Source organism: Streptosporangium sp. NPDC049046 (assembly GCF_040649155.1).
Lineage (GTDB): Bacteria > Actinomycetota > Actinomycetes > Streptosporangiales > Streptosporangiaceae > Streptosporangium.
Genome location: NZ_JBEZEZ010000031.1, coordinates 56,549 through 98,876 on the forward strand (window position 1 = coordinate 56,549; position 42,328 = coordinate 98,876).

30 protein-coding genes and 1 pseudogene (1 of these 31 only partly in view) are annotated in these 42,328 nt (G+C 70.5%); 10 read left to right on the forward strand and 21 right to left on the reverse strand.

Going from position 1 to position 42,328, the window contains the following annotated elements:
• Positions 1 to 654: the 5' portion of an alpha/beta hydrolase gene (locus tag AB0B96_RS33245; protein WP_362905179.1), read on the reverse strand. It extends 291 nt beyond the left edge of the window; the window shows 654 of its 945 coding nt (coding positions 1–654); it begins with the start codon at positions 652 to 654; the stop codon falls past the left edge of the window.
• A gap of 181 nt (positions 655 to 835) precedes the next feature.
• On the opposite strand from AB0B96_RS33245, the gene AB0B96_RS33250 reads away from it, so the two are divergent.
• Positions 836 to 1,951, forward strand: a complete 1,116-nt coding sequence (locus AB0B96_RS33250; protein ID WP_362905182.1) for a WYL domain-containing protein — start codon at positions 836 to 838, stop codon at positions 1,949 to 1,951.
• A gap of 29 nt (positions 1,952 to 1,980) precedes the next feature.
• On the opposite strand, the gene AB0B96_RS33255 is transcribed toward AB0B96_RS33250, so the two are convergent.
• Genes AB0B96_RS33255 through AB0B96_RS33275 form a run of 5 tightly spaced genes read right to left on the reverse strand, consistent with a single transcriptional unit; the run spans position 1,981 to position 8,216 of the window.
• Positions 1,981 to 3,567 (reverse strand): acyl-CoA synthetase, encoded by a 1,587-nt coding sequence (locus AB0B96_RS33255; protein WP_350946556.1) that lies wholly within the window; start codon positions 3,565 to 3,567, stop codon positions 1,981 to 1,983.
• A 19-nt stretch (positions 3,568 to 3,586) separates the two neighbouring features.
• Entirely contained in the window at positions 3,587 to 4,738 is a 1,152-nt protein-coding gene (locus AB0B96_RS33260; RefSeq protein ID WP_362905184.1) for a thiolase domain-containing protein, read from the reverse strand.
• A 6-nt stretch (positions 4,739 to 4,744) separates the two neighbouring features.
• On the reverse strand, positions 4,745 to 5,764 hold the full coding sequence (locus AB0B96_RS33265) for a thiolase domain-containing protein (RefSeq protein WP_362905186.1): 1,020 nt from the start codon (positions 5,762 to 5,764) through the stop codon (positions 4,745 to 4,747).
• Positions 5,765 to 6,676, reverse strand: coding sequence for an OB-fold domain-containing protein (locus tag AB0B96_RS33270; protein WP_350946553.1), 912 nt, complete (start codon positions 6,674 to 6,676; stop codon positions 5,765 to 5,767).
• Complete coding sequence (locus tag AB0B96_RS33275) at positions 6,666 to 8,216, reverse strand: acyl-CoA synthetase (RefSeq protein WP_362905188.1); 1,551 nt, start codon at positions 8,214 to 8,216, stop codon at positions 6,666 to 6,668. The genes AB0B96_RS33270 and AB0B96_RS33275 overlap by 11 nt, the downstream gene beginning before the upstream one ends.
• A 373-nt stretch (positions 8,217 to 8,589) precedes the next feature.
• Between AB0B96_RS33275 and AB0B96_RS33280 the strand changes: the two genes are divergently transcribed.
• Both AB0B96_RS33280 and AB0B96_RS33285 read left to right on the forward strand, forming a co-directional pair.
• Complete coding sequence (locus AB0B96_RS33280; RefSeq protein WP_362905190.1) at positions 8,590 to 9,405, forward strand: crotonase/enoyl-CoA hydratase family protein; 816 nt, start codon at positions 8,590 to 8,592, stop codon at positions 9,403 to 9,405.
• Between the two features lie 177 nt (positions 9,406 to 9,582).
• Positions 9,583 to 10,809 carry a cysteine desulfurase-like protein gene (locus AB0B96_RS33285; protein ID WP_362905192.1) on the forward strand — a complete coding sequence of 409 codons (1,227 nt, stop codon included), beginning with the start codon at positions 9,583 to 9,585 and terminating at the stop codon, positions 10,807 to 10,809.
• Positions 10,810 to 10,957: 148 nt separating this feature from the next.
• Here AB0B96_RS33285 and AB0B96_RS33290 read toward each other — a convergent pair whose 3' ends face one another.
• The 4 genes from AB0B96_RS33290 to AB0B96_RS33305 all read right to left on the reverse strand — a co-directional run bounded on the left by AB0B96_RS33290 (position 10,958) and on the right by AB0B96_RS33305 (position 18,731).
• Positions 10,958 to 14,299 carry a family 16 glycoside hydrolase gene (locus AB0B96_RS33290; protein ID WP_362905194.1) on the reverse strand — a complete coding sequence of 1,114 codons (3,342 nt, stop codon included), beginning with the start codon at positions 14,297 to 14,299 and terminating at the stop codon, positions 10,958 to 10,960.
• 278 nt (positions 14,300 to 14,577) lie between these two features.
• Positions 14,578 to 16,308, reverse strand: coding sequence for a hypothetical protein (locus AB0B96_RS33295; protein ID WP_362905196.1), 1,731 nt, complete (start codon positions 16,306 to 16,308; stop codon positions 14,578 to 14,580).
• A gap of 150 nt (positions 16,309 to 16,458) precedes the next feature.
• Positions 16,459 to 17,574, reverse strand: a complete 1,116-nt coding sequence (locus tag AB0B96_RS33300; protein WP_362504135.1) for a nitronate monooxygenase family protein — start codon at positions 17,572 to 17,574, stop codon at positions 16,459 to 16,461.
• 242 nt (positions 17,575 to 17,816) lie between these two features.
• The gene (locus AB0B96_RS33305; protein WP_362905198.1) at positions 17,817 to 18,731 is read right to left on the reverse strand and encodes a DUF3068 domain-containing protein; all 915 of its coding nucleotides are present in this window, start codon (positions 18,729 to 18,731) and stop codon (positions 17,817 to 17,819) included.
• Positions 18,732 to 18,933: 202 nt separating this feature from the next.
• On the opposite strand from AB0B96_RS33305, the pseudogene AB0B96_RS33310 reads away from it, so the two are divergent.
• Positions 18,934 to 20,004: pseudogene (locus AB0B96_RS33310) on the forward strand (acyltransferase); the annotation flags it as partial.
• A gap of 13 nt (positions 20,005 to 20,017) precedes the next feature.
• Here AB0B96_RS33310 and AB0B96_RS33315 read toward each other — a convergent pair.
• From AB0B96_RS33315 to AB0B96_RS33350, 8 genes are all read right to left on the reverse strand, one after another.
• Positions 20,018 to 21,001, reverse strand: a complete 984-nt coding sequence (locus tag AB0B96_RS33315; protein WP_362905200.1) for a DUF3068 domain-containing protein — start codon at positions 20,999 to 21,001, stop codon at positions 20,018 to 20,020.
• Complete coding sequence (locus AB0B96_RS33320; protein ID WP_362905202.1) at positions 20,998 to 25,293, reverse strand: alpha-(1->3)-arabinofuranosyltransferase; 4,296 nt, start codon at positions 25,291 to 25,293, stop codon at positions 20,998 to 21,000. The genes AB0B96_RS33315 and AB0B96_RS33320 overlap by 4 nt, the downstream gene beginning before the upstream one ends.
• Entirely contained in the window at positions 25,294 to 26,508 is a 1,215-nt protein-coding gene (locus tag AB0B96_RS33325) for a glycosyltransferase family 4 protein (RefSeq protein WP_362905224.1), read from the reverse strand.
• Between the two features lie 297 nt (positions 26,509 to 26,805).
• A complete protein-coding gene (locus AB0B96_RS33330; protein WP_350946543.1) occupies positions 26,806 to 26,937 on the reverse strand; it encodes a hypothetical protein in 132 nt (43 codons plus the stop codon).
• A gap of 139 nt (positions 26,938 to 27,076) precedes the next feature.
• Positions 27,077 to 28,792, reverse strand: a complete 1,716-nt coding sequence (locus AB0B96_RS33335; protein ID WP_362905204.1) for a hypothetical protein — start codon at positions 28,790 to 28,792, stop codon at positions 27,077 to 27,079.
• Complete coding sequence (locus tag AB0B96_RS33340) at positions 28,792 to 29,562, reverse strand: FkbM family methyltransferase (protein WP_362905206.1); 771 nt, start codon at positions 29,560 to 29,562, stop codon at positions 28,792 to 28,794. The genes AB0B96_RS33335 and AB0B96_RS33340 overlap by 1 nt, the downstream gene beginning before the upstream one ends.
• Positions 29,563 to 29,753: 191 nt before the next feature.
• Positions 29,754 to 31,979 (reverse strand): acyl-CoA dehydrogenase, encoded by a 2,226-nt coding sequence (locus tag AB0B96_RS33345; protein WP_362905208.1) that lies wholly within the window; start codon positions 31,977 to 31,979, stop codon positions 29,754 to 29,756.
• A gap of 224 nt (positions 31,980 to 32,203) precedes the next feature.
• The gene (locus AB0B96_RS33350; RefSeq protein ID WP_362905210.1) at positions 32,204 to 33,253 is read right to left on the reverse strand and encodes a hypothetical protein; all 1,050 of its coding nucleotides are present in this window, start codon (positions 33,251 to 33,253) and stop codon (positions 32,204 to 32,206) included.
• 499 nt (positions 33,254 to 33,752) lie between these two features.
• On the opposite strand from AB0B96_RS33350, the gene AB0B96_RS33355 reads away from it, so the two are divergent.
• The gene (locus AB0B96_RS33355; protein ID WP_362905212.1) at positions 33,753 to 34,865 is read left to right on the forward strand and encodes a trypsin-like peptidase domain-containing protein; all 1,113 of its coding nucleotides are present in this window, start codon (positions 33,753 to 33,755) and stop codon (positions 34,863 to 34,865) included.
• 239 nt (positions 34,866 to 35,104) lie between these two features.
• On the opposite strand, the gene AB0B96_RS33360 is transcribed toward AB0B96_RS33355, so the two are convergent.
• Entirely contained in the window at positions 35,105 to 36,175 is a 1,071-nt protein-coding gene (locus AB0B96_RS33360; RefSeq protein WP_350946537.1) for a polysaccharide deacetylase family protein, read from the reverse strand.
• Positions 36,176 to 36,587: 412 nt separating this feature from the next.
• On the opposite strand from AB0B96_RS33360, the gene AB0B96_RS33365 reads away from it, so the two are divergent.
• The 3 genes from AB0B96_RS33365 to glpK all read left to right on the forward strand — a co-directional run bounded on the left by AB0B96_RS33365 (position 36,588) and on the right by glpK (position 39,023).
• Positions 36,588 to 36,737, forward strand: a complete 150-nt coding sequence (locus AB0B96_RS33365; protein WP_362905214.1) for a hypothetical protein — start codon at positions 36,588 to 36,590, stop codon at positions 36,735 to 36,737.
• Positions 36,738 to 36,746: 9 nt separating this feature from the next.
• Positions 36,747 to 37,418: an MIP family channel protein gene (locus tag AB0B96_RS33370; RefSeq protein ID WP_362905216.1), complete on the forward strand. Its 672-nt coding sequence runs from the start codon at positions 36,747 to 36,749 to the stop codon at positions 37,416 to 37,418.
• Positions 37,419 to 37,505: 87 nt separating this feature from the next.
• Entirely contained in the window at positions 37,506 to 39,023 is a 1,518-nt protein-coding gene (gene glpK, locus AB0B96_RS33375) for a glycerol kinase GlpK (protein WP_362905218.1), read from the forward strand.
• Positions 39,024 to 39,183: 160 nt separating this feature from the next.
• Here glpK and AB0B96_RS33380 read toward each other — a convergent pair whose 3' ends face one another.
• Positions 39,184 to 39,552, reverse strand: coding sequence for a roadblock/LC7 domain-containing protein (locus tag AB0B96_RS33380; protein WP_350946534.1), 369 nt, complete (start codon positions 39,550 to 39,552; stop codon positions 39,184 to 39,186).
• 283 nt (positions 39,553 to 39,835) lie between these two features.
• Entirely contained in the window at positions 39,836 to 40,747 is a 912-nt protein-coding gene (locus AB0B96_RS33385) for a DUF4388 domain-containing protein (protein ID WP_362905220.1), read from the reverse strand.
• Between the two features lie 478 nt (positions 40,748 to 41,225).
• On the opposite strand from AB0B96_RS33385, the gene AB0B96_RS33390 reads away from it, so the two are divergent.
• Together AB0B96_RS33390 and AB0B96_RS33395 are read left to right on the forward strand one after the other, a co-directional pair.
• Positions 41,226 to 41,594 carry a hypothetical protein gene (locus AB0B96_RS33390; protein ID WP_362905226.1) on the forward strand — a complete coding sequence of 123 codons (369 nt, stop codon included), beginning with the start codon at positions 41,226 to 41,228 and terminating at the stop codon, positions 41,592 to 41,594.
• A 90-nt stretch (positions 41,595 to 41,684) separates the two neighbouring features.
• Positions 41,685 to 42,328 (forward strand): IS5 family transposase (locus AB0B96_RS33395; RefSeq protein ID WP_362905222.1); only part of this gene is annotated, 644 nt, incomplete at its 3' end.

Sequence of the window (42,328 nt, forward strand, 5' to 3'; positions counted from 1 at the left end):
CAGTTCGCCGTCGCTCATGATGGGCTCGCCGAGCGGTGTTTCCGCTCTGGCGAGATCGATCAGCGCCATGCCCGGCTGAGGCTCTCTGGGGGGCTCGTTCTTCCGGTAGATGTTGCGGAGGAACTGGAATGTGTTGTCTTCGAACACGGCGTCCGCGACGCCCGGCTGTCGATTGAAGTGGACGAAGTAGAAGTCGCCGCCGAGCATGTCCTCCATGGACTCGATCCAGGGCTTCTCTCCGCGCTCGGGGTAGGGCAGGCTCAGGTTGATCACCTTGTTCACACGGTCGGGGTGCAACAGGGTCAGTCCCCAGACGACGAACGCACCCCAGTCATGGCCGACGAAGACGGCGTCTTCGTATCCATAGTGGTCGAGGAGTGCGACGAGGTCACCCGACAGGTGTTCGATGTCGTAGTCCGTCACTTCGGCCGGGCGGGACGAGTTGCCGTAACCCCGCTGGTTCGGTGCGATGACGTGGTAGCCGGCAGCGGCGAGGACGGGCATCTGGTGCCGCCAGGAGAAGGCGTGCTCCGGCCAGCCGTGGCAGAGCACGATGGGTTTTCCCGCATTTTCTCGGCCCGCCTCGAAGACTTCGAGTTCCACACCGTTGACCGGAACAAGGGTGGGCTTGGGAAAATCGGTTGGATTGGGCATCGCGTTTCCTCTGTCTTTTCGGAGTGATCGGGCGACGAAGGTTCCCGGAGACGACGTCGGCGCACCCCTGACGGGCCGGGGGTGTTCGCCTGTGGTCGACCTCGTCGGTGAGGTGATGTCGCCATCCTGCCAACCGAAACCGGTCACCCCATGACCGGTTTTACGTGAAAGTGTTGTCGGCGTGCGAACCGACCGGCTGGTGGCCATCCTCCTCTTGCTGCAACGGCGCGAGCAGGTGACGGCGGCAGAGGTCGCCCGAGAACTGGAGGTCTCCGAGCGCACCGCCCGCCGCGACCTCGACGCCCTGGCCATGGCCGGGGTGCCGGTGTACTCCATGCAGGGCCGAAGCGGCGGCTGGCGCCTCGTGGGCGGCGCCCGCACCGACCTGTCCGGGTTGACCGCGAGTGAGGCCCGCGCCCTGTTCCTGGTTGCCAGCCCGGTCTCGACTGCGACGCCGGCCGTGAAAGCGGCTCTGCGCAAGCTCGTCCACGCCCTGCCGGAGCCCTTCCGGGTGCAGGCCGAGGCGGCGGCGTCGTCGTTGGTCATGGACCCGCAACGATGGGGGGCGAGCCGGGTCGAGCGCCGGCCACCTCGCTTCCTCGACGAACTCCAGGACGCGGTGATCCGCGGCGTCCAGGTGCGGCTCGGCTACGTCGACCGCGAAGGCACCGAAACCGAGAGAACCGTCCACCCGCTGGGCATCGTCGCCAAAGGGCCGACGTGGTACCTCGTCACCAACACCGACGCCGGTCGGCGGACGTTCCGGATCGATCGCGTGTCATCCGTCGAGCCGACCGACGATCCCGTGCACCGGCCAGAGGGGTTCGACCTTGCCGAGAGCTGGAGGGAGATCGCCGACGCAGTCGACCGAAGGCGAACCCCCCTCGAAATCCAGGCCGTGTGCACTCCCGAAGGGATCGGCAAGCTCCGAATGACGCTCGGGGACCGGCTTGAGGTTGGAGGTTCCACGGTCGACGGCCGCATCGAGGTCGTGATCCGCGGCTACAACGAGTACGCGCTCGCGGGCGAGCTCGCCGGACTGGTCGAATGGCTCGAAGTGACCGGCCCGCCTGGTGTGCGAGACCACCTCACCTTGATCGGCAACGCGCTCGTCGAGCGATACGGCCGAGACAGCCCCAGCGCCCCCCTGCTGAGTCTTTCACCGCAGCCGCGCAGTGATCTTGTGTCCGACCGGTCCACGCCGCGCTTCCGGCAGTACGACAGCCCAGCCCGTCCAGCGGCCCCCGGCGACGAACAGGGCGACGTCCTGACGGCCTCCGGCCAGGAGAGCCGGTGACGTGCGGGAGGGGTGACCCGGTGAAACCGTCAGGAACGGGCGGCCTCGGCGGTCGTCCTGGCCCAGCGGTAGTCGGCCTTGCCCGCCGGGGAGCGGACCATCTCGTCGACGAAGGCGAAGGTCCTGGGCACCTTGTAGCCGGAGATCTTCTCCCGGCAGTGGGCGTCGAGTTCCTCGGCCGTCGGCGCCGTGCCGGGACGCGGCTCGATCACCGCCGCGACGCGGGTGCCCCACCGCTCGTCCGGGATGCCGGTCACGACCGCGTCGAAGACCGCCGGGTGGCCCTTGAGCACCGCCTCGACCTCCTCGGGGAAGACCTTCTCCCCGCCGGTGTTGATGCACGCGGAGCCCCGGCCGAAGACCGCGATGGTGCCGTCCTCCTCGACCTTGGCCATGTCTCCGGTGAGCAGCCAGCGGACCCCGTCCTTGTCCGTCACGAAGGTGCGGGCCGTCTTGGCCTCGTCCTTGTAGTAGCCGGAGGCGATCCGGCCGCTCCTGGCCACGGTGCCCAGCTCGTCAGAGCCCGGCTTGACCGGTTCCAGCGACTCGTTGAGCACGGCGAGGCCGGCGTGCGGGTTCGCCTGGTAGCGCAGCCCGGACTCGGGGGAGGATCCGGGAACCGCCGAGGCGGTGTAGCCGGACTCGGTGGAGCCGAAGCTGTCGATGATCATCTTGCCGGGCAGCAGTTCCTCCAGCCGTTCGCGTACCGAACCGCTGAGGATCGCGCCGGTGGAGCTCAGCGCGAACAGCGAGGACAGGTCGTAGCCTCCGCCGGCGATCTCGTCGGCGAGCGGACGGGCCATCGCGTCCCCGGTGATGTTGAGCGTGAGGACCCTCTCCCGCTCGATCGTCCGCAGCACCTCGGCCGCGTCGAACCTGCGGACGTACGCGATCGTGCCGCCCATGCACCAGGTGATGAAGGTGCCCATCTGGGCGGCGCCGTGCATCAGCGGCGCCGCGGCCATCATGGTCATCTCGCCCGCGGCCGAGGCCGCCTCGATCACCTCGCCGGGGGTGGCGCGCGGCTCGCCGTAGGGGTTGCCGCCGCCGAAGGCGAAGAACAGGTCCTCGGTACGCCACATCACGCCCTTGGGCATGCCGGTCGTGCCGCCGGTGTAGATGATGTAGAGGTCGTCGCCTGAGCGTTCGGGGAATCCGCGCGTCTCCGGCTGCCCGGCGAGCGCCTCCTCGTACGGCACCGCGCCCTCGACCTGGGACGGCCCTCCCACGGCGATCAGGTGTCGCAGGGCGGGGGCGTCGGGGGCCGTCGCCGCCACCCGGGCGTCGAACTCCACGTCGAACAGCAGGGCGACGATGTCGGAGTCCCGGTAGAGATAGAGCAGTTCCGCCTCGACGTAGCGGTAGTTCACGTTGACCGGCACGGCGCGGATCTTGAGGGTGGCGAGCAGTCCGGCCACGTACTCGATGCCGTTGTAGAGGTGTATTCCGACGTGCTGCCCGGCGCGCACTCCCCTGCTCTCCAGGAAGTGGGCGAGCCGGTTGGCGTGCGCGTCCAGCTCGGCGTAGGTCACGCGGCGGTCGCCGCAGACGACGGCCGTGCGGTCCCCGATCGCGTCGGCGAGTCCTTCGAACAGATCCGCGTGGTTGAACTCCATTCGCACCCCTCCTGGGGGATCAGGGTTTGTCGCTGCCGACCATCCACATCGCGAAGAACTGCGCGCCGCCCCCGTAGGCGTGCCCGAGCGCCCGCCGGGCGCCGTCCACCTGGTGCTCCCTCGCCATCCCTCGCACCTGGAGCGCCGCCTCGGCGAACCGGATCAGCCCCGAGGCGCCGATCGGGTTGCTCGACAGCACACCGCCCGAGGCGTTCCACGGGATGTCGCCGTCCAGGGCGGTCGCTCCGGACTCGGTGAGCTTCCAGCCCTCCCCCTCGGCGGCGAAGCCGAGGTTCTCCAGCCACATCGGCTCGTACCAGGAGAAGGGCACGTACACCTCCGCCACGTCGATCTCCCTGCGCGGGTCCGTGATCCCGGCCTGCCGGTAGACGTCGGCCGCGCAGTCCTTGCCGCCCTGCGGGTTCACGGTGTCGCGACCGGCGCGGAAGATCGGCTCGGAGCGGGTCGCCGCGCCGAGCACCCAGGCGGGGGTGCTGTCGGTGAGCTTGTCCTGCGCGGCCAGCACCATCGCGCAGGCGCCGTCGGAGGACGGGCAGGTGTCGAGGTAGCGGATCGGCTCCCAGAGCATCGGGGTCGACTCGACCATCTCGCGGTCGATGCCGGGGATCCTCAGGTGGGCGTACGGGTTCTTCAGCGCGTTGCGCCGGTCCTTGACGGCCACCAGGTGGCCGATGTGCTCGGGGGCGCCGGAGCGACGGATGTACTCGCGGATGTGCGGGGCGAAGTAGCCTCCCGCGCCGACGACGAGCGAGGCGCTGAACGGCAGGTGGGTGGACAGGGCCCAGGTCGCGTTGGACTCCGACTGCTTCTCGAACGCCACCACCAGCACCCGGTCGTGCACGCCGCCCTGGATGAGCGAGGCGCCGACGAGCGCGGTGGACCCGCCGACCGAGCCCGCCGTGTGGACCCGCATCATCGGCTTGCCCGCGGCGCCCAGCGCGTCGGCGAGGTACGCCTCGGGCATCATCACGCCCTCGAACAGGTCGGGGGCCTTGCCGATGACGACCGCGTCGATGTCCTTCCAGGTCAGGCCCGCGTCCTGGAGCGCGCGCAGGGCCGCCTCGCGGACCAGCCCGGCGAGGGAGACGTCGCGTCGCTTGGTCGTGTAGTGGGTCTGGCCGACACCGATGACCGCGCAGGGGTTACCCATGGTCGTTCACGCCTCCATCACGGTGACGAGGTTGTGCTGGAGACAGGGTCCGCTCGTGGCGTGCCCGAGGACGCGGCTCGCGGTGCCGTCCATGACCCGGGCGGCCGCCTCGCCGATCCTGATGAGGCCGGTGGCCATGACCGGGTTCGCGGCGAGGGGGCCGCCGCTCGGGTTGACGCGCGTGCCCTCACCGAGTTCCAGCGCCTCGCGCAGGATGAGCTCCTCGTGGCTGAACTGGACGTGCAGCTCGGCCACGTCGACGTCACCCTTGCCGGCCCCCGCCGCGCGTGCGGCGTCGGCGGCGGAGGCCGACCGGGCGAGGTCCCTCATGCCCAGGTAGTGCGGCTCGATGCGGTGGGCGATCCCCGTTATCCACGCGGGCCGCTCGCACAGCTCCCTGGCCAGCTCTCCGGCCGCCAGCACCACCGCGGCGGCGCCGTCGGTGATCGGGGCGACGTCGTACGGCCGCAGCGGCGCGACCTCCGCGTCCTCGCCCGAGGGGTCCGGCAGGTCGAGGGCGTAGGGGTTCGCCCTCCCGTCGGCCCGGCTGCGCCGCACGATCTCGTCGAGTTCGGCCCGTTTCGCCCCGGTGGCCGACGCCTGCAGCGCGGCGAAGGAGACCTGGTCCAGCCCGAGGGGAGCCAGGTAGTACGGGTCCAGCTGGAGCGTCATGATCTCCCGAAGGTCCCCCTGGGAGGACTTGCCGAAGCCGTAGACCAGGGCCGAGTCGACGTCGCCGTGCTGGAGCCTGACCCACGCCTCGTACAGCGCCCAGGCGGCGTCCATCTCGACGTGGCTCTCCGAGATCGGCGGCCAGGCGCCGAGCGCGTCGAGCGCGGAGACGAACGAGAACGGCGCGCCCGCCAGGTAGTCGCACGACCCCGAGCAGGTGAAGCCGAACCTGCGCAGCCCGGTCGCGGCCCTCACCTCCTCCAGCGGGGGCAGGATGAGTTCGGCCTCGCTCTGTCCCTCGTCGACGGCGCTGTGCCGGGTCTGCGCGAACGCGACGACCGCTATCTCCCGCATCTACAGCTCCACGTCCGGCTCGCCGGTGGGGGCGAACCACTTGATGTTCGACATGGACATCGTCCGCTCCTCCTGCGGCACCCAGACGGCCCGCACCCGCATGCCCTGGCGCACCTCGTGGGCCGCGATCCCGCCGACCAGGGCGATCATCGGGATGTCGGTGCCGTCGAGCTGGATGTACGCCGAGACGAACGGCACCTCGGGGGCCCGTGGGTCGGGCAGGTTGTTGATGGCGAAGGTGGTGATCGTGCCGGTGTCCGGGACGACCACCTCCTCGGTGATCGAGACCCCGCACTCGGGACAGGAGAGCCGGTAGGGCACGTAGACCTTGTGGCAGGTGCCGCACCGGCAGCCGATGAGGACGCCCTCTGCGACCCCCTCCAGGAAGCGGCGCAGCGCGAGCCCCGGCGTGACCGTGTACTCGGCGCGGACCTCGGAGACGATCCTGGTGACCTCGGGGACGAAGCTCTCGATGTCGGTGATGTGGCCGGTGCGCTCGGCCCGCCAGCGGGGGCGCACCCGCAGCCCCGGGCGCATCGCCCTGACATCTCCGGCGTCCACCGCGTGCACCAGCGAGGTGTCGGCGCCGTCCAGCCGGATCAGGGCCCAGGCGAACGGCCGGTCCAGCGGGTGGCCCTTCCTGGGGACGGTCACCCAGGCCCAGCTCTCCACGGTGCCCGCGGGGCCGACCTCGACGAACTCCTCGGTCACCGCGTCGCCGGTCTCGGGGTCGTACTCCAGCGGCGGCACCAGCGTGCGTCCCGCCGCCGTGCGGACCCCGAAGAGCCGCCCGTCGCGCAGTTCGGTGAGGAAGCGCCCGATCACCGGTCCCGTCGTGCGCGTGTATCCGCCGGGGAACTCCAGTACGTGCCGTGCCCGCAGCGGTGCCGGGGGGTCTTCGCTAGATGGCACGTTCGCGTCCCTTCCAGTACGGGTCACGCAGCTTGCGTTTGAGGAGCTTGCCGTTGGGCTCGCGGGGCATCTCCGTGACGAAGTCGACGGATCTCGGCCACTTCATCGTCGACAGGCGGCCCCTCAGCGACTCGACGAGCTCGGCGGCGAGCTCGGGCGAGGGTGCGACGCCGGGCGCGGGCTCGACCACGGCCTTGATCTGCTCGCCCCACTCCTCGTCGGGGATGCCGAACACGGCCACGTCCGCGACCTTGGGGTGGACCATCAGCTCGTTCTCGATCTCGGCGGGGTAGATGTTCGCCCCGCCGGAGATGATCATGTCGGCCTTGCGGTCGCAGAGGAAGAGGAAGCCGTCCTCGTCCAGGTAGCCGATGTCGCCGACGGTGAAGTGGTCGCGCAGCCGGTTGGCCTCGGTCTTCGCCGGGTCGCCCTTGTACTCGAAGCTGAGGCCCCGCATCTTCATGTAGACGGTTCCGGGGGTCCCCGCCGGCACGGGCTCCAGGTTCTCGTCCACGATGAGCAGCTCGCTGATCGGCCAGGCGGTGCCGACGGTGCCGGGACGGCTTCTCCAGTCCTGCGGGGTGGCGATGGTGCCGCCGCCCTCGGTGGCCGCGTAGTACTCGTAGACGCAGTCACCCCACCACTCCAGCATCGCCCACTTGACGGGGACCGGGCACGGGGCCGCGGCGTGGATCATCCACCGCAGGGAGGAGAGGTCGTACTTCGACCTCACGTCGGCGGGGAGGGCGAGCAGGCGCTTGAAGTGGGTGGGGACGAGGTGCGAGTTGGTGACGCGGTACCTCTCGCAGAGCCGGAGCGTCTCCTCGGCGTCCCATTTGTCCATGTAGACGAGCGTGTGCCCCATGTGCAGGGCCGTCCCCCCGAACTGGGTGACGGCGGTGTGGTAGTTCGGCGAGGTGACGAGGTGGACGTTCTCCTTGCCGGGGGTGATGCCGAACAGGGTGAGCAGGAACGTCATCAGCTCGGCGGCGTCGTCCGGGTCCATGCCGCTGAGCGGGCGCCGCACCCCCTTGGGCCTGCCGGTGGTTCCGGAGGTGTAGTGCATGGTGGCGCCCGCCGTACGGTCGGCGGGTGCGGTGTCGGGGCGCCCCTCGGTCAGCTCGGAGACGGGCCGCACGCCCTCCACCCGCCCGAACGCGAAGACCCGCTCGGGGGCGATGCCCGACTCGGCGGCGCCGCGCAGGCCCTCCTCGGCGTACCGCTCGTCGACGAAGAAGGCCCGGGCCTCGCTGTCGGCGACGATGTAGCCGATCTCGGGGCCGGTGAGGTGCCAGTTGATCGGCGTGTAGTACCAGCCGGCCTGCAGGGCGGCGAGATAGAGGACGAGCCCGTCGGAGCCGTTGGGCACGAGGCCGCAGATGCCGTCGCCCGCCTGGAGGCCGAGCTCTCTCAGGCCGTGGACGAGACGGTTGGCACGGGCGAGGAGGTCACCGGCGCGATGTTCCGCGCCGTCCGGGTCGACGGCGGCCACCCAGTCGGGGTCCGCCTGCGCCAGTCTCCAGAAACCGAGCGTACCCATCGGACATCCTTTCGCTGGAAAGGCCCCGGTACACCGAAGTGCATCACGTTCTCTTTATCGCGACAAGCCCTGGCGGAACGGGGTATATAGAACAAGAATCTGTTCTTGTGCGCATGGGCAGACTAACCTCGGGAGGTGCGCCTAGCAAGCGCTTGACCCAGCACAGGCCCCACTCTTTCCGCGTGGGATCGGCCCTCCTCGGAGACGTCCCTCCCGGCGTCGCCGAGACCCCGCTCCCACCCCCCGCACGGGAGCGAACGCCCCCTCACCGCGCGGGAGCGAACGGTCCCCGGGCGGCCACACCGCACGGGAGTCGGCACGCGTCCAGAATTTCCCCCACCAGGCACCTGGTTGAACCAACGGAGGTCGTCCCGTGGAACTCCTGCCGATCAGCACACCGCACTGCCGGATCGAGCGTGACGGTCACGTCGTGGTCGTCACCATGGACCGGCCGGAGGCGAGGAACGCGCTCTCCACCGACATGCTGGTCGGCCTGGCCGACGCCTGGGCGTACGTCTCCGAGGAGCCCGAGGTCCGCGTCGCCGTCCTCACCGGCGCGCACGGGACGTTCTGCGCGGGCGCCGACCTGAAGGCGATGGGCACCCCTTCGCAGGACGCCCGGGTCAGGGAGCGCGCCGCGGCCATCCCCGACTTCCACTGGAAGGGCCTGCTCCGCGACTCCGGCGCGCTGCCGACGAAACCGATCGTCTGCGCGGTCGAGGGATACGCCGTGGCCGGGGGCACCGAACTGCTCGTCGGCACCGACATGAGGGTGGTCGCCGAGTCCGCCACCCTCGGCCTGTTCGAGGCCCGCCGCGCCCTCTTCCCCATGGGCGGCTCCGCGATCCGCCTGCCCCGCCAGATCCCGTACGCCTTCGCGATGGACATCCTGCTCACCGGCCGCGCCGTCACCGCGCGGGAGGCACTGGCCATGGGCCTGGTCAACCGGGTCGTCCCCGACGGGGAGGCACTCACGACCGCCCTGGAGATCGCCGCCCGGATCGCCGAGTGCGGCCCCCTCGCCGTCCAGGCCATCCTCCGCACCTACCGCGAGACCCTGGGCCTGCCCGAGGCCGAGGCACTGAAGGTCTCCGACGCCGTCGGCTGGCCGGTCATCGGCTCGGCGGATGCCAAGGAGGGCTCCCGCGCCTTCCGCGAGAAGCGCCCACCCTCCTACCGGGGCGAATGACCCGGGTGCCGTCCACGCTCCAAGCCCTCGTCCACGCGTGGACCAGCGCGTCCCCTGCCCGCCCCAGCCGGCACACCACCTACCCAAATCAACCTGACGAAGTACTCTGGCCACGTTCCGCTCCAATGGGGACGCCTGACAAGAACACCGATGGCCGGCAGCGGTCCTGGAGGCTTTGTGGCATACGACGTGGCGGCTGTACGGGCGCACTTTCCCGCGTTGGACGAGGGTGCGGCGCACTTCGACGGGCCCGGGGGGTCGCAGGTGCCCGAGCCGGTCGCGGAGGCCGTGGCCGGTGCGCTGCGGGCCGCCGTCTCCAACCGGGGGGCCGAGACCGCCGCCGAGCGGCGCGCCGACGGGATCGTGGCCGAGGCGCGCCAGGCGATGGCCGACCTGCTCGGTGCCACCCCGGGCGGCGTCGTGTTCGGCCGGAGCATGACCCAGCTCACCTACGACATGGCCCGCGCGCTCGCCAAGGAGTGGGGACCCGGTGACGAGGTCGTGGTCACCACCCTGGACCACGACGCGAACATCCGGCCCTGGGTGCATGCCGCCGAGGCGCGCGGGGTCACGGTACGCCGGGCCGACTTCGACCCGGAAAGCGGCGAGCTGAGCGTCGACACGATCGCCCACCTGCTCGGCGGGCGCACCCGGCTGGTGGCCGTCACGGCCGCGTCGAACCTGCTGGGCAGCCGTCCGGACATTTCGGCGATCGCCGAACGGGTGCACGCGGCCGGGGCGCTGCTCTACGTCGACGGCGTGCACCTGACGCCGCACAGCCTGGTCGACGTCGGACGGCTGGGCGCCGACTTCTACGCCTGCTCGCCGTACAAGTTTCTCGGCCCGCACCTGGGCGTGCTCGCCGCCGACCCCGGCCTGCTGGAGAGCGTCCACCCCGACAAGCTGCTCCCCGCCACCGACGCGGTGCCCGAACGCTTCGAGCTGGGCACGCTGCCCTACGAGCTGCTCGCCGGCACGACGGCGGCGGTCGACTTCCTCGCCGGGCTCGTACCGGGTGAGGGGACCAGGCGCGAACGCCTGGAAGGCTCGATGGCCGCGCTGGAGGAGCACGAGAGGATCCTGCTCGAACGGCTCGACGCAGGGCTGGCCGAGATCGCCGGAGTGACCTTCTACGGCGCGGCGTCGCGCGCCCGCACCCCCACGACCCTGTTCTCCGTCGACCACGTCAGGTCCGCCGACGCCTACCGCTTCCTGGCCGAACGCGGCGTCAACGCCCCCGCGGGCAGCTTCTACGCGCTGGAGTGCTCCCGCCGCCTGGGCCTCGGCGACACCGGCGCCATCCGGGCCGGAATCGCGCCGTACACCGACGAGTCCGACGTGGACAGGCTCCTCAAGGGTGTCCAGGAGCTGGCCGGGGAGGCGGTACGGCCCGAACCGGCGTGAACGGCACCGCCACGGGCGGAGCCCGGTTCCCGGACGAACGGCGGGAAGGACGAGGGCGTCGCGGTGCGCTCACGGCCCGGCGGGTGGCCCCATGCACAGGGCAGGCCGCCCCGCGCGGAGAGCGGGACGGCCTGCTGAGCGGATGAGGTCAGGAGACGGGTTCGATCCATATGTTGCGGAAGCGGGGGTTCTCGCCGGCGTCGCCGTGGTCCTGAAGGCGGATCCCGCCCGAGGCCACGCTCTCCGGGATGTGGTCGCCCGTGCCGCCGTCGACGGCCACGTCGTCGTGCACCACCACGCCGTTCCAGACGACCGTGACCCGCGCGTTGTCGGTCTTCACTCCCGCGCTGGTATACCGGGCCGCGCGGAAGGTGATGTCGTAGGTCTGCCACGTTCCCGAGGCGGTGGCCATGTTGCGGTCGGGCGCGCGCTTGTTGTAGATCGCGCCCGCCTCGTTGGCGGCCGGCGTGGTGTCACCGTACGACTCCAGGACCTGGATCTCGTAGCGTTCCTGGAGGAAGATGCCGCTGTTGCCCCGCTGCTGGCCGGTCACGTCCGGCGGGTAGTCCGGCTCGTACCACTCGGCGTGGAGCTTGAAGTCGCCGAACGTCCGCCGGGTGCGGATGTCGCCGCCGTAGGACTCCACGGAGCCGTTCGCGATCGGCCAGGTCGCCGTCCCGCCGGCCCGTTTCTCCCACGCCGCCAGACTGGACCCGTCGAACAGCGTGATCCGCTCCGCCTTCGACACGGTGATGTGGTCGAGGTTGACGTTGCCCGTGTCGCCGGAGTCGTACCTGTAGGCGATCGTGTTCGTGCCCCGGTTCAGGTTGAGCGGCTCCGTCTGGACGGCCCAGGCGTCCCAGCCGCCGGTGGCGGCCAGCCGCACCTGCCTGACCTTGGTCCCGTTGACGTACACGCTCAACGACCTGCCGACGTCGGCCGCGTAGCGGAGCCCCACGTTGTGCGTGCCGGTCGTGTCCGACCACACGGAGAACGACGTGCTCGCGCCCTGGTTCCAGTAGCCGTCGACGAAGCCCTTGTAGGTGTAGCCCTGGTGGTTCTGGTTCGCCTTCGCGCCACCGGCCAGCGTGGCGTTCTCCGCCTCGAACACCCGCTGCGCGGCCACGGTGATGGAGTCCAGGTTGACGTGGCCCACGTCACCGCTGTCGAACCTGTAGGCGATGAGGTTGGCGCCCTCCTTCAACGCGAGCGGTTCGACCCGGGTGGCCCACAGGTCCCAGGTCTCCGTGGTGGGCAGCGGCACCTGCCTGACCTTGGTCCCGTTGACGTACACGCTCAGGGACTTGGTGCCGGGCGCGGGGTTCGGGCCGTTGGAGTAGCGCAGGCCGACGTGGTACGTGCCCTCCCTGGCCGCGTGCACGGCGAACTGCGTGGCCGCTCCCACGCTCTGGTAACCGTCGACGAAGCCGCTTCCCGAGTAGCTCAGATGATCGGTGTTCAGCTTCGCGCCGCCGCTGTGCGAGGCGCTCTCCGCCTCGTACACGGTGTCCGTCTCCGGACCGTCGACCATCGAGTTGAGCGTGTACCAGGCCTCGGTGCTCCACAGCGGCTGCCCCGACGCCGAACTGAACGGGCGCGGCGACCGCAGGTGCACCACGCGCCCCGGCTTGAGACCGGCGATCTTCAGCGTGACCTTCTTACCGCTGGGGTTCAGGTCCGCGGAGGTGACGGTCAGCGGCTCCTCGTCCACCTTGGGGCCACCGTAGGTGGAGGCCGCGGCGTACCGCCACTGGGTGGCCTGGTACCTCGCCGCCAGCGACGCGGCGGTCTCGGCCGACAGCGGCTGGGTGTACTGCAGCTCGAAGCCGCCCTCGATCGCGCGCATCTTCAGGATGTCGAAGGTCTTGTCATCGCCGGGGGTCAGCTTCTGCAGTCCGTAGGTGAGTTTGCCCGGCTGGCCCCAGTTTCCGCCGGCGCCGAGACCTCCGGCGTAGACGGCGCCGTCGGGCCCCAGGCTGATCCGGTTGACCCCCGCCTCAAGGCCCTGGGTGAAGCGGAAGACCGCGCCCTGGTACTCGCCGTTGACCTTCTCCAGGTAGCCGCGCTGGATCCCGCCGTAGGTGACGTCGCCGAACAGCATCTGCCCCGCGTACCTGCCCTGCTTCATGAGCAGTGGCGTGCTGGGGGAATTGGCGATCTCGTTGTGCGGCAGCCAGAGCACGGGCGCGCTCACCACGTTGTCGTCGAACCGGCCGTCGGGGTTGGTGTAGTGGTTGAAGAACCGGTCCTTCTTGACGTGCACCAGTTTCGAGGCGGGCAGCCAGCCGCCCTGGTTGTCCATGACGAACAGGTCGTCGTTCGGGCCCCAGCCGAGCCCGTTGGGCGTGCGCAGGCCGCCGGCGACGTACTCGACCTTGCCGGTGGCCTTGTCGACCTTGATGGTCGTGCCCCTGTCCGGCGCCGGTTGCGGGTCGGTGGTGGCACCGCCGTAGTTGATGGCGACGGAGAGGTTGATGTAGAAGTGGCCGTCACGGTAGAGCAGCCCGAACGCGAACTCGTGGAAGTTGCCGCCGAACGGCCAGGTCGCCACGGTCCTGAGGTTGTCGGCGACCTCGTCGCCGTCGGTGTCGTTCAGCTCCACCAGCCGGGACTTCTCCGAGACGTAGAGCTTGCCGTCCACGTACTTGATCCCCATGGGCTCCTGGAGCCCACCGGCGATCTTCTTGGTGGTCACCTGCGCGGGTGAGGTCTTGCCCGTGACGTTGTCGAGCAGGTAGACCTCGCCGAGCTTGGTTTCCGAGCCGCCCCACGTGGCGACCGCCAACCGGCCGTCGGGCAGCCAGTCCATCGCGGTCACCTGCGGCTGGAAACCCTCCGGTCGCAGGTCGGTGAGCGTGAAGTCGGGGTGTACCGACTCCAGCGGCAGCCCGTCGCCCGGAGAGTCGGCGCCGCTCTCGCACTCCTTGCGCCCGGGGGCGGTGACCCGCACCACGTCCGCGTCCGTGCTCAGCACCGAGTTCGGCACGAGGGCGAACCCCGAGGATCCCGGTGGTTTCCACTCCAGCTTGAGCTGCTGGCCGTACAGGTGCTCGAAGTGGTCGACGCGCAACGCGTGGTAACCGGTGGTCAGGGTGATCGTGCCGTCCACGGCGATCGGCCCGTGCCGCCCGTCGTTGGTGATCACGACGGTGTCGTCGATGCGCAGCCGAGAGCCGTCGTCACTGGTGAGCCGGAACTCGTAGGTGCCCGCGGTGGCGATGGAGATGTTGCCGATCGCCTCGGTGACGAACATGTCGGTCAGGCCGAAGTCGGCGTCGGAGCTCCAGTCGATCGTGGGCATCAGCTTGTCCACGTTGGGTGTCTGACCGGGCTTGAGCGTGCAGAGCTTGGACAGTTCGACCTGGACGTCGTAGGTGCGCAGGGTGACGCCCGGCACCTGTGGCGGCACTGCCACGTGTGCTTGAGCGGGTACGGCGAGCCATGAGAGCGCGGTGAGCAGTAAGACGGATAACAGGAGGGATTTCCGCATGACCGTTCCATCTCGGTGAGGAGGCCGCTTTTCGGCGCGGCGTGGGGGGATGCGGCACCGCCGGTGTGACTGATCGGATGGCGGATGCCGGACCTGATTCGCTGTGACGGGGAGGAGTTAATGCCGCTCTGGCCGTAATCTAAAGCAAGATTTTCCACTTGCCCATACGTATATGCCGAAAACCAGCAAAAGTCATACCTATCACGACAAAAGAAGAGGACGTCGCGCTCCGGCGCGACCGCACCACCGATCACCGACCGCGCTTCGGAGCCGCCCCTCTAGCCCGGGACCGGGCCGCCGAAGAGGCCGCCGATGACGCAGACCCGGGTGTCGGCGGACAGGACCTCCATCCGTACCGAGGTGCCGGGGGCGGTGAAGGGGATGTGGATCCTGCCGGTTCCCTGTTCGAGGACGATCTCGACCTCCTGCTCCCCCACCTGCACGTAGGCCGCCGTCCTGGCGGTGGAGCGGTAGTCGAGGCCGAGGACGACCATGCCGCCCTTGTGCGCGAGGGGGATCGAGATCGTGCCGCCCAGCTGGGGGAAGCAGCCGCCGGGAGCGGCGACGTAGGGGCCGGTGAGGCGGACCGGGACGAGGCGGCGCCCGGTGGGGTCGAGCACGAGCGGGGCGACGGCGGGCCGGGGGTTGCGCATGAGGGCAGCGAGTTCGGGCGGGGCGAGCGGGCTGAGGGTGAGGTGGCTGAGCCCTTCGTCCCCGTACCCGAAGCCGAACTGGTCGTAGGGCGTCTGCTGGGGATAGATGTCACTGCCCGGCGGGGCGGAGGCGAGCGTGGCCCGCACCGAGGCGAGGTAGGAGCGGATCTCGGCCCGCCCCGGCTCCGTCCCCATCACGTATCTGTGCGCGGAGTAGACGGAGAAGGCGGCGACCGTCATCGCCAGCAACGCGCAGCCGGTCCCGGCGACGCGGGCCGGGATCCGCCAGCGGTACGGGCGCGCCTCGCCCAGCAGCGGGAGCATCGCCAGCCCCAGACAGAGGGCGATCACCGGGGTCACGTCCGCGAGGTAGCGGGCCTCCTCGCCCAGGGCCCGGTCCAGGGAGCGTCCGGCCAGGATCGGCACCATGAGGAGGGGCGGATAGAGGCAGAGGATCAGCCACGCCTTCCACGCTCCCCGCCTGAGGAGCAGGGTGACGGCGACGACCACCCCGATGAGCGCCCAGGCCGCGCCGACCATCGCCTGCGGCGGCACCGCGTAGAACTTGTACCACCAGGGCCCGGGTCCCCCGGCCGCGAGCACCGGGAGGGTGACGCCCAGCATCCGCGCCATGGCCCGGCCGGCCACCTCGGAGGAGGGCGCCCCGATCTCCTGGCCGTGCAGGCGGTCGAGCTGCAGGAGGAACAGGATCGAGTAGGCACCCGCCATGACCGCGTACGCGCCGAACACCGTCGCCAGGGAACGCAGGCGCTCACGGACGGGGAAGTACAGGACGGTGACCAGGACGAGCAGCAGGGGGATGGCGAAGACGGCCTTGAGGTGGAAGGAGCCGAGCCCGAACAGGAACCACAGCCCGGTCACGACCGCGTCCACGCCGCGCCCGGAGCGCAGGAACGTCACGTGCGAGGCGACCGCCATCGCGATGGCGATCTGCAGCGGCAGGGCCTGGACCGCCGCCGCCCACCAGTAGAAGGCGGGCAGGGCGAGCGGTGTGAACAGGTAGAGGGACAGCGGCACCAGGATCATCCAGCGGGCACCGAACAGCACGCGCAGCATGCGGTACACGGCGAGCGAGGCGGCGAGCTGGAAGAGCAGCAGTGCCGCCGCGGTCACCGTCCAGTCGTACGCGCCGAGCGAGGTGACGACCGTGTTGGCGATCATCCCGACCGGCATCACGTGCGCGGAGTAGACGCCGAAGAGGTAGTCGAGCCCGAAGGGTTCGGCCGCGGCCCTGCCCACCATGTTGAGGTCGTCGCCGAAGAAGCCGCCCCGGTGCAGGATCACGGCCCGCCAGGCGAGCTGGACCACGATGAGGACGAGCGCGGCGCCGAGCACCCGCCGTCCCCCGGGAAAGGACCGCGAAGGTCCTGTCGGGGGATCGGTGACATCGTCAGTGACACCATCGGTGACCTGCGGGGACGCCATCATTCTCCAAACTCATCGGCTCTGATGAGTTCTTAGCCCATTCCTTCGGACATGAGCTACCTACTCACCGGTAATGCGACCCAATCGTTCCATTGCCTCGACGTACTGCTCGATCATGCCGAAGACGACGTCCCTGGTGGACCTGACCTGGTTCATCGCGCCGATGATCTGCCCGGCCGGGAAGGTCGCCAGCTCGGTCGCGTCGGAACGGCCGATCCTGCGGAGCGCGTCGGAGATCAGCATGAACTGCAGCGGCATGGGGAGCGTGCCGGGCGACTCCTGGGACTCCCAGGCGTCGGTCCACTCGTTCCTGAGCAGCCGGGCGGGCTTGCCGGTCCACGACCGCGAGCGCACGGTGTCGCGCGAGGTCGCCCCCAGGATGCGGCGCTTGACCACCTCGGAGGTGTCGGCCTCCTCCACGGCGAGCCAGATCGATCCCGTCCACACGCCCTCGGCGCCGAGCGCGAGCCCGGCCGCCATCTGGCGGCCGTCGCCGATGCCGCCCGCGGCCAGTACGGGGACGTCGACGGCGTCCACGACCTGCGGGATGAGGACCATCGTGGAGATCTCCCCGGTGTGCCCGCCCGCCTCGGTGCCCTGGGCGACGACGATGTCCACCCCGACCTCGACCTGTTTGATCGCGTGCCGCGGGGTGGAGGCGAGCGCGGCGACCTTCACCCCCTTGGCGTGCGCCTGGTCGACCACGTCGGCGGGGGGCGGGCCCAGCGCGTTGGCGAGCAGTGCGATCGGGTGCCGCAGGGCCACCTCGACCTGCGGGCGCGCGGTGGCGTCGGTCCAGCCGAGCAGCACCTTGCCCGCGTCCGCGTCGGCCGAGAGCGGCGGCACGCCGTGGGAGGCGAGCAGGCCGTCGACGAAGTCCCGGTGGCCCTGGGGGATCATCCCCTGGAGCCGTCCCACGAGGTCCTCGGGCGAGTCGACGCCGAGGTCGGAGCCCGCGTACGAGGCGGGCATGACCACGTCGACGCCGTACGGTTTGCCGTCGACGTGGTCGTCGATCCACTTGAGCTCCATCTCGAGCTCCTCGGGGGTGAAGTAGAGGGCGCCGAGCACGCCCATCCCCCCCGCGCGACTGACCTCGGCGACGACGTCACGGCAGTGGCTGAACGCGAAGATCGGAAATTCAATCCCGAGCATGTCGGTAACACGTGTCCGCATGCTGCGACTGTACGACCGCGTCAAACTAACTGCAACGCGTTCTAGTAGAGAACCTTTCTTTCGACCGAAAACCTAAGCTACTCGTGAGTAATGAAGCAGGGAAAACGATGGAACGCGTTCCAGCGGTGCGTCCGGGAACGAGGGTTCACGAGGTTCACGGCGAACGGAAAAGGAGGCCGCGGGCGCGCGCCCGCGGCCTCCCTCCACACCTTCCCCGTCGAGGGCCCGGCGCCCCCGGTCTCTCACATGTCCCTGCGGCGCCTCACGAGCAGGACGCCGGTGACGACCAGGGCGAGGCCGATCACCAGGAGCACCAGCGGGATCATGGTCTTGAGCAGCGTGATGCTGTTCCTGCTGTCGAGCGCGTTCTTGACCAGGTCGTCCACGGTGTTCTGGGTCATCTTCACGTCGGCGGCGAAGGCGAGCGAGCGCTCGACGCCGTCCGAGGTCTTGAGCACGTCGTGGCGCTGCTGTTCCTGCCGCACCGGCGAGCCGGTGGCCGGCTCGATCCAGAAGGTGTTCACGCCGTCGTAGACGCGGTCCGCCTGCACGTCGCCGGGATCGTCCATGCCGAGGATGGAGGCCGGGACGGTGACGGTGTCGATCTTGGTCGGCGGGACGGTCTGCTCGAACCGGTATACCGAGAGCCCTCCGACCTGCTCCTCACCGACGAACTTGGCGTCGAACGCCTTGCCGGTGATCGCGTTGAACACGCTGTACGTCTTCTTCTCGACGTCGAAGGGCCACTTGTAGATCTGCCCCTGGAGTTGCACGGGGGTCTTGTCGACGTTGACGTTGCAGCAGTTCACGCCCTCGCCCGTGTACTTGTTGAACGCGCTGCGACGCTCGCTGAACGAGATGAGGGGGTTCTGGTTGGTGACGTCGTTGACCGCCGTGGCCTCCTCCCAGACGACCCGGTCGCCTTCGGCCGCGGTAACGTCCCCCCTGGTGGTGACGGTAATGTCAAGGTTGCCCTTCACCACCTTCAGGTCCCCGGGGCTGAAGTACTGGGCGTCGACGGCCTCCAGCTTGCTGATGCCGTACTGGTCGGCGGGGGCGGCGATGAGACCGGTCGCCACCTGGAACCGCACGAGCGGTGCCAGAACGATGAGAAACGCCCCGAGTCCGATGAATATCAAACCGATGACGCGACGCATCGCTCCTCCTGGGGCCGCCCGCTACACATATATCCCGCTCACCCTATAACAAGTTCCATTTCGCGATATGTTAGTGCTGGCAAACATCCACAGTCACCAGGGATGCCGAAAAGTGACCGAAACAGGTTCTATGCCGGTTCACCAGGGGTCCACCGGCAGGGACGTGCGGGATCTTCCCGCGGTCGGCGGGCATCTCGACGCGATGGACGGCGTCCGCGCGGTCGCCTCCTTCGGTGTCCTTCTCTACCACGTGGCGAGCACGACGGGCGCCTCCCTCAGGGAGGGCTTCCTGCCCGCCCTGCTCTCCAGGGGCGACATCGGGGTGCCGATCTTCTTCCTGCTGTCGGGCTTCCTCCTCTACCGGCCCTGGGCCGGCGAGGTCGTGCGGGGTGAGGCGCCCCCCGGCGCCGGCGGCTACCTGTGGAAGCGCGCGCTGCGCATCCTGCCCGCGTACTGGCTCGTGGTCGCCGTCGCGCTGCCGCTGTGGTCGTGGCCGCAGGCGGCCGAACCCGTCAACTGGCTGCCCTTCCTGCTGCTGGTGCAGAACTACGTGCCGGAGCCGTGGTGGGCCGGCGCGAGCCCGCCGGGGCTCGGGCAGATGTGGAGCCTCTCGGTCGAGATGACCTTCTATCTCGCCCTCCCGCTCCTCGCCGTCGCGCTGCGCGCCCTCGCGCGGCGCGGCGCGGACCCCGCGGCCAGGGCCAAGCGGCTGCTCGTCGGCATCGGCGCCCTCGCCCTGGTCTCCCCCCTCTGGGCGGTCTTCAGCCACATCCCCGCGCACCGCCCCGAACTCGGGCTCTGGCTCCCCCGGTCGATGCTCTACTTCGCGACGGGCATGGCCCTCGCCGTCGTCTCGTTCTGGGCGCACGCCGAGACCGACCCCGACGCCCCGGTGCGGCGGCTCACCAGGGGGGTGCGCGAGTCGTGGGTGACCTGCTGGATCATCGCCGCTTTCGTCTACGCCGTCGCGGCCAGCCCCATCGCGGGAGGCCGCCTCTTCGAGGTCCAGGACCTGTGGACGGACATCTTCGAGATGACCCTCTACACGGTCTTCGTCCTCGCCCTGCTCTCTCCCGTGGCCCTGCAGACCTCCGAACCCTCGCCGCTGCGCTCGCTGCTCGGCAACCGGGTGATGCGCTATCTCGGCCGCATCTCCTACGGCGTCTTCCTGTGGCAGTTCGTGGTGATCGTGGGCTGGTACGAGCTGACCGGGCAGCAGAGCTTCAGCGGCGATCTGCTCACGACGCTGGTGGTGTGCACCGCGTTCACCGTCCTGCTCGCCGACCTCAGCCATCGGCTGATCGAGGCTCCGGCGCTGCGGCTCCGGCGCCGGGAGCGGGGGCGGGGGCGGCGGAGGCGCGACTCTGCAGGCGCAAACCCGCGAACAGCAGCAGCACGCCGAGCACGGCGCACGACAGCGGGATCACCCGATTGACGAGCATCGCCCAGCGAAGGAACTGCCGCGCCTCCCCCGCGTTCCACCGCTCGTCCCCGGTGCTGGTGCGCATGTCGGCGGCGAGCGCGACCAGCCGTCCCGCGCCGTCGTCGGTGCGCAGGGTCTTGACCAGGTTCTCCCTGATCCCGATCACCATCCCGCTCTCCGGTTCCACCCAGAAGGTACGGGTTCCTTCGAGGTAGGCGTTGACGGGGAACGTCTCCCTGCCGCCCAGCCCGAGGACCGTCCCCGGCAGTTCCATCGCCCGCTGGACGAGCCGCTCGTTGACCAGACGCTGCGCGTAGCGGTTGACCCGGACGCCGTACAGGGTCTCGATCCCCTCGAAGCGGGCGGCCACCGGACGCCGGACGAGCGGGTCGTAGACCTGGTAGGCGACCGGCCCGGCTCCGAAGGGCCAGCGGAACACCAGCCCGCGCGGGGCGGGGTTGCCGTTCTCGTCGACGTAGTTCTCGCAGCAGTTGACCGCCTGCCCCGTACGGCGGTCGAACGCGGCCCGCCGCTCGTGGTAGTCGATGCGCCGCCCGTCGCGGGTGGCGAGGGAGACGAACTCCGTCCACACCGCGACGTCCGGCGTGGACCTGACCGTGTCCCCGTATCTGGCCACGGCCGTCTCCAGCGGGACGCCCCGGTGCGTGCGCAGGGTGGCGGTGTCGAAGTAGGAGCCGGACTCGGTGGTCAGCTTGGTGATCCGGTCCTGCTCCGCGGGCAGTACCAGGCCGCTGGGATAGATGTAGAGGCGCACCAGCGCGGCCAGCGTGATCAGGAAGGCACCGGCGACCAGGACGAGCACACCGCGCGGTCTCCGGCCGATCATCGTCGCTCCACGGGTTGGAGGGGATCGTCCTTCTCCCACGCCCGTAGCCAACGGCGGGGCGACCTCGACACGCGCGCCGCGGCGAACAACAGGCCCACGGCGACCAGGGAGAGATACTGCGCTCCCGCCGCTCCCGCCGCTCCGCCGTAGCCGAGCGCGAGACCGGCCGCGCCGAGCGCCGCCACCACCGGGAACGGCGTGAACAGCACCCGGCCGATCCTGTACAGCCGACCGCCCGCGCTGTGCTCGGCCCCCGCGATGCCTCGCAGCCACAGGGCGAGTGCCGCCACCAGACCGGCCAGGGCGGCACCGGCCCACCCCTCGGCCACCAGGCCCAGCACGAGGGCCGGCGGCCACAGCCAGGCCGCCCGCAGCACCGCGGGCGGCGACGCGGGAAGCTCGCGGAGCGGGCGGCGGGGGCGGACCAGGGCGAGCGCGACGACCAGCGCGACCAGCACCCATCCCACGACCAGCGACATCCGATACAGGCCGTCGGGGGCGTACGTCATCACCACGGTCCCGCTCCCGGGGGGCAGCAGCCACGCCTGCCGCCACCCGTCCAGCCTCGCCGGTTCCAGCACGCGTCCGTCGAACGACGCCTGCCAGCCCTTGTTGAAGTTCTCGCCGAGCGCCAGGTAGGAGGGCTCCGTCGTGGAGACCCTCACCCGGCGCTCCCCCGCCTCCCAGCTCTCCACGGTCGCGGGCCGCAGGATCACCTCCGGCGCCGCGACGTTCCCGGCGCTCCCCGCGTTCCCGGTGCTCTCGGTGCTCCCGGCACCGCTTCTGTTCGGGCTTTTTGGGCTCTTCGGGCTCTCTGCGGCATTCTTGGCGTCGTTCGCGGCACCGTCGCCGCTCCCCTCACCTTCCGCGTCGGCGGCGCGCAGGACCATCGAGTCCACCCGGAAGCCCTGGAGCGCGGCGGCGCGCACCCGCAGCGTGCCGTCCCGCGTCTCCACCGCCTCACAGGCCCGGTAGCCGACCGGACGGCCGTTGAGCAGGTCGCCCAGGGTCCCGCTGTGGATCTCGGTGGGCGTCGCGACCCCGTTCACGGTGAGCGTCGGGCCGAGCCCGCAGGGCATCCTCACCGGCTGCGTGTCCGGGGTGGGCAGCGGCTCGACCCCCGGGATCGCCACCCCGAGCACCTCCATCCGCCAGGAGCCGAGGGCGGCGAAGGTGAGCTTCACCCGGCTCGCCCTCATCGGCGCGAAGTGGATCCACCCGTCCTTCGAGGCCCAGGCGTACCGGACGCCGTCGTCGGTCGTGACGGTGACCCGGACCGGCGGAGCGCCCAGCCTGGTGTCGGGGAAGTCGACGCGCAGCCGGGACAGGTTCACCTCCCTGCCCAGCTCGAAGGAGAGCGAGGGCTCCAGGTCCTTGTCCCCGGCGTACCAGATGGTCCTGCGGTCGTCGTCGAAGGCCGCGTAGGCGCCGGTGGCCGGGATGTCGCTCGCGGTGGAGGAGGCGGTGACGCGGGGGAAGCTCCCCTCCGGCATCAGCACGGTCTCGGCCACCCGCCGGTCGGTGAGCACGGCCCTGCCCTCCAGCGTCTGCCTTCCCTCGGCGACGGGGACCAACCTGTCGAAGGCGTAACCGTCCTCGCCCACGAAGCGCAGCCTGTCCGCGCAGGTCCAGGCGTAGGAGCCGAGCATGCAGCCGGGGGCGGTGTCCGTCCGGCTGGTCACGACCGTCTGCCCGGGCGAAGCGGGGTCGGCCGAGGAGGCGGACGAGGAGACAGGCGGCACCACGAGCGTGCGCTCCGCGCGGACCCCGGGAATGGACAGCTCGGTGATGCCGACCCGGGGGTTGGGGTCACGCAGGACGCCGGTGACCCGGATCCGGATCCGGGACGTCTCGCCCTGCGGAACGTTCAGCCGCTCCCACAGCGAGGTGAGGCCGAGCCGGGTGCGCACCCTGCCGGTGTCGGTCTCGACCATGACCTCGGAGACCGTCACCGTCTCCTCCGAGCGTTCGAAGACCGCCTGGATGAAGGGCACCGAGGTCGGTTTGGCGAGCTGTACCTCCAGCCACTGCTCGGTGGCGGGCTTCCAGCCGGTGGAGCGCCAGCCGGTGCGCAGGTCGAAGTCCACCGCCGCGTACGGCTGCTGCCCGCTGTCGCGGGTTCCCGGGGTCACCCCGAGCCCGGACTGCGAGGAGGAGGCGGTCACCCCCTTGATCCCGATGAAGGCCGCGACGGTGCCGGGATCGGACCAGCCGGGGTCGGTGAGGTCGTAGGCGGGCCCGTACCCCTTGTAGGGCTCGTCCGGCGTCATCGTCTCGCCGTACGGCCTGCGCAGGTCGCTCACCACCAGCTCGCGCCGCCGCATGGTGTCGGTGAGCACCGTGTCGGCGGCGGGGATCGCGTCCGCTCCGGGGTCGTCGCCGAGGATCACCGGCCGGTCGTCTTCGAGGACCCCCTCCTCGGCCATGGTGAGCAGTGCCTCGGGACCGCCGGAGACCCGCAGCGGCCGCTGCGCCGCGACCGTGCCGACGACGGGACGCGCCCCGGTGACCTCGTAGATCTCCAGGGACGCGTACGGCTGGTCGAGCCAGCTCGCGCCGGTCTGGGAGTCCTCGAAGCCGACCGTGGGCCCGAAGCCGCGCACCCGGGTCAGGCCGGGAGAGCGGTCCAGCGCCTCGTGCACCCGGGCGGGCCACGCGTCACCGAAGGCGACCCTGTCGAGGTCGTTTCGGATCAGCAGGTAGCGCACCCCCATCCGGCGCAGCGTCCGGGTGAGCCCTTCCGATCCCTGCCCGTTGGCGAAGCGGTCGTCGATCGCCTTGACGAGCCGGTTGGAGCCGGCCGTGCCCCACGGCACGATCGTGTTGCTCACCCAGCGGGCCTTCCTCAGCAGCGGCTGGAACGGCTCGTCGAGCGGACGCCCCCAGGTGTACTCGCCTCGCCGGGCTCCGGGCAGGACCAGCACGGTGCCCTCCTCGGCCCGGTCGTCCAGCCAGGAGGCCGCCTGCCGCCAGTGCTCGGGGACGTCGGCGAAGGCGCCGCTCGGGGCGATGCCCGCGGTGGCGACGGGGACGAGGGTGAGCCCGACCAGCCCGGCCCCCACCACCACGGCGGGGAGGCGGACGGCGGGCCTGCGCGCTCCCACGTAGGAGACGAACGCGGCGAGTCCGAGCACCAGCGGCAGCCGTACGAGCGCGTTGAACTTGTGCAGGTTGCGGAACGGCGCGAGCGGGCCGTCCAGCAGCGCCCTGAGGGGTTCGGCGAGCGGCCCGGCGTGGCCCGCGACGAGGACGGCGACACCCACGAGCGCGGTCAGGATCAGGAAGGTCCGCTCGGGCGTGCGCGCGAGGGTGAGCCCGGCCAGTCCCAGCCCGGCGACGAGCGCGGTGACCAGCACGAGCCAGGGCACGGTGGCGTGCTCGTAGGCGGCGGGCAGGAAGGGGCGTCCGTCCACCGGCAGGAAGGCGACCCAGCTGTTCATGCCGCGCAGCACGTTGGTGAGCGAGCCCACGACCGTGGTCGTCCACGCGTTCTCGGTGAAGGGCATGAAGGAGAAGACGTAGCGGCCGAGCATCACCAGCGGGACGAGCCACCAGAACGACACGGCGGCGATCGCGGCGAGCCACCAGGCGATGAGCCGCCGCTTGCGCGGGCCGCGCGCCCGGGTGAGCAGGTAGATCATCGGTACCACGAGCACGGCCAGTTCGGCGGCGGCGTTGATGCCGCCCGCGAACAGGAACACGAGCGCCGACAGGCAGGCGGCCCTGCGCGGGCTCGTCTCCCCCTGCGCGCCCCTGACGAGGAAGAGCAGCACCCAGGGCAGGACGGCGCTGGGGGCGAACTCCACGGAGTTGAAGCCCATGAGCGCCTGCGCGTGCGGGGCGAGCGCGTAGGCGAGACCGGCCAGCACCCCGGCGAGCTGCCCGCCGATCCGCAGCGCCCTGGCCAGCTGGGCGACGCCGACGAAGGCGACGCACAGGATCAGCGTCACCCAGAGCCGCTGCACCACCCACGGGGGCATGCCCGCGTTGATCAGCAGGGTGTAGAAGGGACCCATCGGGAAGATGTAGCCGTACGCCTGGTTCTGCAGGTGTCCCAGGTAGTCCTGGTCCCACATGCTCAGCGCCTGGGAGAGGAAGCCGATCGGGTTGATCGGCATGTCCAGCTTCGTCTCGGCGATGAGCATGCCCGGCGCCATGTGGAAGGCGACGGCGGCGAGGAAGAGGCACCCGGCGAGCAGCCTGAGCCTGCGGCGAAGCCCGGTGTCGGAGGCTCCGAACTCGGAGGGAGGTGCGGAAAGGCGGGTGATCCACGCCTCGGGGATCACCGTCACTTATGGCGGGTCGGTCTCACCCGCGGCGAGACAGAGATCGGATACATGAAGGTGGCGGCCGTTTTTAGATAGTTCTGTGGTGATTAGTCCGGTCATCGTAGCGCCCGTTCTCCCCCAGGTGAATTCGGCCGCCCAGAGCCTGCACGCCTGCTGGATCTCCTCGCGCCTGGCCGGGTCCGACAGTTCCCGCAGCGCGCGGTCCACCACGTCGGCGAGCACCTCCCCCTCTCCGACCAGCCAGCCCGTGACACCGTCACGCACCGAGTCGCGCAGTCCCGCGACGTCGTAGGCGACGGTCGGGACGCCGAGCGCGGCGGCCTCGATGACGGTCAGCCCCCAGCCCTCGAACTCCGAGGCGGTGACGTTGACCCGCGCCGCCCCCAGGATCGCGTTCTTGGCGGCCTCGGACAGGAAGCCGTGCAGGTGGACCCGGTCTTCGAGGCCGCGGCGGGCGGCGTGTGCCGTGAGCCGCTCCTGTTCGCAGCCGCGTCCGATGACGTGCACGTGGATGCCCGGCCACGCCCCTTCGAGGTCTCCCGCGAGGTCCACCACCCGTTCGACGCGCTTGTGGCCCACGAGCCTGCCGAGGTAGACCACCGAGGGGTCCCCCGCCACGCCCTCGCCGCTCGCGACCAGGCGCGCCACCGGGCTGCCGTTCGGGATGATCTGGATCGGCGCGAGCCAGCCGAGCCGCTCGCGCAACTCCTTCCTGGAGGACTCGGAGACCGTGACGGTCGCGCGGCGCCGGTAGACCAGCCGGGCCACCGGCCCCTCGATGAAGCAGCCGATACGGGCCAGCCAGCGCGGGAAGAAGGCGTAGAACTGGCGGTCGTGCACGTGGTGCACCAGGGAGATGACGACCGTGCGCCGTCCGGTGACCAGGGGGGCGAAGAAGGGGATGCCGTTCATGCAGTCGATGACGACGTCGAAGCGCCGGCGCCGCAGCAGCATCCAGAGCGGGACCAGCAGATAGACCAGGAACGGGTTGCCCATCCGCCGCAGCGCGATGCCGTCGCGTTCCTCGGCCGAGGACTGCCCCGCCTCCTTGGAGGTGACGAAGGTGACCGACGCCCCCTGCCCCACCAGGTGGCGGCTCACCTGCCAGGCGTACTCCTCGGCGCCCCCCGCCACCGACTGCAGCGGCTCACGGAAGTTCAGGACGGCGACGCGCACCCCGCGCAGCAACGGCCGCTGCCGCGCCGTCGCGGCCACCAGGCCCGCGGGGGACGGGCCCGACGCCCGGCGGGTCGCCCTGGCGCCCTGTCCGGCCACGACCACTCCTATCTCCGAATTCTCCGAGCGCTCCGTGCCCCCGTACGCTCCGCACTCTCCGGACGAGGTGTCACTTTATGGGGTGAATGTCGCTGTCCGGCATGCGAGAACGACGGCACCGAGGGTTTTCGCGCATGCGGCGGCCAGGCCCTGTCTCGTCGACGTGATCCGGAGCGGGTCTCCGCCCCCGAGGGCCGGATGCTCAGGTGAGCGCCAGGACCGATCCGCGGCCTTCGCGCGTCACCTGTTGCCGTAGTTGTAGAGCGGCCTGTTGGGCGGCTCGGGGGTCGGTGCCGCGACGTTCACGACGGCCACCGAGGCTCCGACCGCCAGCACTGCCCCTACCGCCAGAGCGGCAATCACTCGCAACACCCGAGTTCTCCCTCCAACGCGCGGTCGTGCGGTCTGCCTGACAGTAGAACCTGATACAGGTACTCAGCTAGTCAATCGCCGAAAGTGTGTGGAAAATGCTACCAGCTGGTAAATCTCGGTGTATTCGCGTCCCAGAGGATCAGAGGCGGTACAGCACGAGCTCCTGACCAGCGAATATCAGCCGCGCGCCGGGCAGTCTGGAACGAAACAAGTTCTCGCTCGACCTTTGGACCAGCACGTGGCTGATCCCCTCAGCGGCCAGCGGCCCGGTCAGCGGGCCGGACCCCGCGAGGATCGCGCCGACCCTGCGCGCCCTCGGATCCTCGCCCGCGAGGACGAGCGTACGACCGTCTCCCAGCCCGACCGGCAGACCGTCGTTCCAGACGACCTCGCGCCGGAAGGACTTGACGGCGGGGTCGAGCACCACCCGGCCCCCGTTCCAGCCGAACACCCGGTAGGCCCCCCACGGCAGCGTCAGCAGCGCCCCCGGCGCGGGATCCGCGTCCACGACGCTCCGCACCCCGGACCAGTCCGGGTGGTAGTCGACCGCGACCAGCCTGCCGAACGCCCCCAACGCGAAGGTGGGCAGCACCAGCAGGGGCAGCACGAGCATGCCGGGACGGATCACCGGAGACAGGCGCGCGGTCACCGCGGCCAGGCCGACCGCCTGCAGCAAGGCGAAGGGGGCGAGATAGAGCTGCCCGTCGCGGAGCGGCCCGAAGCCGGGCCACAGCCCGACCAGCGCCTCCACCGCCCCCGGCAGGAAGGCCCCGGCACACGCCACCGTCAGCCCCGCCACCGAGGCGACCGTCAGCCCACCCCAGTACGCGGGCCGCCCGCTGTCCCGCCCGCCTCCAGCCGTACCCCGTCCGCTCTTCGCGACCGGCCCGCCCCCGGCCACGTGGCCCGCCGACGGCCACCCCCGCGTGAGGAGGGCGTACCCGGTCACCGCCGCCACGGCCACCGCGAGCCGGACGAGGGCCGACCACCAGGTCTCCTGTCCCGGTACGGCCGCTCCGGAGTTCCACACGCCGCCGAGGGTGAGCAGGCTGCCGAGGGTGCCCAAAGGCCCGTCCGCCCGTGGTGCGAAGGCCCGGACCCCGGCCGGATCGGTGACGGCGGAGCTGCCCAGCGCCGGGACCAGCCACGGCAGGCTCAGCACGGCGACGGCGAGCAGCGCTCGCGGCGCCCGGCGGCCCGCCACCGGCACGACCGACATCGCCGAGACGAGCATCGCCTGGAAACCCCCGATCGCCGCGGGGATCAGCGCGAGGACCGTCCTGCACATCCCCCCTCGGGTGACCGCGCGTACCGCCCACGGCAGGCCCGCGTACCCGAGCAGCAGCGCCCACTGGCCGAGCAGCAACCGCTGGGCGAGGTAGACGTTCCAGGCGTAGAAGACCGCGGCGACCAGCCGGGCGACCCGGCGCTCCCCCGGCACCAGGGCCGCGGCGCCCGTCGCGGCGAGCACGAAGATCCCCAACAGGATCGCCTTCTGCACGATCTGGCCGGGAAGGACCGAGGAGAGCAGGGCCACCACGAGGTCGCTCGGCACGGCACGGGGGAAACCGCCGCTCCGCGCCGGGATCGGCGGGTCGGGCACGAACACCATGTCGTAGCGGAGCACGAAACCGGAGCCGAGCGCGGGCCAGAGCGCGAGCACCCCGAGGGCGAGCCCTACCAGGGCCGGGACCAGGGACGACGCGAAGGCGTGCCCCGCCGCCGGGTGCGGGACGGGGGTGCGGGGGGCGAGCGCGCGGGAGGTGAGGGCTCGGGGGGTGAGCGCGCGGAGGGCGGAGACGCGGGAGGCGATGGCACCGAGGGCGCCGAGGGCGGACACGCGGGGAGCGCGCACTACGAGACGGTGGGACGGAACAGCACCATGTTCACGTACTCACCGCCGGGCCTGACGAGACGGGAGACGAAGCTCCGCTCCACCTCGGCGACCGCCGCCGCCTGGTGGGCGGCCAGGTCGAAGCCGTCCAGCGGAACCCAGGTGCCGCCGGTGAGGACGGAGCCGGTGTAGCCCCACTCCGCGAGCTGGTCGACGACCAGGCCGATGTCCTGGTGTCTGGTCTCCAGCTCGACCAGCAGGACGGGCCGGTCCCGGTGGACGGTCCGCGCGGCGCCGCGCAGCGCGGCGAGTTCGTGACCCTCCACATCGACCTTGATGAAACGGACGTCCTTCAGGTCCAGCTCGTCGATGGTGACGGTCGGGATGTCCACCGGCACCCCCTCCCCCTCGCCGTGGACGAGCGAGGCCGTGGCCTCCGCTCCCCGCCCGCCGCCGGGTATCCACAGCCGCGCCGTGCCCGAGCTGTCCGAGGCACCCGCCGCGATCACCCGGACGTCGGGAAAGGTCCGCCCGAGCATGGCGGCCAGGCGGGGGTTCGCCTCGATCGAGACGACGTCGCAGCCGAGCCGCCGAAGCCTCGCGGTCCACGGCCCGTACCAGACGCCCACGTCGACGGCGGTGCCGCCGCGTGGCACGAACTCCTCGGCACGGGCCAGTTCGGCGTCCAGCCGGGGGTAGACCCGGCGGATCAGGGCGCCGAACCAGCGCAGCGGGATCGCGCCGGCCACGGCGCTCCGGACGACCACACCTGGCCGGAACCGCATCGACATGCGCGAAGCCTAACCGAAGGGGTCAAACCCGACCTGTACTGAAATAACCGGCCTTGACCTGCGGCGCCCGCCCGCAGGATCACGGGCGGGCGAGAACGCGCCTTCCTTACGCTCACGACGGGAGGCGGGTCACTCCCCGGGCGCGGGCACTCGGGACGAACCGAGCACGTCCCCTCACCACGGCAAACGGCTCACTTCCCCGGCTCGGGGTCGCGGGGCAGGCCGAGCATGCGTTCGGCGATGATGTTGAGCTGCACCTCCGTGGTACCGCCGTAGATCGTCATGGCCCGGGTGGAGAGGACCGCGCGGTTCCAGTAGCCCGCGTCGCCGAGCTTCATGTCGGCGGCGACGACGGCCGAGGAACCGAGCAACGAGACCGCGCACTCCGAGACGTGCTGGGCGTGCGAGGTGGACAGGAACTTGCGGACCGATGCGTCGGCGCCGGGCTCCTGGCCGGTCAGCTGCTTCAGGGTCACCCGCAGTCCGAGCGCGGCGATCGAGTGGCCCTCGCAGACCACGCGGGCCAGTTCCTGGCGCTCGGCGGGGGCCAGCTCCCTGCCGAGGCGCCCGGTCAGGCCGAGCAGGTCGGGGACGGAGGAGCCGGTGCCGCCGGAACCGGAGGAGAGCGAGACCCGCTCGTTGGACAGCGTGTTCCTCGCGACCTTCCAGCCCTGCCCGACCTCGCCGACGACGAGCTCGTCGGGGACGAACACGTCGTCGAGGAAGACCTCGTTGAACAGGTTCTCCCCCGTCATCTCGGTGAGCGGCCTGACCGTGACGCCGGCCCCCTTCATGTCGACCAGGAAGTAGGTGATGCCCTCGTGCTTGGACCCCTCGGAGGAGTTGCGGGCGATGCAGATGCCCCACTCGGCGAAGTGCGCCACCGAGGTCCAGATCTTCTGACCGTTGAGCCGCCAGCCGCCCTCGACCTTCTCGGCCTTCATCTGCACGTTCGCCAGGTCGGAGCCCGCACCGGGCTCGGAGAAGAGCTGACACCAGATCATCTCGCCGCTCAGCGTGGGCGGCAGGAAGCGCTCCTGCTGCTCGGGGGTGCCGTATGTGACGATCGAGGGCACCACCCAGGCACCGATGATCATCTGGGGCAGCCTGACCTTCGCGGCCTTGAGCTCCTGGAAGATGAGGACCTGCTCCAGCGGCTTGGCGTCGCGTCCCCAGGGCCTGGCCAGGTGCGGCATGACGTATCCGGCGCTCGCCAGTGCCCGCTTCTGCTCCTGGCCCTCCAGCGCGGCGATCCCGGCGATCTCGGTCCGGATGCTCTCGCGCAGCTCGGCGGCCTCGTCGGGCAGCTCGATCTCCAGCTCCCGGCTCACGCCGTTCAGTGCCAGCTCCGCGACCTTCTCCGCCCACTCCCCCGAGGAGCCGAGCAGGGCGCGCAGGGTGAGCGCGCGCCGGTAGTACAGGTGGGCGTCGTGCTCGTAGGTGTAACCGATGCCGCCGAAGATCTGGATGGCGTCCTTGGCGCAGAGCACGGCCGCGTCGGGGGCGACCACACCGGCGATCGCGGCGGCGTACGCCCGTTCGTCGGCCGACACCTCGGTGCCGCCCTTCACCTCGGCGGCACGGACGGCGTCCCACACGGTCGCGCGGGCCTGCTCCAGGGCGACGAGCATCCGGGACGCCTTGTGCTTGACCCCCTGGAACTGCCCGATCGGGCGGCCGAACTGCACGCGCACCTTGGCGTACTCGGCGGCGGCGGTCACGCACCACGACGCGACGCCCGCGGCCTCCGCGCCGAACAGGATCGCGGCCAGATCCAGGACCTGCGAGCCCCGCAGCCGGTCGAGGATCCGCCCCGCCGGTACGGTGACCGCGTCCAGCTCGACCTTGGCCACCCCCCGGGTGAGGTCGAGCGACCTGACCGGGGTGACGGTCGCCGCGGAGGCGTCCACCGCGACCCACTCCTCGCCTCGGTCGGTGCTCACCGGGAGCACCAGGACGTCGGCCGACGCGCCGCCCAGGACCGGCTCGGCGACGCCGCCGATCGTGAGGGTGCCGTCCTTCGCGCGGGTGCCGGTGATGGAGGCGCCCAGCGCGACCGCACCGGTCAGCGTGCCGTCGGCGAGACCGGGCAGGAGCTCGGCCTGCGCCTTGCCGTCGGAGGCGAGGATCACGGCGCCGGCCAGCACCGTGGGGACGTACGGGCCTGGGGCGACGCGCTCGCCGAGGGCCTCGACGGCGACGACGGTCTCCAGCAGGCCGTAACCGCTGCCGCCGTGCTCCTCGGGGATGTGCAGGCCGAGCAGGCCCTGGTCGGCCAGTCCTGCCCAGAAACCGGGGCGTTCCTCACCCTCCGCCGCGACGGCGGCGCGCACGGTCCCGGACGGGATGTTGCGCTCCGCCCACCTGGTCACCGACTCCCGGAGCGCCTCGTGCTCCTCACTCAATCCGATCGCCATGACAGCCTCCAGACAGGATTCAATGCCAGAACCATATTCTAGAAGGTACTTCCATCACAACGCGCGAGATCACCTTCCGGGCACGCGATCTCGCGCCGTGGACAACCGGAGAGAATCCCGCACGCCGAGGCTCCCGACCCCCGACCCGCCGCGTGGAGGACACCCGTTCTGTGCCCGCCCGTCGGCCTCCCCCGTGAGCCGGGGCCGGACGGACGCGGAAGAGGTCAGAGGGCGCGGACGCTCGCCATCAGCGGAGCGATGTCGGCCCAGAGCCGCTTGCGCCCGTCGGGCACGGTCACGAAGAGCATCGAGGGCTTGCGACGGCCGACGTCGATCACGGCGAGCGCCGCCTGCGAGGTGCGCTTCTTGCCGTTGACCTCATAGGTGACCCTGTAGGCGAGCAGCCATCCCTTGCCTCCGGCGGGCCGCTGCGAGGCGGTCCAGACGACCTTGCTCCCCGCGGGGTGGTGGCCGCGGATCGTCCACCTCACCGCGTTCAGCGCCGCCCTGCGGTAGTCGGCGTCGCTCTTGAGCGCCTTGGCCGGGGTGGCGCCGGGCAGTGGCCCCGAGGCGATGACCGTGCGCGGCAGACGGGTCGCGCCGACCTGCTGGCCGACCGAGAACGACGGCACGGCCTTGCTCTCCCACGGCGTTCCCAGGCTGGCGTAGGTGAGCGCGGACCTCGTGTCGGTCACCGCGCCCAGCACCGTACTCGGCGTGCCCGGCAGGACCTGCAGGGCGGTCGCGCCCGGCAGGGCCGGCAGTGTGATCGGCGAGACGGTGGGCGAGGGCTTCGCGGCGGGCATCACGGCCCTGCCGACCCCCGCCGGGTCCTTGGGCTGGTCACCGGAGAACAGGACGAAGATCAGGGCCACGATGACACCGGTGAGGACGGCGGCACCCAGGCTGTAGGCCAACCGGATCGGGATGTCGCCGATCCGCATCAGCAGGCCGCCGGACCTCTTGGTCCCACCCCGCGCCTGCGGCCCGCTCTGCGCCTCCGGCCGGTCCTGCCCGCCGGACTCCGCGAACACGCCGGGCCGCCGCGCCGCGCCGGGCCATCCGGCCGCCGCGCCCTGCCCGTCGCTCTGTCCACCGTCCTGCCCGCTGCCGAGCCGGTCGCCCTGCCCCGCCGCGCTTCGCCCTCCGGCCGCACCCGCCAGTGCCCCTCCACCCGTCCGGCCGGGCATGCCGGTCCGATCAGGGCGCCAGAGCCCTGCGGAGCCGCCTACCTGCCTGACCGGGATCGTGCCGAGACCGCCTGACTCACGCACCTGGTCGGCGTCCTTCTCAGGCTCGTCCCGCCCGTCACCCGACGCCGTACCCGGCGAGGATGGAGGGTGAGGGAACGATCCAGGAGGCCCGGAGACCAGAACGGTCTCCTCGCCGTCGCCGATGGGAAACCGCCGGGGCACCCGAGGGCTGATGATCGAGCCGTCTTCGGCGGGTATGGCGGGTATGGGAGCCGTGGGCGCCTCGTATGAGGGGATGTATCTCTCATGAGAGCGCCCGGAGGAATTGCCGCCGACGTCCGCCATACGCGCCAGGTTATGTCACCCCGGAAAGATTCGACGCATCGTCGTTTATTACGCTTCGGCTACGGGAGGCACATCCGCCCAGGTGACCGCCTTTTCCGCCGCATGAACAGAATGTCACTCCGCTGGTCCCGGCATGGGGTGCGCGAGAGGTCGACGCGCTCACGATCGGGCGAGCTCCGCCGCGACAACCCTCACAAGGCGTATCTTCCTCTCTGAGCTGGGCAAATACCCTTGCATGGGGGGATCAAAGACAGGCGTCGCGCTACTGGCCGCCGCCGTGACACTCGCGGGCTGCGGCCAGGGCCCGGAACTGCGAACATCCGGGATGGCCGGCTCACCCGGCGCCCCCACACCCGGCGCGCCGGCGAGCACCTCCGCCGAGGCATCCCCGCCGGGCTCTCCCGCGCCCACGTACGTCCCGGACGCCCTGGAGACCGCGTACGAGCGGACGATCGCCAAGGTGCTGCCGTCCATCGTGCAGATCACCACCGACAACGGCCTCGGCTCGGGGATCGTCTACGACGACGCCGGGCACATCATCACCAACGCCCACGTGGTCGGGAGCTCCAAGCGTTTCGAGGTCACGCTCGCCAGCGGCGGCGCCCCGCGTACGGCGAGGCTGATCGACTCCTTCGAGCTGGGCGACCTGGCCGTGATCAAGGTGGAGGACCCGGCCGGGCTGAGGCCCGCCGTCTTCGGCGACTCCTCCAGGCTGCGCGTCGGTGAGATCGTGATGGCGATGGGCAACCCGCTGGGCCTGTCGGGCAGCGTCACCGACGGGATCGTCTCGGCGCTGGGCCGCACGATCACCGAACCCGGGGGCGAGGGCTCGCCGGGCGCGACGATCACCGGGGCCATCCAGACATCCGCCCCCATCAATCCGGGCAACAGCGGCGGCGCCCTGGTCAACCTCAGGGGCGAGGTCGTCGGCGTGCCGACCCTGACCGCCGTCAACCCCGAACTCGGCAACGCCCAGGCCCCCGGCATCGGCTTCGCGATCCCGGCCAACACCGCCAAGGACGTCGCCACGCAGATCATCAGGGACGGCAAGGTCACCAACACCCGCAGGGCCGCGCTCGGCGTCGTCGTACAGACCGTGATCGACATGAACGGGGAGCCCGCGGGCGTCAGCGTCGTACGGGTACAGAGGAACAGCGGCGCGGAGAGGGCGGGCCTCAAGGCCGGAGATCTGATCGTCTCGGTCAACGGCACCCCCACCCCGTCGACCCAGGAGCTGGCGACGGTCCTCGCGCAGCTCAGGCCCGGCGACGACGCGAAGGTGGAGACCCTGCACCCCAACGGCTCGACGACCACCGTGACGGTTCCCCTCGAAGAACTCCCCGGCTGATCCCGGTGCCCCGCGGGAAACCTCGGGGCACGCTCGGGTCCTGCTCGGCCACCTCGGGACACGCCCGGATCCTGCTCGGCCACCTCGGGGCGCATCGAAGAGACATCGACCGTCCGGCCGAGGATCGGTAGGCCAGGACCGATCCTCGGCAGGTTCAGATCAGTTCGGGATGATTCAGGTCAATCCGGGCTGACTAAAACCGTTTCCGGTCAGGCCGTTTCCGGTCAGGCCGGGCCGGGTCAGTAGGGCAGGACACGGTCGGTGAAGGACTTGGCCACGAAGGGGGCCTTGAACTTGGGGAAGGCGACCGTCTTCACGTCGCCGTCGGAGGTGTAGCGTTCGTCGGCGTTCGCCTTCAGCCAGTCGAGCCAGGCCACGGAGCAGAACTTCGCGCAGTCGCCCTTCTTGTCCATCGAGCGGATGCGCGGGATGCCGAGCGGGTCGAACTTCTTGTTGAACGGTGACATCGCCGGGGTGTAACCGGCCAGGAAGACGCCGCCGTAGTCGTAGGAGACGTCGCCCGAGGAGCCCTTGCGTCCCCACTCCTTGCCGTCGGGCTGGTTGCCGTACGGCAGGGCGAGCGTGACCGGCGGCACCTTGATCAGGTCGGTGATGAGCCGGTGGCCCGCCGCCACCTCCGTGTTCACCTCCTTCTTCGGCTTGCCCCTCAGGTTGAGATGGTCGCGGGTGTGGTTGCCGATGTCGAAGCCCTTCTCGGCGAGCCAGAGGAGCATCTGCGCCCCCTCCTCGGGCGTCGCCTTGCCGAACATGTCGCGCGTCACATAGAACGTTCCAACCCCTCGGAAGCCCGGGTGTGCCTTGGCGACCTCCTGGAGGATCGCGACGGCGGTGTTCGGCTTGGGCAGGCCCATCCCGTCCAGATCGAACTGCGAGGGCGAGGAGTCGTCGAAGGTGAGGACGACGGGGTGCTTGCCCGCCGGGATGTCGATGCGCCCGGTGACGAACTCGGCCGCGGTGATCGCGACGTAGTCCTCCTTGGCGAGCCGCTCCAACTCGGTACGGAACTGCTTGGGGGTGCGATCGTCCTGGGTGGAGGGTTTGTCGACGATCCGGTGATACATGAGGACGGGCACCTGCCCGAGCTCGTTGGCCTTGACCTTGGCGGCGGCCTCCGTCTTGGCCTTGAGGAGGTTGGCCTGCGAGGCCGCGGCAGCCGACGCCTTCGCCGCAGCCGCCACCCTGGCCTTCTGTTCGTCATTCTCATCCGGCCCCGTCGATCCGCATCCGGCCAGCACGGCTCCCGTCGCGACGACGGCCACACCGGCCCTGCACATTCTGAGACGGCCCATCGAATTCCTCCAAGCGCACTGAAGATACGCTTCTCATCCCCCTCTGACCTGCGAGTTGACCTCCGCACCCGGCAAAGGTTCCCGCCCGAGCGGCTCTTGGCTGCGCCGGGAGGGCGCCTGGAGACACCGGACGGCACTGGGCGGCACGGGGCGGCACGGGGCGGCCCGGGGCGGCCCGGGGCGGCCCGGGGCGGCCCGGAGAAGAGGACGTCCTCACGCGGAATCCCGGAAGGGGACGGGATTCTTACTCGACGGTTACATCGCAGGTAGGGACATAAGGGCATGTTTCGGTGGCGTTGCCAATTACTTAGATTGTTGACCAAAAATCAACAATCTCGTCACGAAATCGTTGACCGCCCTGGAATTCGTGCCTACCGTCCGAGCATCCGGAGCGGCGCCGTGAGGGGGAAATATGGCAGAACGCCTGAAAAACCGGGGTCTTCTTGGCGAGATGGCAGCCGAGTTCGTGGGCACCATGATCCTTATCCTGTTCGGGGTGGGGGTGGTGGCCCAGGTCGCGGCGGCCGAGATCGGCGACCACGACAGCATCGCGTGGGCATGAGGACTCGGAGTGACCCTGGGCGTCTACGTCGCGGCACGCACCAGCGGAGCCCACCTCAACCCGGCCGTCACCGTCGCCCTCGCCGCCTTCAAGGGCTTCTCCTGGCGCAAGGTCCTGCCCTACGCCCTGGCACAGACCACGGGCGCGTTCGTGGCGGCGCTCATCGTCCGCTTCAACTACAGCGAGGTGCTGCAGAAGGCCGACCCGGGGCTCACGATCAAGACCCAGGGCGTCTTCTCGACCCTGCCGGGCAACGGGACCCTGCCCATCGGCACCTGGGGCGCCTTCCGCGACCAGGTGATCGGCACCGCGATCCTGCTCCTGCTCATCCTCGCCGTCTCCGACGCGCGCAACTCGGCGCCGATGGCCAACCTCGCCCCCTTCGTGATCGGCCTGATCGTCGTGGCCATCGGCATGGCCTGGGGCACCAACGCGGGGTACGCCATCAACCCCGCCCGCGACTTCGGGCCCCGGCTTGCCTCGTACCTCACCGGGTATGAGACCGCCTGGCAGGATCAGTACGGCCAACTCTACTTCTGGGTGCCGATCGTGGCGCCGGTGATCGGAGGGCTGATCGGGGCGTTCCTGTACCAGGTCCTGATCTCCAGGTTCCTTCCTTCCGAGGAGGCCGAGCCCGAGGTGGGACGGATGCCGTCCGACGAGAAAGCCGACACCGCCTGAACAGGAGCGGGACGACGACCACGGCCGAGAACCGTTACGGGGAGAGCGGCAGATCTCCCGGAGAGTCTCACAGAGGAGGCACCATCCATGCCTGACTTCGTCGGAGCCATCGACCAGGGAACGACGAGCACCCGCTTCATGATCTTCGATCACGGCGGTAACGAGATAGGGCGCCACCAGCTCGAACACGAGCAGATCCTGCCGCGGGCCGGGTGGGTCGAGCACAACCCCACGGAGATCTGGGAGCGCACGAGGGCGGTGATCGAGACCGCGATGAACAGGGCGGGACTCTCCGCCTCCGACCTCGCCGCGCTCGGCGTCACCAACCAGCGCGAGACCGCGGTGGTCTGGAACCGCAGAACCGGGCGCCCGTACCACAACGCGATCGTCTGGCAGGACACCCGTACCGACCGGATCGCCTCGGCCCTGGACCGCGACGGCAGGGGCGACGTCATCCGTCACAAGGCGGGCCTGCCCCCGGCGACGTACTTCTCCGGCGGCAAGGTCCAGTGGATCCTGGAGAACGTCCAGGGGGTGCGCGAGGCGGCCGAGGCCGGGGACGCGATCTTCGGCAACACCGACTCGTGGCTGCTGTGGAACCTGACCGGCGGCCCCGACGGCGGCGTGCACGTCACCGACCCGACGAACGCCAGCCGCACGATGCTGATGGACCTGGAGACCCTCGACTGGGACGACGAGCTGCTGTCGTTCTTCGGCATCCCCCGCCGGATGCTGCCGGCCATCGCCCCCTCCTCCCACCCCGGCCTGTACGGCACCACCCTGGCGAGAGGCCCGCTGGGAGGCGAGGTCCCGCTCTCCGGCGACCTCGGCGACCAGCAGGCCGCCACCGTCGGACAGGTCTGCTTCGGCGTCGGCGAGGCCAAGAACACCTACGGGACCGGCAACTTCCTGCTGCTCAACACCGGCACCGAGCTGGTGCGATCCCAGAACGGCCTGCTCACCACCGTCTGCTACCGCTTCGGCGAGGAGCCTCCGGTGTACGCGCTCGAGGGCTCCATCGCGGTGACCGGCTCCGCGGTGCAGTGGCTGCGCGACCAGCTCGGCATCATCTCGGGGGCGTCGCAGAGCGAGGCGCTCGCCCGGCAGGTCGAGGACAACGGCGGCGTCTACTTCGTCCCCGCCTTCTCCGGCCTCTTCGCCCCGTACTGGCGATCCGACGCCCGGGGCGCCATCGTCGGCCTGTCGCGCTTCAACAACAACGCCCACCTCGCGCGGGCCACCCTGGAGTCCATCTGCTACCAGAGCCGCGACGTGGTCGAGGCGATGCGACAGGACTCAGGGGTCGCCCTCGACGTTCTGCGCGTCGACGGCGGCGTCACCGCCAACGACCTGTGCATGCAGATCCAGGCCGACATACTCGGCGTGCCCGTCTCCCGGCCCGTCGTGGCGGAGACGACGGCCCTGGGTGCCGCGTACGCGGCGGGACTCGCCGTCGGCTTCTGGAAGTCGACCGACGAGCTCAAGCAGAACTGGCAGGAGGGCCGCCGCTGGGAGCCCCAGTGGTCGGACGAGCAGCGGGCCGACGGCTACGCGCACTGGAAGAAGGCGGTCGAGCGCACCCTCGACTGGGTCGACGTGTCCTGAACGACCGGATCCCGGTCGCGGGTACGACTCCGCTCGCCGACGGGATCCCGGTCGCGGGTGCGACCTGCTTCCCGGACGAGAGACCCGGTCGCGGGTGCGCCTCCGGCGGTGAGCGGGATCCCGGTCGCGGGTGGAGTCCTGGTGGCGGGTGGAGTCCTGGTCAGGTGGCGACGAGGAGCGCGCCCAGCCGCTCGACCGTGGGCCGGGACTCCACGTGCAACCGGGAGACGTCCAATCCCTCGTCGGCGAGCACGACGAGCAGCGCCTCCTGACGCACGGCGTAGACGACGATGTACCCGCTGCGGCAGCGGGTCACCACCTCACGAAGCTCCCCCATGCCCACTTCGTAGCCCGTCCGCTTGCCCAGGCCGAGCGTGGCGGCGGCCAGCGCCGCCAGCACCTCCGGCCTCGGCCCCTCGCTGTCGGCCGCGACGAGCAGCCCGTCCACGGACGCGACGGCCGTCTCCATCACGCCGGCCACCTGATCGCGCAGGATCTTCAGCTCGGCGAGCACCGCTTGCCTGGTCATCGTGTTCCTTTCAACGTGGAGCGCCCCGCCTTCAGGCGTGGGAAGAAAACGCGGCAAGACACCGCACGGGTTGTCAGCATGTGCGTGCGGTGGCGACGACCAAGCCGCCGCACGTATGACCCGCACCACCCTCGCCGCCGGGCCAGCAGAGAGGGAAAACGCCTGTGGAGCCGAGGTAAGACCTCAAAGGGGAGAGTTTTCCTCCTGGCGGGCAAACGGCGATGAAGCAGGAAACCCGACCCGTGAGGGTCGGAGTCCCCTGGCTTCGACCGTGGGAAGGAGGTCAATCGCCCTCCGGTTCCCAGGAAGGCGGAAGCGAGGGCAGGGACCGCAGGGCGAGGAGGGGCTGGGAGGGGATCGGCCCTCCCCCTGCGGCGGCCAGTATCTCGTTGACCTTGCTGGTGCCCGGATGGCGGCGCGGCAGCCCGGGAGCCGGACTCTCGTCCGGATCCTCCGCCGCGGGCTCGGGAGCGGGCGTCACCTCTCCCGCCGGGGAACCGCCGAGGTCGAGCACCCCTTCCTCGACCATCCTCGCGATCTCGCTCATCACCGCGAACAGGCCCTTGCCCAGGACGAAGGCGATGTCCCGCGGCGTCCGGCGCCCGTTCGCCCGGTCCAGGACGGCGCGGCGGATGCGGTCGGCGCCGAGCAGCGTGGGAACGGAGACGGCCGGGGGCACGGGCCTGACGCGCATGGACAGGCCCAGCCGTCGCCAGGTCTCCACGTATCCCATGCGGCGCGCGGTCTCCCGTGCCAGCCGTTCGTGCCCGATCCCCGGCAGGACGGGCAGCAGCGGCCGGCGGTCGCCGGAGCCCACCGGTTCGGCGGCGCACGACTCGACGCCGTACAGGACCATGGCGAACACCGCGTCGAAGAGCGCGGCCAGGCACACCGCCTCCAGACCCGCCTCGCCGATGACGCCGCGCTCGGCGAGTTCGGCGGCGAGCCGGTCGGCGGGGGCACCGGTCGTGTACGCGTCGGTCCAGTCCTTCTCCGACACCCTGCCCGAGCGCAGCAGCAGCGATTCGGGGCCGGGGGCCGCCGGGGTCGTGGCGGCCACCACGAGGCCGTCCCGCACCCACAGCGCTCCTCCCGGGCCTCCTTCGACGCGGAGCACGCCGGAGAACCGCTCGCGGGAGAGTTGCTGCAGGCATCTTCCGATCTCGCCCAGGATCTCCGGCTCCCCGGCGGTCACGCCGTCATCCCGTTCGGGGAAGGGGAGCGGCCGGCCGCTCCACGAGACGGCATCGGCTGGATGGCGGCCGACGACGGCACAGGGTCACCTCTGGTTCTGCTCGCTGAGGGTGAGTCGTTCACGTACGGAATGTGGGCCGGTCTTCACCACCGGATGTCTCCCTCGGCTCTTTCACGGGCGCTCGGACGGGAGACGACGCGGCCCCGGCGCCCGTGCACTCCGGACGAGCCGGGAGACGCCCGGACGCGGCACGACACCCCTGACTCCGTGGGACGGCACAGGCCATGCCCCTACCACGAACTCCGGATATCTCCCCTAATGAGCTGTTCATCCGCTACTAGACCATATTGCACTTCACTAACGGTAGTAGTTAAGTGTACTTTACGTATCGACAGCCACAAACTGCCCCATCTGTATGTCCGATAAGTCCCCTCCTCGGCGAGGCGCCGGGGGGGCGGTCGCTCGCCCGGGAAAGAAGATCATGAACATCGAAACCGCCCTCAAGGAGACCATGGCGATCGACGGCGCGGTCGGCGCGGCGCTGGTCGACTACGAAAGCGGCATGTCTCTCGGCACGATCGGTGGAGGCCGCGACCTCGATCTGGAAGTCGCCGCCGCGGGCAACACCGAGGTCGTCCGGGCCAAGGTGCGGACCATGGCCGCGCTGAACATCAACGACTCCGTCGAGGACATTCTCATCACGCTGGCCAGGCAGTATCACATCATCAGGCTGCTGTCCGACAGTGCCGGCCACACCTTCCTCTACCTGGTGCTCGACCGCGACCGCTCCAACCTCGCCCTGGCCAGGCACCACCTCAGGCGCATCGAGTCCGCGCTCACCATCTAGGGCGTGTTTTAGAAGTGGACGCTGTCCGTTGCCCCGCACCGTAATGATCTCGGTGTGGGGCGAGGGGATCTTTCTGATGAGCAGTGGGCGGTGCTGGAGCCGTTGCTGCCGGTCGCGGTGCTGGGCAGGCCGGTGGTGGACCGGCGCAGGCTGATAGACGGGATCCGCTGGCGGGTGCGGACCGGTGCTCCGTGGAGGGATCTGCCGCCGGAGTATGGGCCCTGGCAGACGGTCTATGGTCTGTTTCGCCGCTGGCAGCGCGATGGCACGTGGCCAAGGCTGCTGACCGGGCTGCAGGCCCGGGCGGATGCGGCAGGGCTGATCACATGGGAGGTCAACGTCGACTCCACGATCTGCCGGGCCCATCAGCACGCAGCGGGCGCCCGTCGCGATGGATCGGCCCAGAAGGAGCCGCCGGGCGGAATCGGTGTCGAGCCCGCCGACCACGGCCTGGGCCGGTCCCGGGGTGGTTTCACCACCAAGATTCACCTGGCCTGCGAGCAAGGCCAGCGGCCGCTGTCTTTACTGGTCACCGCTGGACAGCGCGGCGACAGCCCACAGTTCACGGCTGTCTTGGAAGGCATTTGGGTCCCTCGTATCGGGCCGGGGCGTCCCCGAGTCCGTCCGCTGCGGGTGCGGGGCGATAAGGCGTACTCCTCTCGCGCCAACCGGTCCTACCTGCGCAGCAGGGCAATCCGGAGCACGATCCCCGAGCCGGCCGATCAGGCCGGGAA

Bases quoted from the DNA above. Each gene is read 5' to 3' on its own strand.
- AB0B96_RS33265 (WP_362905186.1), bottom strand. From the start codon at position 5,764: ATGCGGGAGATAGCGGTCGTCGCGTTCGCGCAGACCCGGCACAGCGCC.
- AB0B96_RS33365 (WP_362905214.1), top strand. From the start codon at position 36,588: ATGGCAGAACGCCTGAAAAACCGGGGTCTTCTTGGCGAGATGGCAGCC.
- AB0B96_RS33355 (WP_362905212.1), top strand. From the start codon at position 33,753: ATGGGGGGATCAAAGACAGGCGTCGCGCTACTGGCCGCCGCCGTGACA.
- AB0B96_RS33360 (WP_350946537.1), bottom strand. From the start codon at position 36,175: ATGGGCCGTCTCAGAATGTGCAGGGCCGGTGTGGCCGTCGTCGCGACG.
- AB0B96_RS33255 (WP_350946556.1), bottom strand. From the start codon at position 3,567: ATGGAGTTCAACCACGCGGATCTGTTCGAAGGACTCGCCGACGCGATC.
- AB0B96_RS33380 (WP_350946534.1), bottom strand. From the start codon at position 39,552: ATGACCAGGCAAGCGGTGCTCGCCGAGCTGAAGATCCTGCGCGATCAG.
- AB0B96_RS33290 (WP_362905194.1), bottom strand. From the start codon at position 14,299: ATGCGGAAATCCCTCCTGTTATCCGTCTTACTGCTCACCGCGCTCTCA.
- glpK (WP_362905218.1), top strand. From the start codon at position 37,506: ATGCCTGACTTCGTCGGAGCCATCGACCAGGGAACGACGAGCACCCGC.
- AB0B96_RS33305 (WP_362905198.1), bottom strand. From the start codon at position 18,731: ATGCGTCGCGTCATCGGTTTGATATTCATCGGACTCGGGGCGTTTCTC.
- AB0B96_RS33345 (WP_362905208.1), bottom strand. From the start codon at position 31,979: ATGGCGATCGGATTGAGTGAGGAGCACGAGGCGCTCCGGGAGTCGGTG.
- AB0B96_RS33340 (WP_362905206.1), bottom strand. From the start codon at position 29,562: ATGTCGATGCGGTTCCGGCCAGGTGTGGTCGTCCGGAGCGCCGTGGCC.
- AB0B96_RS33275 (WP_362905188.1), bottom strand. From the start codon at position 8,216: ATGGGTACGCTCGGTTTCTGGAGACTGGCGCAGGCGGACCCCGACTGG.
- AB0B96_RS33300 (WP_362504135.1), bottom strand. From the start codon at position 17,574: ATGCGGACACGTGTTACCGACATGCTCGGGATTGAATTTCCGATCTTC.
- AB0B96_RS33260 (WP_362905184.1), bottom strand. From the start codon at position 4,738: ATGGGTAACCCCTGCGCGGTCATCGGTGTCGGCCAGACCCACTACACG.
- AB0B96_RS33315 (WP_362905200.1), bottom strand. From the start codon at position 21,001: ATGATCGGCCGGAGACCGCGCGGTGTGCTCGTCCTGGTCGCCGGTGCC.